The sequence below is a fragment of the Mesorhizobium sp. YM1C-6-2 genome, assembly GCF_003666685.1.
In the GTDB taxonomy this organism is placed as follows: Bacteria; Pseudomonadota; Alphaproteobacteria; order Rhizobiales; family Rhizobiaceae; genus Mesorhizobium_K.
The window spans coordinates 597,503-652,401 of sequence record NZ_RCIZ01000002.1; the positions used below are offsets into that span (position 1 = coordinate 597,503).

Annotated in this window: 59 protein-coding genes and 1 pseudogene (2 of these 60 running past the window's edge); 28 read left to right on the forward strand and 32 right to left on the reverse strand. The window is 66.2% G+C overall.

Translation table 11 applies throughout. The annotated features are described in order from the left end of the window. The 3 genes from D8676_RS07700 to D8676_RS07710 form a co-directional block, all read left to right on the forward strand. Positions 1-249: the 3' portion of a dihydroxyacetone kinase family protein gene (locus D8676_RS07700; protein WP_121580247.1), read on the forward strand. The gene continues 1,467 nt to the left of window position 1, outside the view; only the last 249 of its 1,716 coding nucleotides appear in the window; its start codon lies off the left edge, out of view; it ends in the stop codon at positions 247-249. Positions 250-315: 66 nt separating this feature from the next. Next, positions 316-1,122, forward strand: coding sequence for a triose-phosphate isomerase (locus D8676_RS07705; RefSeq protein ID WP_121580248.1), 807 nt, complete (start codon positions 316-318; stop codon positions 1,120-1,122). Further along, entirely contained in the window at positions 1,119-1,556 is a 438-nt protein-coding gene (locus D8676_RS07710) for an RpiB/LacA/LacB family sugar-phosphate isomerase (protein ID WP_121580249.1), read from the forward strand. The genes D8676_RS07705 and D8676_RS07710 overlap by 4 nt, the downstream gene beginning before the upstream one ends. 40 nt (positions 1,557-1,596) lie before the next feature. On the opposite strand, the gene D8676_RS27840 is transcribed toward D8676_RS07710, so the two are convergent. The 11 genes from D8676_RS27840 to D8676_RS07760 all read right to left on the reverse strand — a co-directional run bounded on the left by D8676_RS27840 (position 1,597) and on the right by D8676_RS07760 (position 9,626). Further along, a complete protein-coding gene (locus D8676_RS27840) occupies positions 1,597-1,728 on the reverse strand; it encodes a hypothetical protein (protein ID WP_281034278.1) in 132 nt (43 codons plus the stop codon). Next, complete coding sequence (ccoS, locus tag D8676_RS07715; protein WP_121580250.1) at positions 1,725-1,949, reverse strand: cbb3-type cytochrome oxidase assembly protein CcoS; 225 nt, start codon at positions 1,947-1,949, stop codon at positions 1,725-1,727. Before ccoS ends, D8676_RS27840 begins: the two co-directional genes overlap by 4 nt. Beyond that, positions 1,946-4,195, reverse strand: coding sequence for a heavy metal translocating P-type ATPase (locus D8676_RS07720; protein ID WP_121580251.1), 2,250 nt, complete (start codon positions 4,193-4,195; stop codon positions 1,946-1,948). The genes ccoS and D8676_RS07720 overlap by 4 nt, the downstream gene beginning before the upstream one ends. A gap of 4 nt (positions 4,196-4,199) precedes the next feature. Then, a complete protein-coding gene (locus D8676_RS07725) occupies positions 4,200-5,018 on the reverse strand; it encodes a DUF2189 domain-containing protein (RefSeq protein WP_121580252.1) in 819 nt (272 codons plus the stop codon). 12 nt (positions 5,019-5,030) lie between these two features. Then, complete coding sequence (locus D8676_RS07730) at positions 5,031-5,222, reverse strand: hypothetical protein (RefSeq protein WP_121580253.1); 192 nt, start codon at positions 5,220-5,222, stop codon at positions 5,031-5,033. Continuing rightward, positions 5,219-6,100 (reverse strand): cytochrome-c oxidase, cbb3-type subunit III, encoded by an 882-nt coding sequence (gene ccoP, locus D8676_RS07735; protein WP_121580254.1) that lies wholly within the window; start codon positions 6,098-6,100, stop codon positions 5,219-5,221. The genes D8676_RS07730 and ccoP overlap by 4 nt, the downstream gene beginning before the upstream one ends. Further along, complete coding sequence (locus tag D8676_RS07740; RefSeq protein WP_121580467.1) at positions 6,088-6,261, reverse strand: cbb3-type cytochrome c oxidase subunit 3; 174 nt, start codon at positions 6,259-6,261, stop codon at positions 6,088-6,090. The genes ccoP and D8676_RS07740 overlap by 13 nt, the downstream gene beginning before the upstream one ends. A gap of 10 nt (positions 6,262-6,271) precedes the next feature. Then, positions 6,272-7,024, reverse strand: coding sequence for a cytochrome-c oxidase, cbb3-type subunit II (ccoO, locus tag D8676_RS07745; protein WP_121580255.1), 753 nt, complete (start codon positions 7,022-7,024; stop codon positions 6,272-6,274). A 4-nt stretch (positions 7,025-7,028) separates the two neighbouring features. Beyond that, positions 7,029-8,666, reverse strand: coding sequence for a cytochrome-c oxidase, cbb3-type subunit I (gene ccoN, locus D8676_RS07750; protein ID WP_183097034.1), 1,638 nt, complete (start codon positions 8,664-8,666; stop codon positions 7,029-7,031). A gap of 25 nt (positions 8,667-8,691) precedes the next feature. Then, a complete protein-coding gene (locus D8676_RS07755; RefSeq protein ID WP_121580257.1) occupies positions 8,692-9,144 on the reverse strand; it encodes an Rrf2 family transcriptional regulator in 453 nt (150 codons plus the stop codon). A gap of 80 nt (positions 9,145-9,224) precedes the next feature. Next, positions 9,225-9,626 (reverse strand): group III truncated hemoglobin, encoded by a 402-nt coding sequence (locus D8676_RS07760; RefSeq protein ID WP_210210712.1) that lies wholly within the window; start codon positions 9,624-9,626, stop codon positions 9,225-9,227. 222 nt (positions 9,627-9,848) lie between these two features. Between D8676_RS07760 and D8676_RS07765 the strand changes: the two genes are divergently transcribed. Then, complete coding sequence (locus tag D8676_RS07765) at positions 9,849-10,112, forward strand: DUF1858 domain-containing protein (RefSeq protein WP_121580258.1); 264 nt, start codon at positions 9,849-9,851, stop codon at positions 10,110-10,112. A gap of 211 nt (positions 10,113-10,323) precedes the next feature. Here the strand turns inward: D8676_RS07765 and D8676_RS07770 are convergent, their stop codons facing one another. Then, positions 10,324-11,028: a Crp/Fnr family transcriptional regulator gene (locus tag D8676_RS07770; protein ID WP_121580259.1), complete on the reverse strand. Its 705-nt coding sequence runs from the start codon at positions 11,026-11,028 to the stop codon at positions 10,324-10,326. 138 nt (positions 11,029-11,166) lie between these two features. Here D8676_RS07770 and D8676_RS07775 point away from each other — a divergent pair, with 138 nt between their 5' ends. Next, positions 11,167-11,610, forward strand: a complete 444-nt coding sequence (locus D8676_RS07775; RefSeq protein ID WP_121580260.1) for a pseudoazurin — start codon at positions 11,167-11,169, stop codon at positions 11,608-11,610. A gap of 54 nt (positions 11,611-11,664) precedes the next feature. Further along, complete coding sequence (locus D8676_RS07780; protein ID WP_121580261.1) at positions 11,665-11,979, forward strand: hypothetical protein; 315 nt, start codon at positions 11,665-11,667, stop codon at positions 11,977-11,979. A gap of 28 nt (positions 11,980-12,007) precedes the next feature. Here the strand turns inward: D8676_RS07780 and D8676_RS07785 are convergent, their stop codons facing one another. The 12 genes and pseudogenes from D8676_RS07785 to D8676_RS07840 all read right to left on the reverse strand — a co-directional run bounded on the left by D8676_RS07785 (position 12,008) and on the right by D8676_RS07840 (position 24,138). Beyond that, entirely contained in the window at positions 12,008-12,703 is a 696-nt protein-coding gene (locus D8676_RS07785) for a cytochrome c3 family protein (protein ID WP_121580262.1), read from the reverse strand. After that, entirely contained in the window at positions 12,704-13,204 is a 501-nt protein-coding gene (locus D8676_RS07790; protein WP_121580263.1) for a nitrate reductase cytochrome c-type subunit, read from the reverse strand. It lies immediately after the preceding gene. Then, entirely contained in the window at positions 13,177-15,678 is a 2,502-nt protein-coding gene (gene napA, locus D8676_RS07795) for a periplasmic nitrate reductase subunit alpha (RefSeq protein WP_121580264.1), read from the reverse strand. Before napA ends, D8676_RS07790 begins: the two co-directional genes overlap by 28 nt. Beyond that, a complete protein-coding gene (locus tag D8676_RS07800; RefSeq protein ID WP_121580265.1) occupies positions 15,675-15,980 on the reverse strand; it encodes a chaperone NapD in 306 nt (101 codons plus the stop codon). The genes napA and D8676_RS07800 overlap by 4 nt, the downstream gene beginning before the upstream one ends. Positions 15,981-15,984: 4 nt before the next feature. Continuing rightward, positions 15,985-16,182, reverse strand: coding sequence for a periplasmic nitrate reductase, NapE protein (gene napE, locus D8676_RS07805; protein WP_121580266.1), 198 nt, complete (start codon positions 16,180-16,182; stop codon positions 15,985-15,987). Positions 16,183-16,376: 194 nt separating this feature from the next. After that, complete coding sequence (locus tag D8676_RS07810) at positions 16,377-17,624, reverse strand: NnrS family protein (RefSeq protein ID WP_121580267.1); 1,248 nt, start codon at positions 17,622-17,624, stop codon at positions 16,377-16,379. Beyond that, a complete protein-coding gene (locus D8676_RS07815; protein WP_147448165.1) occupies positions 17,624-18,010 on the reverse strand; it encodes a hypothetical protein in 387 nt (128 codons plus the stop codon). The genes D8676_RS07810 and D8676_RS07815 overlap by 1 nt, the downstream gene beginning before the upstream one ends. A gap of 14 nt (positions 18,011-18,024) precedes the next feature. Then, the gene (locus tag D8676_RS07820; protein WP_121580269.1) at positions 18,025-18,909 is read right to left on the reverse strand and encodes an SUMF1/EgtB/PvdO family nonheme iron enzyme; all 885 of its coding nucleotides are present in this window, start codon (positions 18,907-18,909) and stop codon (positions 18,025-18,027) included. A 59-nt stretch (positions 18,910-18,968) separates the two neighbouring features. Next, positions 18,969-20,072, reverse strand: coding sequence for a copper-containing nitrite reductase (nirK, locus tag D8676_RS07825; protein ID WP_121580270.1), 1,104 nt, complete (start codon positions 20,070-20,072; stop codon positions 18,969-18,971). Positions 20,073-20,335: 263 nt separating this feature from the next. Next, on the reverse strand, positions 20,336-21,406 hold the full coding sequence (locus tag D8676_RS07830; protein ID WP_121580271.1) for a hypothetical protein: 1,071 nt from the start codon (positions 21,404-21,406) through the stop codon (positions 20,336-20,338). A gap of 166 nt (positions 21,407-21,572) precedes the next feature. After that, positions 21,573-22,220 (reverse strand): annotated as a pseudogene (locus D8676_RS07835) (protein-L-isoaspartate(D-aspartate) O-methyltransferase); the annotation flags it as partial. 250 nt (positions 22,221-22,470) lie between these two features. Next, positions 22,471-24,138, reverse strand: coding sequence for a dihydroxyacetone kinase family protein (locus tag D8676_RS07840; RefSeq protein WP_121580273.1), 1,668 nt, complete (start codon positions 24,136-24,138; stop codon positions 22,471-22,473). A gap of 253 nt (positions 24,139-24,391) precedes the next feature. Between D8676_RS07840 and pcaF the strand changes: the two genes are divergently transcribed. The 6 genes from pcaF to D8676_RS07870 all read left to right on the forward strand — a co-directional run bounded on the left by pcaF (position 24,392) and on the right by D8676_RS07870 (position 30,404). Next, entirely contained in the window at positions 24,392-25,594 is a 1,203-nt protein-coding gene (gene pcaF / locus D8676_RS07845; protein WP_121580274.1) for a 3-oxoadipyl-CoA thiolase, read from the forward strand. Positions 25,595-25,837: 243 nt separating this feature from the next. Beyond that, the gene (locus tag D8676_RS07850; RefSeq protein WP_121580275.1) at positions 25,838-26,980 is read left to right on the forward strand and encodes an ABC transporter substrate-binding protein; all 1,143 of its coding nucleotides are present in this window, start codon (positions 25,838-25,840) and stop codon (positions 26,978-26,980) included. Positions 26,981-27,086: 106 nt separating this feature from the next. Next, entirely contained in the window at positions 27,087-28,007 is a 921-nt protein-coding gene (locus D8676_RS07855; protein WP_121580469.1) for a branched-chain amino acid ABC transporter permease, read from the forward strand. Positions 28,008-28,010: 3 nt separating this feature from the next. Continuing rightward, positions 28,011-28,979, forward strand: coding sequence for a branched-chain amino acid ABC transporter permease (locus D8676_RS07860; protein ID WP_121580276.1), 969 nt, complete (start codon positions 28,011-28,013; stop codon positions 28,977-28,979). After that, positions 28,972-29,721 (forward strand): ABC transporter ATP-binding protein, encoded by a 750-nt coding sequence (locus D8676_RS07865; RefSeq protein ID WP_121580277.1) that lies wholly within the window; start codon positions 28,972-28,974, stop codon positions 29,719-29,721. The genes D8676_RS07860 and D8676_RS07865 overlap by 8 nt, the downstream gene beginning before the upstream one ends. Next, entirely contained in the window at positions 29,718-30,404 is a 687-nt protein-coding gene (locus D8676_RS07870; RefSeq protein ID WP_121580278.1) for an ABC transporter ATP-binding protein, read from the forward strand. The genes D8676_RS07865 and D8676_RS07870 overlap by 4 nt, the downstream gene beginning before the upstream one ends. Positions 30,405-30,406: 2 nt before the next feature. Here the strand turns inward: D8676_RS07870 and D8676_RS07875 are convergent, their stop codons facing one another. Together D8676_RS07875 and D8676_RS07880 are read right to left on the reverse strand one after the other, a co-directional pair. Next, positions 30,407-31,576: a PLP-dependent aspartate aminotransferase family protein gene (locus tag D8676_RS07875; protein ID WP_121580279.1), complete on the reverse strand. Its 1,170-nt coding sequence runs from the start codon at positions 31,574-31,576 to the stop codon at positions 30,407-30,409. Then, positions 31,573-33,003, reverse strand: coding sequence for a pyridoxal-phosphate dependent enzyme (locus tag D8676_RS07880; RefSeq protein WP_121580280.1), 1,431 nt, complete (start codon positions 33,001-33,003; stop codon positions 31,573-31,575). The genes D8676_RS07875 and D8676_RS07880 overlap by 4 nt, the downstream gene beginning before the upstream one ends. A 253-nt stretch (positions 33,004-33,256) precedes the next feature. Here D8676_RS07880 and D8676_RS07885 point away from each other — a divergent pair, with 253 nt between their 5' ends. Further along, entirely contained in the window at positions 33,257-33,781 is a 525-nt protein-coding gene (locus D8676_RS07885) for a 2,4'-dihydroxyacetophenone dioxygenase family protein (RefSeq protein WP_121580281.1), read from the forward strand. Between the two features lie 5 nt (positions 33,782-33,786). Next, positions 33,787-34,515 (forward strand): SDR family oxidoreductase, encoded by a 729-nt coding sequence (locus D8676_RS07890; protein ID WP_121580282.1) that lies wholly within the window; start codon positions 33,787-33,789, stop codon positions 34,513-34,515. A 12-nt stretch (positions 34,516-34,527) separates the two neighbouring features. Here D8676_RS07890 and D8676_RS07895 read toward each other — a convergent pair whose 3' ends face one another. Further along, entirely contained in the window at positions 34,528-35,550 is a 1,023-nt protein-coding gene (locus D8676_RS07895) for a LacI family DNA-binding transcriptional regulator (RefSeq protein WP_121580283.1), read from the reverse strand. 343 nt (positions 35,551-35,893) lie between these two features. On the opposite strand from D8676_RS07895, the gene D8676_RS07900 reads away from it, so the two are divergent. From D8676_RS07900 to D8676_RS07965, 14 genes are all read left to right on the forward strand, one after another. After that, complete coding sequence (locus D8676_RS07900; RefSeq protein WP_183097024.1) at positions 35,894-36,892, forward strand: substrate-binding domain-containing protein; 999 nt, start codon at positions 35,894-35,896, stop codon at positions 36,890-36,892. A gap of 40 nt (positions 36,893-36,932) precedes the next feature. Next, complete coding sequence (locus D8676_RS07905) at positions 36,933-37,925, forward strand: ABC transporter permease (protein ID WP_121580285.1); 993 nt, start codon at positions 36,933-36,935, stop codon at positions 37,923-37,925. A 32-nt stretch (positions 37,926-37,957) separates the two neighbouring features. Then, positions 37,958-38,737 carry an ATP-binding cassette domain-containing protein gene (locus D8676_RS07910; RefSeq protein ID WP_245426663.1) on the forward strand — a complete coding sequence of 260 codons (780 nt, stop codon included), beginning with the start codon at positions 37,958-37,960 and terminating at the stop codon, positions 38,735-38,737. A 122-nt stretch (positions 38,738-38,859) separates the two neighbouring features. Beyond that, positions 38,860-39,915, forward strand: a complete 1,056-nt coding sequence (locus D8676_RS07915) for an NAD(P)-dependent oxidoreductase (RefSeq protein ID WP_121580287.1) — start codon at positions 38,860-38,862, stop codon at positions 39,913-39,915. A 23-nt stretch (positions 39,916-39,938) separates the two neighbouring features. Continuing rightward, the gene (locus tag D8676_RS07920; protein WP_121580288.1) at positions 39,939-41,015 is read left to right on the forward strand and encodes a fatty acid desaturase family protein; all 1,077 of its coding nucleotides are present in this window, start codon (positions 39,939-39,941) and stop codon (positions 41,013-41,015) included. Between the two features lie 51 nt (positions 41,016-41,066). Further along, complete coding sequence (locus D8676_RS07925; protein ID WP_183097035.1) at positions 41,067-41,384, forward strand: MocE family 2Fe-2S type ferredoxin; 318 nt, start codon at positions 41,067-41,069, stop codon at positions 41,382-41,384. A 52-nt stretch (positions 41,385-41,436) separates the two neighbouring features. Continuing rightward, positions 41,437-42,237, forward strand: a complete 801-nt coding sequence (locus D8676_RS07930; RefSeq protein WP_121580290.1) for a 3-methyl-2-oxobutanoate hydroxymethyltransferase — start codon at positions 41,437-41,439, stop codon at positions 42,235-42,237. Positions 42,238-42,332: 95 nt separating this feature from the next. Further along, on the forward strand, positions 42,333-43,409 hold the full coding sequence (locus D8676_RS07935) for a Gfo/Idh/MocA family oxidoreductase (RefSeq protein ID WP_121580291.1): 1,077 nt from the start codon (positions 42,333-42,335) through the stop codon (positions 43,407-43,409). Continuing rightward, positions 43,406-44,527, forward strand: coding sequence for a Gfo/Idh/MocA family oxidoreductase (locus D8676_RS07940; protein WP_121580292.1), 1,122 nt, complete (start codon positions 43,406-43,408; stop codon positions 44,525-44,527). Before D8676_RS07935 ends, D8676_RS07940 begins: the two co-directional genes overlap by 4 nt. Before the next feature lie 158 nt (positions 44,528-44,685). Further along, complete coding sequence (locus D8676_RS07945; RefSeq protein WP_121580293.1) at positions 44,686-45,873, forward strand: Gfo/Idh/MocA family oxidoreductase; 1,188 nt, start codon at positions 44,686-44,688, stop codon at positions 45,871-45,873. Positions 45,874-45,952: 79 nt separating this feature from the next. Then, complete coding sequence (locus tag D8676_RS07950) at positions 45,953-46,978, forward strand: ABC transporter substrate-binding protein (protein WP_121580294.1); 1,026 nt, start codon at positions 45,953-45,955, stop codon at positions 46,976-46,978. A gap of 77 nt (positions 46,979-47,055) precedes the next feature. Beyond that, positions 47,056-48,594 carry a sugar ABC transporter ATP-binding protein gene (locus tag D8676_RS07955; RefSeq protein ID WP_121580295.1) on the forward strand — a complete coding sequence of 513 codons (1,539 nt, stop codon included), beginning with the start codon at positions 47,056-47,058 and terminating at the stop codon, positions 48,592-48,594. Next, positions 48,591-49,565, forward strand: a complete 975-nt coding sequence (locus D8676_RS07960; protein ID WP_121580296.1) for an ABC transporter permease — start codon at positions 48,591-48,593, stop codon at positions 49,563-49,565. Before D8676_RS07955 ends, D8676_RS07960 begins: the two co-directional genes overlap by 4 nt. Further along, positions 49,562-50,548 carry an ABC transporter permease gene (locus D8676_RS07965; protein WP_121580297.1) on the forward strand — a complete coding sequence of 329 codons (987 nt, stop codon included), beginning with the start codon at positions 49,562-49,564 and terminating at the stop codon, positions 50,546-50,548. Before D8676_RS07960 ends, D8676_RS07965 begins: the two co-directional genes overlap by 4 nt. A gap of 20 nt (positions 50,549-50,568) precedes the next feature. Here D8676_RS07965 and D8676_RS27540 read toward each other — a convergent pair whose 3' ends face one another. The 5 genes in view from D8676_RS27540 to D8676_RS07990 are tightly spaced (at most 55 nt apart) and all read right to left on the reverse strand, a layout consistent with a single transcriptional unit that may run on beyond the window. Then, complete coding sequence (locus D8676_RS27540) at positions 50,569-50,913, reverse strand: hypothetical protein (protein ID WP_121580298.1); 345 nt, start codon at positions 50,911-50,913, stop codon at positions 50,569-50,571. Between the two features lie 48 nt (positions 50,914-50,961). After that, the gene (locus tag D8676_RS07975) at positions 50,962-51,843 is read right to left on the reverse strand and encodes a MurR/RpiR family transcriptional regulator (protein ID WP_121580299.1); all 882 of its coding nucleotides are present in this window, start codon (positions 51,841-51,843) and stop codon (positions 50,962-50,964) included. Between the two features lie 24 nt (positions 51,844-51,867). Further along, entirely contained in the window at positions 51,868-53,358 is a 1,491-nt protein-coding gene (locus D8676_RS07980; protein ID WP_121580300.1) for a mannitol dehydrogenase family protein, read from the reverse strand. Continuing rightward, complete coding sequence (locus D8676_RS07985; protein ID WP_121580301.1) at positions 53,355-54,140, reverse strand: SDR family oxidoreductase; 786 nt, start codon at positions 54,138-54,140, stop codon at positions 53,355-53,357. Before D8676_RS07985 ends, D8676_RS07980 begins: the two co-directional genes overlap by 4 nt. Before the next feature lie 55 nt (positions 54,141-54,195). Then, positions 54,196-54,899: the final stretch of a GAF domain-containing protein gene (locus D8676_RS07990; RefSeq protein WP_147448166.1), read on the reverse strand. Its footprint extends 6,124 nt past the window's final position; only the last 704 of its 6,828 coding nucleotides appear in the window; the start codon falls outside the window, past its right edge — the gene reads right to left on this strand; it ends in the stop codon at positions 54,196-54,198.

The following is a 54,899-nucleotide window of genomic DNA, read 5'->3' on the forward strand; positions in this document are numbered from 1 at the left end:
GATGCTTTCGTGCCCTTCGTCGAAACGCTGGAGAAGAGCAGCGCCGCTGGCAAGCCGCTCGCGGAGGCCTGGGGCGATGCCGCCCGGGCAGCGAAGTCCGCTGCCGAGGCCACTAGGGCGATGACGCCGAAAATCGGCCGCGCCAGGCCGCTTGCCGAGCGCAGCGTGGGACATCCGGATGCCGGCGCTGTGTCGCTCGCGCTGTCGGCGGAGACCGCCGTTTCGTTTCTCCGGAAGCCGCAGGGCTAGCCGCGGCGGGCGGATCGTCTCTTGCGGCATATGCGCGAAGAACCGGTGAGAGCCGAAGGACCAGGAATGCAGACCTGCTGGGTCGGAACGAGCTGGAAGATGCACAAGACCCTTGGCGAGAGCTTGGCTTTTGCCGAGGCGCTTGTGGCTTTCATGCCCGGCCTCGACAGGCGCATCCAGCCCTTCGTCTTGCCCTCGTTCACGGCGGTTCGCGAGGTGAAGCGCGCGCTTGCGCAGACCCGCGTGAAGGTCGGCGCGCAAAACATGCATTGGGCCGACGAGGGCGCGTGGACGGGCGAGGTTTCGCCGGTCATGCTCAGGGATTGCGGCCTGGACCTCGTCGAACTGGGCCACAGCGAGCGGCGTGCGCATTTCGGCGAGACGGACCGTACCGTCGGGCTGAAGACGGCCGCCGCCGTCCGCCATGGCTTGACGCCGCTTGTCTGCGTCGGCGAGACACAGGCCGAGCTGGACAGCGGCCGGGTAGAAGAGGTCCTGACGGACCAGGTCCTGGGCGCGCTCCAGTTTCTGGACGAAGACACAGCCGCCGACGTCCTCTTCGCCTACGAGCCGGTGTGGGCGATTGGCGAAGGCGGAACCCCGGCGAGTTCCAGCTATGCCGATGGACGGCAGGCGTTGATCAAGTCGGTCGCCGCGACCCGGCTGGGCAAGGCCGCGACCGTCCTCTACGGCGGCAGCGTTAACGCGCGGAACGCCGCCGATCTGATCCGGCAGCCGAACATCGACGGCTTGTTCATCGGCCGTGCCGCCTGGCGCGTCGAGCACCTGCAACAGATCCTGAACGTGGTCTCGGCGTCCCTCGACGAAAAGGTGGCGGGCACCTCAGCCAAGCAAATGGAGCGACAGCGATGAAGATAGTGATTGGCGCGGACAGCGCCGGCAAGCCGTTGCTGGACGTCATCGCGGCGCACCTTGCCACCAAGCCGGAGCACAGCGTCACCGATCTCAGCCAGGCCGGCTACTATGCCGATCTCGCCGCCAAGGTCGGTGGGGACATCCTCCAGGGCCAGTTCGATCGCGGCATTCTGTTCTGTGGCACGGGCATCGGCGTCTGCATTTCGGCCAACAAAGTGCCCGGCATCCGCGCGGCGCTGACCCACGACACCTATTCGGCGGAAAGGGCGGCCAAGTCGAACAACGCCCAGATCATCACCATGGGGGCCAGGGTCATCGGGCCTGAACTCGCCAAGTCGATCGTCGATTCCTGGCTGGCGTCGGAATTCGATCCCGAAGGTCCGTCGGCAGGTAATGTGAAGGCCATCGACAGGCTGGATGCCGGACGCTAGCGCTCGTTGGCGCTTCCGGCCTGTGGGTGGTCGGGCAGAGCTAGAGCAGCGCCATGGCGACCGCCAGCAGGGCCACGGCAAGCGCCGCCATGCTGGGTATGATGACCGCGGCTCCCAAGCCAAATGCCAGTCCCGCGATCCAGTCGAATGGCCTGTCGGCTGATCTCGTCACGATTTTTTCCCTTCCTTCTCATTTGCCGACCTAGTGTGATCGGCCGACGGGGCGTTCCTCGTCTCGTCACGAAGAGGCGCCTCGGCTTCGGCCAGCAGCACCCGCTCGGCGGCGCCGTCGAGGTCGTCATACTGGCCGCTGCGCATCGACCACAGGAACGCGGCCAGTCCGACGACGCCCATTCCCAAAGCGATCGGCACCAGCCAGACTAGGTAGCTCATACCGCCTCCGCGAGGCGAAGGCTGCCTCCGGTCGTGGCAGCCGTGGCATCGCTCTCCGCGTGGGGGAGGCGCATCGCATTGGCCACGACAAGGATCGACGACGCCGACATGGCGACGGCGGCCATCAACGGCGTCACGTAGCCGGCCATGGCGATCGGTACGACGAGAACGTTGTAGGCGACCGCGAGGGCGAGATTCTGCTTCACCAGGCGCGACGCCTGGCGTGCGACGGTCACCGCCTGCGGCACGGCCCCGAGGCTCGAACCCAGGAACACCAGGTCGGCCGCATTGCGCCCGACGTCGGCCGCCGAGGAGGGCGCCATGGAGACGTGCGCGGCTGCGAGCGCAGGCGCGTCGTTCAGTCCGTCGCCGACCATCAGCACGCGCCGGCCGGCCTTTTCCAGATCCGCGAGGTGCCTGACCTTGTCATCCGGCAGCGCGCCGTGGCGCGCCGCGCCGATGTCCAGCGTCCGGGCAACCCTGCCGACTTCCTCTTCGCGGTCGCCGGACAGCACTTCCGTTGCCAGTCCCAGGCCGCCGAGCTTCCTGACCGCATCCCTCGCGCCGGTGCGCAGATCGTCGGCGATCCTGAACCAGCCGGCGGGTTTGCCGTCCTTCGAAAACCAGACGGAGCCTTCGCCGCCCTCGTCGGTGAGCGTCCCGCAGGCCCATTCCTTCCTGCCGAGCCGATATTGGCTCCCGCCCACACGACCTTCGACGCCGCGTCCGGGAATCTCGTGGAAATCCTCGACCGACGCTTCCGATCTGCCCAGCGCGGCGACCGCGCGCGATGCTGGATGCCGGGAGAGTGCGGCGATTGCCGCTGCATTGGCGAGATCGCCCGGGCTCACATCATGCCGTTCGACACGCGCGCTGCCCGTGGTCAGCGTACCAGTCTTGTCGAAAACGACCGTATCGATCTCGGCCAGCCGCTCCAGCGCGCTGCCGTCCTTCAGCGTGATGCCCTTGTCGAACAGCCGCCGCGCGGCCATGACCTGCACCATGGGCACGGCAAGGCCGAGCGCGCAGGGGCAGGTGATGATCAGCACGGAAATCGCCACCGTGACCGCCTGGTGCCAGTCGCCAGTGAGCAGGAACCAGCCGGTGCCGGTGGCCAGCGCGAGCAGGTGGATGACCGGAGAATAGAGTGCCGCCGCGCGGTCGGCTATGCGGCGGTAGCGGGCGCGCCCGTTCTCGGCCGCTTCCATCAGCCTGACCATGTCGGCGAGGAACGAGTCCCGCGCCGGCCTGGTCGTGCGGATGGTCAGCGCGCCGTCGAGGTTCAGCGTGCCGGACAGCACTTCGGTACCCGCCGCCGAGGCCTGCGGCACGGATTCGCCGCTTACCACCGAAAAGTCGAGGCTGCCGGCGCCGTCCACCACGATGCCGTCCACTGGTATCCTGTCGCCCGGAGCGACGGCGATGGTGTCGCCTGGCTGGATGTCGCCGAGGCTGCGATACTCGCGAACCCCGCCGGCGCCGACGACCGTCGCGCCCCGCGGCATCATCCGGGCGAGGCCGGTGACGGCGTTGCGCGCCTTCCTGCGCATGGCGTGATCCAGCGTGCGCCCGGCCAGCAGGAAGAAGATCAGCGACGTCACAGCGTCGAAATAGGCATGGGCGCCGCCGGAAAACGTGTCGTAGAGGCTGAGCCCGAGCGCCAGCAGGATGCCTACGGAAATCGGCAGGTCCATGTTGGAGCTGCGCTTTCGCACTGCGCTCCATGCCGAGGCGAAGAACACGCGCCCCGAATAGGCGACCGCGGGGATCGCGAGCAGGGCCGAGATCAGGTGGAAGGCGTGGCGGGTCGCCGCGTCGGCGCCCGACCATACCGAGACCGACAGCAGCATGATGTTCATGGCGGCGAAGCCGGCAACCGCGGTTGCCCGCAGCAGCCGCGACATTTCGGGGTCGCGTCCGCCGTCATCCGACTCGGCCAGGAACGCGTCGTATCCTGCCGCCTGCAAGGCATCGATCATGGGCGGCACGTGATCCTTGCCGCGCCAGCGCACCGAGACCCGCCGGGAGGTGAGGTTCAGCCGGGCGGCGACGACGCCGTCGAGCCGCCGCAGGCTGTTCTCGATCGTCGTTATGCAGGCGCCGCAACGGGCCTGCGGCACCGACAGGTCAGTCTGGAAGATTCCGTCCCCGAGGTTGCGGCTGGCGAGGACGATCTCGTCCCCGTCGGCCGTGCGCCCCGGAATGAGCGCCAGCGCGGCTTCCGTTCCCGGCGCGCAGCAGCTCATCGTGTCATTCCTCCGGTAATGCCACGGCGCGGTAGGCGTGCCAGGTCGCGTGGCCGAGCAGCGGGAAGATGACGATCATGCCGATCAGGCCGGTCGCGACGCAGATGCCGAACAGCACCAGCACCATGGCGCCCCAGGCGATCATGGGCAGCGGGTTGTTCCAAACCAGCCTCATGCTCGTGCCCATCGCGGTCAGCGCGTCGATGCGACGGTCGAGAAGCATGGGGACCGCGAAGACGCTGATGGCGAAGGCGAAGGCCGCGAACAGGCCGCCGATCGCGGTCCCCACGATCACCATCGTCCATCCGTAGGCGGTGCCGAACAGGACGCCGACCACGTGGTCGAGGCCGGGGAAGGCGGTTACGCCGAAGAACAGCGCCCACAGCAGCACTGCCGCCCGCGCCCACAGGAGCATCAGCAGGCAGAGCAGCAGCCCGGTGAAGAAGATCTGCGCGCCGGCGCGCGGGCGAACCCTCAGCATCGCGCCGAGGCCGATATCCTTGCCTTCGCCGATCGCGCGGCTTTTCTCATAGAGCCCGATCGCCAGGAAGGGCGCCACGATCAGGAACCCCGCCAGGGCCGGAAACAGGATGTAGTCGCGGCCGAACTCGACGAGCGTCCAGACGAACGCCACCGACAGCAGGAAGACTCCGATGCCGTATGCGATGCTGGAGGCGGGGTGTGTCCAGAAATCACGCCAGCCGGCGGCCAGCCAGCGCAGGCCTTCCAGCATCGGCAGATGCCGCTGAAGCCGCGGGTCGCGGGTCTCGCCGATGCCGGACGTCTCGCTGAGCAGCCAGTAGGATTTTTCGCTTTCGCTCATGTCCTTGTTCCTTCAGCAGGCCGACTTGGCGGCGCGATAGCCTTCGCCATCGTCCGCGCTCTTCACATGCGCAACGCAGTCCGGCTGCGACTTGAAGGCCACGTAGACGAGATGCGCGTTAGCCCCGACGAAAAGCAGCAGCCCGGCCGGGACCAGGAGCCATGGCAGCCATCCGCCCGGCAGTGAACGCCCGCGCCCGGTCATGGCTGCTCCGTCCCGAGGTCGTGGACGTAAAGCGCCAGCGTCCTGATGTCGGCGTTGCTCAGCCGCTTCTCCCAGGTCGGCATATGGCCCTGCCGGCCCCCATGCACGGTCGCGATGATGGTGTCGAGATCGCCGCCATAGAGCCAGTGCCCGTCCGTCAGGTTGGGTGCGCCGACCTCGCGGTTGCCTGCACCGTCCTCGCCGTGGCAGGCGGCGCAAGTGGTCAGGAACACCTCCCGCCCGGCATCGATGCGGTCGATGTTGTCCGCCGTGGAATAGTCGGAATGGCTCAGCGAGTAGACATAGGCCGCGACGTTGCGCACCTGGTCGCGGTCCAGCATGTCGTCGCGCCCGAAGGCGGGCATCTGCCCGATCCTGCTCTCGGGATGGGCGGTGTTGATGCCGACGCGCATCGTCTGCTCGATCATTTCGGGACCGCCGCCCCAAAGCCAGTCGTCGTCGGTCAGATCCGGATAGTTCTTGCTGCCCTTGCCGTCGCGTCCGTGGCACGCGGCGCAGTTGTCGCCGAACAGTTGCCGCCCCGTGTCGCGGACCGTCCGCATCAGGGATTCGTCGGCCAGGATCTCATCATAGGGTTCGGTCTCGAGCTTGGTCGTCCAGGCGGAACGCTGCTGCTGGCCTTCGGCCACCTGCGCCTCGACTGTCGTCCTCTGGTCGACGCCGAGAAGACCTCTCGTGTAGGTCGTCCCCAGCGGCCAGGCGGGAACCAGGAACCACCAGGCGATCGCCCAGATATGCGTCACGATGAGGAACATCAGCACGCCGCGCGGAACCGGCGTGTCCAGTTCCTTGATGCCGTTCCATTCGTGGCCCGTCGTCTCGCGGTCGGTGACGGGATCGCGTTCTATTTCTGCCATGGCCTGTCGTCCCGATCGAGGATGCTGTGCTTGGCGCGGTCGAATCGTTTCCGGTTGGAAGGCCAGAGGGCGTAAACGACGACGCAGACGAAGAAGGCCATCAGGTAGAACAGGCCCCAGCTCTTGGAAAAGGCGACGAGCGTATCGTGACTGATATCCATCATGCCCTCCTCATTCTTGCGACGCCGGCGCTTCCTCGGCGGCGGCGGTTTCGCGATAGGCGGCGTCGGTAAGCCGTCCGAGCACCTGCAGGTAGGCGACCAGCGCGTCCATCTCGGTGACCTTCGTGGTCACGCCGTCGAATGCGCTGACCTGGGTCGCCTCGCCGTAGCGCTCGGTCACCCCGGCCGCGTAATCCGTGTCCGGCGTGGCCTGGCCGTAGGCGTCGCGAGCGGCGTTCTCGATCATCTCGTCGGTGTACGGAACGCCCAGCGCGCGCTGGGCCGCCAGATGGTCGGACAGGTCGTCCGTCTTGAGCGGCGTGCGGGCGAGCCATGCATAGGCGGGCATGTTCGATTCCGGCACAACGTCGCGCGGATTGTTGAGGTGCGCGACGTGCCAGAAGTCGGAATACTTGCCGCCGATGCGCGCCAGGTCCGGCCCGGTGCGCTTGGAACCCCACAGCATCGGTCGGTCGTACTGGGATTCCACCGCCAGCGAGAACGGACCGTAGCGCTCCACCTCGTCGCGCAGCGTGCGGATCATCTGGCTGTGGCAGGCGTAGCAGCCTTCGCGGACGTAGATGTTGCGTCCGGCGAGCTCCAGCGGCGTGTAGACACGCATGTCCGGAGCCTGCTCGACGGTTTCGTCGATGGTGAACAGCGGCGCGATCTCGACGATGCCGCCGACGCTCGCCGCCGCGATGATGGCGATGACGAAGCCAATCGCTGAACGTTCGAGCTTGCGGTGCACAGTATCGGACATCTCGTCATTCCCCCGGTACGGCGACCGTTGTGGCCGGTATGTCGGTGGCGCGCGGCGCTGCCGCCGGAACGGCCCGGACCGTCATCCAGATGTTGTAGCAGGCGACCACCGCGCCGATCAGGAAGAGCAGGCCTCCGAAGGCGCGGGCAATGTAGTAGGGGTACATCGCCACGAGTGAATCGACGAACGAATAGGCCAGTGCGCCTTCCTCGGTATAGGTCCGCCACATCAGTCCCTGGATGATGCCGGAATTCCACATCGCGAAGACGTAGATCAGCGTTCCGGCGATCGCGAGCCAGAAGTGGACCTCGATGAGAGCGGCTGAATACATCCGCTCGCGCTTCCACAGGACCGGGACGAGCGTATAGAGCGAGCCGAAGGTGATCAGCGCCACCCAGCCGAGCGCACCGGCATGGACATGGCCGACCGTCCAGTCAGTGTAGTGGCTGAGCGCGTTCACCGGCCGGATCGCCATGAAGGATCCCTCGAAGGTCGAGAGGCCGTAGAAGACCGCCGCCGCCATCATGAAGCGCAGCGTGGCGTCGTCGCGCACGCGGTGCCAGGCGCCGTTTAGCGTCAGCAGCGCGTTGCCGGCGGACGCCCAAGACGGGACGAGCAGCATGACCGAGAACGTCATGCCCAGCGTCTGCACCCAGTGGGGCAGCGCCGTGTAGTGCAGGTGGTGCGATCCCGCCCACATGTAGAAGAAGGTGATGCCCCAGAAGCTCAGGATCGACAGCCGATAGGAGAAGATCGGGCGCTGCGCCCGCACCGGCAGGTAGTAGTAGAGCATGCCGAGGAAGCCGGCGGTCAGGAAGAAGGCGACCGCATTGTGCCCGTACCACCACTGCACCATCGCGTCCTGCACGCCCGGCCAGATCGTGTAGCTCTTGGCATGGCCCCACGACACCGGCAGCGCCAGGTTGTTGACGATGTGCAGGATCGCCACGACCAGGATGAACGCCATGAAATACCAGTTGGCGACGTAGATATGCGGCTCTTTGCGGCGCGCGATCGTGGCGATGTAGAGGATGAAGTAGGTCACCCACACGATCACCAGCCAGAGGTCGGCGTACCACTCGGCCTCGGCATATTCCTTCGACTGCGTCACTCCCAGCAGGTAGCCGGACACGGCCAGCACGCAGAACAGGTTGAAGCCAAGCAACACGAACCAGGGGCTGACCTGACCCGCAAGCCGGGCGCGCGAGGTGCGCTGGACGACGTGGAAGGAGGTCGCGATCAGCGCGTTGCCGCCGAATCCGAAGATCACGCCGGTGGTGTGCGTGGGCCGCAGCCGGCCGAAGCTGGACCATGCGCCATCGAAGGCAAGGTCGGGCCAGGCGAGCTGCGCGGCCACCCATACGCCCATGAACATGCCGAACACCGCCCATACCATCGCCAGCACGATGCCGGCCTTGATGGGGTCGTCGTAATACGAGGCCTCGCGGTCCTCGGTCGGCTCCGGCTCGTAGAAGGACGCCATGATCAGATAGATCACGACACCGGCGAAAATCATGACGATCAGGCCGTGCACGCCGAGGACGTCGGAGCGTCCGAGGATAGCCATCGCCGCTCCCGCGAGCGCGACGATCACCGCCAGGACCAGGGCGTTCTGCCGTTCAGAGGACGTAAGCTTGGCGATCATTCATTTCCCTCCTGACAAGGCATCAGGCAACTTTCTCTGAAACCGGGGATATTTCAAGCAACTCGGCCAGTTCGGATCTGTTTTCTACAATATCGGCCAATGTAAAGCTGTCGAAAACTGCCAGGAACGCCTCCAGCGCGTTGCTGGCGATGTGTTTGAGCCTGCAGGCCGGGGAGATCGCGCACTGGCCGCCGTCCCGCATGCATTCAGTCAGCGCGAAGCCGTCTTCCATGCTTCTCACGACCTCGCCGAGGTTCACGTCCTCCGGCCGCCGGGCGAGGGCTATCCCTCCCGTGCGCCCGCGCAGCGTGGTCACGTAGCCCAGCCGGCCCAGCCGTAGCGCCACCTTCAACAGATGATTGTGCGATATCCCGTAGTCCAGGGCCACGTCGGTCACCCGGCACGGCCGATCCTGGCGAAGCGCCAGATACATCAGCATTCTCAGCGCATAGTCCGTTTGCAGGGTGAGGCGCATCGTCCGAATCCCGGTTCCGTCAGCCTAGACGATCATGCACTGTAGGCGCGACCGTGCTGCGACAGCGTAGCATGGTTCGGTCATCCTGCTGCTCCGCTTATTGGGCGGTCCAGCCGAAAGAACATTGCAAGCTTCAGGCTGCGCGCGATCCGCTCGGCGCGGTCGATGAAGACCGCCGCGACTTCAGGGGGGCAAAGCGCCTCGGCGGTGCGGCGGAAATGGCCGAGCCAGATGTCGAAATCCTCCTCGCGGACCTGCTTCAGCTTGAGATGGGCGGGTACCGGGCGGCCGCTATAGGCGCCGTTCTTCAGGATGACCGAACACCAGAAGTCGGTCATCTTCTCCAGGTGAGGTTCCCAGTCGCCGCGGATTTCCCCGGCGAAGATGGGCCCGAGCCGCGCGTCGGCGCGAACCCGGCCATAGAAGTCGCGGACCAGGACGCCGATGAAGGCGCGGTCCACCGAGGGGTGAACAAGCGGCATTTCCGCCGGCGGAGGGCTGCGATCGGGAAGGGTCGACATCATCATCACACGAAAAGTGGTATTTGAGATGCCATTTTTACGTTTCCACCTGTGACCGGGCAAGCGGACAGATGTCGCACCGCGAGCCCGCCGGTCGCCGGGGCGTTCTGCTCGCTGTTTGCGCCCGCGCAAAGTTTTGCGCGACGGAGATGGTTTAGATGCGCTTCTTTGGAGACGTGTTCCGTGACCAAACCTGAAACGATCGATCCCGACATGACGGTCGACGAGATCATGCGACGCTGGCCGGCCACCATCCGGGTGATGATCCGCAACAAGATGCTGTGCATCGGCTGTCCGATCGGCGTCTTCCACACGGTCCTCGATGCTTGCGAAGCCCATCGAGTCGACCTCGAATCCTTCTCGAAGGAGCTGCTCGAAGCGATGGGCAGCGATCCGATGGCGAATGCGCCGTCGGCATTCGGCGGCGAAAGAATCGCTGCGTGCTGAACCGGCTGTCCCGCTTCGGCAATGTGGCCGGGCCGCCCCGGGAACGGGGCCGGCCTATCCTCGGGTCCTGAGCGGGAAATGTGGAACATGCAGTCTCCAGCGAGTTGCCTGAAGACGCATACCGCCGGACTGGCACGATGCCTTGATCCAGATCAAAGCCCGGGATCAAAGCCTCGCGCGGGCACGCGGCAGCATGCCGCGGCTGCTGCGGCTAGACCGGCTTCTTCCGCCTGTTCTCGGCCACCAGCATCAGCGCATGCGGGTCGGTCACCGTCACCTTCTGGCGCCCGCCGCGGACGATGCCCTGGTCTTCCCATGCGCTGAGCAGCCGGCTGACGGTGTGCAGCGTCGTCCCGGTCATCTCCGCTATGTCCTGGCGGGTGATCGGGAAGTCGATCTCGATGCCCTCCGAGGTCTTGCGGCCCGACTGGCTGACGATGCGCAGCAGCGCGTGCGCGATGCGCTGCTCCACCTGCTGGGTCGACATCTCCATGACTTGCGTCTGGGTTTCCTGCAGGCGCGCGCCGATCGTCCTGTAGGCGTTCGCCCCGAATGCAGGGAAACGCGCCTGCAGGTCTGCCCAGGCGCTGTTGGGCCATGAGAGGACGACGCAGTCCACCGCGGCGAATGCGGTCGCCGGATAGGTCGTCTTGCCCATCGCCACGGCGATCCCGAACAACTCTCCCTCGTTGATATATCTGGCGACCACCTGATGCCCTTCGGCCGAGGTTCGCACGACCCGGATATGGCCGGAGAGCAGCAGGAAGAACGACTTGGCTTCCTCCTCCTGCGCGAAGATTTCCGAATCCTTCGCGAAGCGGGAGGATCGCGCCCGCGACAGGATCGCATCCATGTCTTCCCCGGCGAGACCGGAGAAGGCGGGCAGGGACGATATCAGTGACCTGTCTAGGGGCATCGCTGTCGGGTTCCGGTCTCCTGCATCGGGCGCGCCTGTTTCTAGCCGGTGTTTGCGCCAGCGCAAACACCCCTGGCGCATCGCGCTTTATCAGGAGGGCAACGGCGCTGGAGCCGCATACCAGGAAAGGATAACAAAATGGACAAGTTCATCGCAGCCTTGGCGCTCGGCGCCGCCGTCATCTTCGCCGGGGCAGCGGGCGCGGCCGAGGTCGAGATCAAGATGCTCAACAAGGGCGAGAAGGGCGCGATGGTTTTCGAGCCTGACTTCGTCAGCGTTGCGCCGGGCGACACGATCCGCTTCGTGCCGACCGACAAGGGCCACAATGCCGAGAGCATCAAGGGCATGATCCCGGAAGGCGCCGAGGCCTTCAAGAGCAAGTTCAACGAGGAACTCACCGTTACGCTCGACAAGGAAGGCGTCTACGGGGTCAAGTGCACGCCGCACTACGGGATGGGCATGGTGGCGCTGATCGAGGTCGGGCAACCCGTCAACCTCGAGGAAGCGAAGGCGGTCAAGCAGACCGGCAAGGCAAAGGCCGTGTTCGCCGAGCTGTTCGGCCAGGCCGTGGCGTCGAACTGAGGCCGCCAGCCGCAGGAAGCCCGGACGGCAAGCGTCCGGGCAGGGGAGGCGAAAGTGGATAAACCAGTCGCAAAGGCGGGCCGCGCAGGCGGCGATGTACCGGGGTTCGATCCTGCGGTCGTCGAGGAAACGGCGCTGCATTACGACCGCTGCCACCCCGGCGACACTTTCTCCGACCTCGTTCACCGGTCGTCGTTCTCGAAGGAGGACCGGCGGCTGTTGGAGGACTGGCTGGCGGCGACGCTTGAAGCCCGTCACCATCAGTCCCGCGACGGCGAGACGCGTCGGCGCTTCAGGGAAAAGCCGGATATCGGCGAAGTCGCACGCGTCTGGCGCGAAGCGATACAGCTGGCGGTGCGATGCCCGTGAAGGGTAGCCTCGCTACGCCGTCGTCCGGTCACTGATAGGATGGATGCAGCCCGACAAACCGCTCGAGCTGATCGAAAACCGACGCTGCCGGCAGCTTGTCGCCCTGCAATTCCGGCGGAACCTTCCAGCCTGGATCCACGCCCTCCATGTTCGGCAGCTCGTGCGCGATCCCCTTGTGGCAGTCGATGCAGGTCGCCTCGCCGGAAAGCAAATAGCGCGTGTGGATCGTCGCGGCGCGCTCGGTCTGCTTGGACAGATCCATCGCCACCGAGGAATGGCAGTTGCGGCATTCGAGGCTGTCGTTAGCCTTCAGCCGCGCCCATTCGTGCTGGGCCAGCTCCAGCCTGTGATCCAGGAATTTTCGACGCGTGTTGATGGTGCCGAAGATCTTGCCCCAGACCTCCTTCGAGGCCTGCATCTTCCTGGCGATCTTGTCGGTCCATTCATGCGGAACGTGGCAGTCGGGGCAGGAGGCGCGCACGCCCGAGCGGTTCGAGAAGTGGACCGTGCGGGTAAGCTCCTCGTAGACGTTCGTCTCCATCTCATGGCACGAGATGCAGAACTGCTCGGTGTTGGTCAGTTCCAGCGCCGTGTTGAAGGCGCCCCAGAAGATCACCCCGCCGAGGAAGCCGCCCAGCGTCAGGAAGCCGAGGCTGAGCGTCGCCGCCGGCGTCGACAGGATACCCCAGCCCCACAGTAGGATCGCCCGTATGCGCGCCCACATCTATTGGTCTCCCGCGTGGCCGACGCCAAGCTCGCTCATGTCGGTGAACGTGTTTTTGACCAGCGGAGCGGTGTTGGCCTGGGGCACGTGGCAGGCCGTGCAGAAATAGCGGCGCGGCGAGACGTCGGCCAGCATCTGTCCCTCGCGGGTGACATAATGGGTGACGCTGATCATCGGAGCGCCCGAGCCTTGCGTGAACTCTCGCTTGTGGCACGACAGGCAGCGGTTCGTGTTGACGGAAAGCTGGTATCCTTCGATCGAATGCGGGATGACCGGCGGCTGGTCGGGATAGGCGCGCATCTGGCGGATGTCGTCGACCGTCCATTTCGGCGTCGGGCTCGCCGGCAGCTCCTCCATGGGCGGCTGCGCGCCGGTGAGCGGCGGGATGATCTTTTCGGCCGACATCTGGGCCAGGGCGGCGGTGCCTGCCGCGAGAACCAGTCCGGCTGCGAGGAAGACGCGCGTGCGGCGCGTCAGACGGGAACGACCTTCACCGCGCATTTCTTGAAATCCGTCTGCTTGGAGATGGGATCGGTCGCGTCGAGCGTGACCTTGTTGATGAGCTTGCTGGCGTCGAACCATGGCACGAACACCACGCCGCGCGGCATGCGATTGCGCCCCCGGGTCTCGACACGGACCCTTATCTCGCCGCGCCGCGAGGCAACCCTCACTTCCGCACCCTGGTTGATGCCGCGCCGCCGCGCATCGTCGGCGTTCATGAAGCACACCGCGCCGGGAAACGCCCTGTAGAGCTCCGGCACGCGCATGGTCATGGAGCCGGAGTGCCAATGTTCGAGCACGCGCCCTGTGACCAGCCAGACGTCATACTCCTCATCAGGGGATTCGGCCGGCGGCTCGTAGGGCACGGCCAGGATCACCGCCTTGCCGTCCGGCCGCCCGTAGAACTTCACGCCTTCGCCCGGCTTCACATAGGGGTCGTAGCCTTCCCGGTAACGCCAGAGCGTCTCCTTGCCGTCGACGACGGGCCAGCGCAGTCCGCGCACCTCGTGATAGGTGTCGTAGGGCGCGAGGTCGTGGCCATGGCCGCGGCCGAACTCGGCATATTCCTCGAACAGGCCCTTCTGGAGATAGAAGCCGAATTGGCGCGATTCCCGGTTCTCGTATTCGGCATCGAGATCCGAGAGCGGGAAGCGGTCGACCTTGCCGTTCCGGTAAAGCACGTCGAACAGCGTCTTGCCCTTGTAGTTCGGATTGGCCGCCAGGATTTCGGCGGGCCACACCTCGTCAGTCGTGAAGCGCTTCGAGAATTCGACCAGTTGCCAGACGTCGGAGCGCGCATCGCCCGGCGCGTTCACCAGCTGCCGCCAGGCATGCGTGCGGCGCTCGGCATTGCCGTAGGCGCCCTCCTTCTCGACCCACATCGCCGCCGGCAGGATCACGTCGGCCGAAAGGGCCGTCACCGTCGGATAGGCGTCCGACACCACGACGAAGCTGTCCGGGTTCCTGTAGCCCGGATAGGTCTCGTTGCCGGTGTTGGGCGCGGCCTGGACGTTGTTGTTGACCTGCACCCAGTAGAAGTTGAGCTTGCCGTCCTTCAGCATGCGGTCCTGCTGCACCGCGTGGAAGCCGATCTTGTCCGGCAGCAGTCCCTGCGGCAGCCGCCAGATTTCCTCAGTGTGTTTCCGGTGCTCGGGGTTGGTCACCGTCATGTCGGCGGGAAGGCGATGGGCGAAGGTTCCCACTTCGCGGGCGGTGCCGCAAGCAGACGGCTGGCCGGTCAGCGAGAACGGGCTGTTGCCGGGCTCCGAAATCTTACCGGTCAGCAGATGGATGTTGTAGACCATCTGGTTGGCCCACACGCCGCGGACATGCTGGTTGAAGCCCATGGTCCAGAGCGACATCACCTTGACGTCGGGATTGGCGTAGAGTTCTGCGAGTTCCTCGAGGAACGAGGGCTCCACGCCGGACAGTTCCGAGACCATCTCGAGCGTGTAGTCCGAGACCATCGCCTTGAATGCTTCGAAGTCGATCGGTTCGGTCTTGCCGGGATCGGCCGCCCCCTTTGCTGCCGTCTCGACCGGATTGTCGGGCCGCAGCCCGTAGCCGATGTCGGTCTGCCCACGCATGAAGACCGTATGGTCGCGCACGAAGGCTTCGTTGACCCGGCCGGTCTGGATGATGTGGTTGGCGATGTAGTTCAGGATCGCGAGATCGGTTCCCGGCTTGAAGACGACCGGGATGTCGGCCAGATCCATCGAGCGGTGGGTGAAGGTCGACAGCACCGCGCAGCGGACATGCGGATGCCCCAGCCTGCGGTCGGCCACCCGAGTCCACAGGACCGGGTGCATCTCCGCCATGTTCGAGCCCCACAGCACGAATGCGTCCGCGTGCTCGAAATCGTCGTAGCAGCCCATCGGCTCGTCCATGCCGAAGGTGCGCATGAAGGCGTAGGCGGCTGACGCCATGCAATGGCGCGCATTGGGATCGAGATTGTTCGAGCGGAAGCCGCCGCGCATCAGCTTGGTCGCGGCGTAGCCCTCGAAGATCGTCCACTGGCCGGATCCGAACATGCCGACCGCCTCGGGTCCCTTCTCGCGAAGCACCGCCTTGCACTTCTCCGCCATCAGGTCGAAGGCTTCGTCCCACGACACCGGCTCGAATTCGCCGTCCTTGTCGTAGACGCCGGCGCGCTTGCGCATCAGCGGCGTGGTCAGGCGGTCCTCGCCGTACATGATCTTGGAGAGGAAATAGCCCTTCACGCAGTTCAGGCCGCGGTTGACCTCGGCCTGCATGTCGCCATGGGTGGCGACCACATGGCCGTCCTTGACGCCGACCATGACGCCGCAGCCGGTGCCGCAGAAGCGGCATGGCGCCTTCGACCACTTGATTTCGAGCGCCTCGACCCCGCCCGGGACCGGCTGCGCGGCTGCGGGAAGCGCGATTCCCGCCGACGCAGCGGCGAGCGAGGCCGCATGCGCCTTCAGCAGATCGCGACGGTTGATGGTTGCCGTCATGATCCTATCTCCTCGCCTTCGTCCATGTGCTCGAACACCATGTTGGCGGTGATTACGCCGTCCAGCGTCGAGATGGCGATCAGCGTCTCTCCCAGCATGCCGCTGGTCGGCCCCTCGATCGTGACGACGAGCCTGCTGCCTTCGCTGGCATGGACTTGCACGCCGGGCATGGCGGCTATGCGCCTGCCGATCTCCTCGCGCCGCGAGGGATGCGTGACGACCACCGCGCTCGAAATATGATGTCGTGAGGGGACATCGCCCTTGAAGAACGACCTGCGGCTTATCTTCGGGCTGTCCTGCATCGCCTCACCCTCCAGGCGGGCCGGGCGGCCCGAACACGATCTGATACATCCAGACGAGGAAGCCATAGCCGCCGACCACGCCGACGGCGACGATCGGCCAGATGCCGAAAGCGAGCACGAGAAAGGCCAGCAATTCCGTTCGTCTCGTCTTCGCGCGGGAAGGCCCAGGGTCCGAAATGGCTTGCTGACGATCCTGGGTCATGATCTTTCTCATGTGCCTTGGACTGGTCAGTCGCTCAGTGAGCGTGACTCTGGGTGAGAGGCTAGCGCCTTGGGCGACTTTTTCAATCCCCTCAATACGCTACTTGACGTTTGTTATGCCCGGAGCATAGTCCCGAGACTTGGAGCGGGGCGTTCCAATGCCCGCTTGGAACCCGGAGTGTATGTCTCCGCGCTTCATGCCACGGCTCTGCGGCCCCACAGGATCGGCGCGTATCTGATCGCGAACAGCAGGAAGGCGAGGCTCCACAAGGCGCCGCCGCAGGCGAGTACGTGCCCGTACCAGTCCTGCGCCAGCGGTGCGGCCACGCGCAGGACGGCTCCCGCCGTGACGGCGATGTAGGCCGCGACCACCACCCGGTCCGCGACGATCTGCCGGCCGGTGTGGCCGAGGCTGGCGCGGGTCATCACCGCGAGCGTCATCGTGCCGACCGCGCCCGCCGTCAGCGCATGCAATGCAGCGGTCTGGGGCAGCGCGTCGACTAGGGCGGAACTGCCGAGCAGGACCAGGGCGACGGCCAGCCATGCGTAGCCGACATGGAGGATCAGCAGGATGGGTTCGCTCAGGGTGCGGTGGCCCTGCCAGCGCGCCAGGCGCGCGGCGAGAAGAATGCCGGCCAAGGCGAGGACGACGCCGGCGACGGGCGATTCCGGCGCGGCAGCCCAGAGCGCCGCGCCGACTGCCGTGGCTGCGAGCGCTGCCTTGTCGATGTGTCCGAAGCTTGCCGGAAGCCGTGTCTCGCCGGTCTTGACCAGCCAGTTCCGGGTGAAGCTCGGGACGATGCGGCCTCCGATGAGCGCCAGCAGCATGGCGATCACGCCAAGCGCCAGCCGCGTGCCGAGGCCGTGCGGAAGCAGGTCAAGATTGGCCGCGTGGTCGAGCGCGTTGGCCGCTCCGAACAGCGTGATCATGACGGCCACCGGCGCGTTCTTCCAGTTGCGTCCCGCCACGACCTCGCGCCAGACCGACAGGGCGAGCACGGCCGGAAATGCGATGTCGAGCGCCAGCGCGACTGCCGGGTTGGCAACCGCGGCGCAGGCGATCCGGCCAGCCAGCCAGAGCAAAACCAATCCCGCGAGCGGCCATCCGCTGAGCGGCAGGCGCCCCGTCCAGTTCGGGATCGCCGTCAGGATGAAGCCGGCCAGGACGGCGCCCAAGTAGCCGAACAGCATCTCGTGGGAGTGCCAGTAAAGGCCGGGGAAGGGACCGGGCGGCGCGTAGCCCGAGAAATACATCCAGAGCCATGCCGGGATGGCGAGGCCGGCGTAGAGGGCGGCAAGGAAAAAGAAGGGCCTGAACCCGTATTGAAGGATCGGCGGCATCGACGAGATGCGTCCCCGGCCGTCGCGCGAGAAGTCGCCTGCCTTGCGCTGCGTGCGCACCACGGACCTGTCGGCTTGCGGGAGAACGGTTTCGGCGGACATCAGTTGTTTCCTTCCCCTGCGGCCTGCCTTGCGGCCTTCGCCCCAAGTGCCGCGAATTCTGTGACGTCCTCGAAGAGGTCGGCGATTTCGCCGAACACCGACAGATCCGGCTCGTCCGGCGTGAGTTCGTCCAGTTCGCCAAGCAGCGCCAGCACGACCACGATGGCGTCGCGCATCTTGCGGGCGTCTGCGAGACCGTCCGCGCGGCGCATCAGGTTTTCTTCGGCGCTCGCCCGGTCAAGCAGGTCGTCGGCCACGTCCCGGCATCCGCAGTCGAGAGGCGCCTCGGCCAGGCGTCGGCGTAGCCGCTCGACGACCGTCTCCCGCCCTGCGGGGAGGACGGGAGAAATCGGCGGTGGAACCATGGCGGATGTCTTCGTTCTCATGATGGCCTCCCAGGTCAGCTATACCGGAACATGTCGATCACGCTCCGGAGCCGCGCCTTCAGCGCGGCGATTGCGGGAAGGCCTCCGTCGTCACGGACCAGGCGGAAGCCGAGGTTTTCCGGCGGTGTCCCGACGGCGCATCCGCCGCTTTTTCCGTCGCGCACGAAATTGGACATGTACGCCCGGTGCCTCCCCTCGAGCACATGCACCCCGCAATTCTCGACAGCGCTCTCGACACCGCCTTCGGCGGTCAGTGTGACGCGGCTGTAGCAGGTTGAGGTCCACTCCCAGACATTGCCGCCGAAATCCTCGACGCCGAAGCTGTTGGGGCCATAGTGCCCGCGTGGCTTAGGCTCGGGGTCGGCCGGGCGCTTGGCGGCGGCTTCCTCGCGGTACCGCCTTATCCAGCGCACGGCCGGGTTGCCCGGATCGTCCGCGCCGGCGGCGAAGGATTCGCCGCCGAACCGCTCGCCGGCGGCCGCAGCCGCCTCAAGTGCGGTCGGAAGCCGCCACTTTCCGTCGGTGACCTCGGAATACCACCTTGCGTAGGCCTGCGCGTCCGTCCAGTTCACCCCGGTGACCGGGACATCGCCGTGCGTCGCCCGCGCGTCTGCTGCGGCGCATGCGCCCGCCGCCGCGCAGCGTTGATAGTCGGCGAGGCTGACCTGATGTTTGGTGATGCGAAAGGCCGCGACGTCCTCGCGGGTTGTGGGTGCGGCGGCTGGTCTGCCGTCGGCGAGGAATTCACCCGGCAGCGGGAAGTCGAGCACCTGTTCGGCGATCGTCACCGTTTCCGCTGCCGGAACCGGCGGTTCGCTCGGCGCCTGCAGCCCGAGGGCCAGCGCCGGCGCGACAAGGGCGGCGGACGTGAAAGAGGCTTCCAGCAGGGTGATCGCCATGGGAACGCTCCAGAGAAACGCGGCCCGGATCTCCCAAGGTCCGGGCCGCGACCTGATCGTCAGTTGGTCGGGATCGGGCCGGGCGCCTCGACCTGCTTCATCAGGTCGTCGCGCCACTCGCCCTCGACCACGAAGTGGGCCGTCGCTCCGAGCTCCACCGCTTCGATCAGGTTATGGTTGACGTAGGCGTAGACGCCCGGCTGGAGGAAGGTGTAGAGCGCCGCCCCGGCCGATCCGCCGCGGATGAACCAGGTCTCAAGGTCCTTGGCGGGCGGGTTGGCGAACTTGCCTTCTTCCCACACATAGTCGCCGTGACCGCCGATTATGTGTGGCCGGGTGTCCCGGTTGGCCTGCGAATGGACGATGAGCACCATCTCGCCGACTTTCGCCTTCATGGCGTTGTCGCCCGTCAGCGCGCCCTTCGCACCGTTGAAGACCACGTGGGTCGGCACCAGGCCCTTCATCACCTCGAGCGTGTCGGCATAGCTGTCGCCGTGGCTCTCGTAGGTCTTGAAGTTGCCGTCCTCGTCGCGCGGAATGTAGAACTCGTTCTCGCCGATGTAGAACACCTTGTCGTAGGTGAGCGGTTCGCCCTTCTCGTTCTTCAGTCCGTCGCGCGGCAGGACCATGATGGTGCCGGCCATGCCCGAGACGACGTGCCAGGGGATCATCGGGCCTTCGGGCGCGCAGTGATAGACGAAGGTTCCGCTGCGGGTCGCCTTGAAGCGCAGCTTCACCTGCTCGCCGGGGTTGACGAGCGTCAGCGCGCCGCCGCCCAACGCGCCGGTGGCGGCGTGGAAGTCGATGTTGTGGGGCATCGAGTTGCTGCCCGGGTTGACCAGCGTCAGCTCGACATAGTCGCCTTCATGGACCACCATCATCGGGCCGGGTATCGAGCCGTTGAAGGTCATGCCCTGCAGGACGGTGCCGTCGTCGTCGATGACGACGGGCTTCTCCTCGATCGCCATGGTGAACTCGATGACCTTGGGTCCGCCCTTCGCCACCTGATCGTGCGCATGCACGAAGGGCGGGGCGACAAGCTTGACCCGCTCGCGCGGCAGCGCGGCGATCTGGTCCTCGGTTGCGAAAGCGGCCATCGGGGGCATCGCGGCCAGCATAGCGGTGGCCGCCGCTCCGATCATTGCCTGGCGACGCGTGAACATCTTGGTTCTCCTTGTGATCCAATCCGTTGTCGATGGGGAGAACCATATCCATCGTGCGGACAGCCTCTTTGTGCTGCGACAAACACCAGACACGAGGCGGGATTTTTGGAAGTTGCGGCGGTCCGGAACACTTGGGAACGGGGAACTCCGGTCCGCGTGAGTACCTCGGCGTCCCGGTACGAAACCGGGCCTTGAACGGGATCAGCTTGACGCTGCGGCCGTGCTACCCGCCTGCGCCACCGCCGGACGGCAGGATGCCGGCGTTAAAGGCCGAGGAATGCGGGGTCGCAGGGGATGGTTACGGCCCGGCCCGACGTCGGCGTGACATCGATGCCGTGACCGGCCTGCGCCAGCGATGCGATCTTTCCGGCCTCGTCCCAGGGCACGCAGCCGATGATGTGGCGCACCTCGGTCGTGCCGCCGGGGTCGAGCGTCAGACCGGTCGGCACGCCTGCCGCTGACGGCGGCAGCTCGTTGAGTTCCCGCAACCCCTCCTCGACGCCGAGGCAGTTGACGTGCCTGCCGTTCCAGGGCGCGTAGTCGCGCCCGCCGTTCGAGAACCAGAGCATCGTGACCGGAAGCCGGGCCGGGTTGCGCAGGCTGATGAAAAGGTCGCCTTCCTTTTCGCGCGCCACCGTCGACCAGCCGAGCCTGCTCCCCTCCGCTTCGACGCCGACCGCGAAATCCTCATGCCGGGAAGCGAAGGGGTAGCGGGTGATGTCAGCCTCGCCGCCGGCGGCGAGCGGGAACTGCGCGGGATCGGCGACCTTGGCGGGGCAGGCGAGCAGCGAGCGTCCGCGCGCCGGATCGGATTCCAGAGGCGCGGCCGGCGTCTCCCACCAGCGTTTTTGCGAAAAACTCAACTGGCCGCCATTGGGCAGCGAGACCATGGCATGGTTGGCGACCGACATGTTCTCGGCCCGCCCTCCGGTGAAGATGTGGCGCTGGTAGAGGAAGGGGTGGCCGTCGACCAGCCGCAGCTCCTTGACCAGGTCCGCGCCCATCGCCTTGCGGTCGAGCCGAAAGCGGGCGACCGTCTCTCCCCCTGAGCGCTCTGTCCCGACATGCGTCCAGCTCGTGTTCGCCGGCCAGCCATGGCCCGGCGCGCCGTCGGCCGACGCGTCGCCGAACGGGGCGCAGAAGAAATCGCCCGCAAGTCCGCCGAGATGGGGGCCCGCGCCGTCGGGGAGGGCGATATCCTGCCCGACCCATGGCGCCTTGTGCAGCATGGAGATTTCGCGTCCGCCGCGCTCGACGACGAGTTCGGAGATCATTCCGAAAAGAAGCTCAACGCGCGCCCTGATGCCGTCTGCTTCGATCTCGACATGTGCCATCGGCGAGCCTTCTCCGGTTGCGATTCACTCTGGGAAGTTGCCGATGCTTAGAGGATCGGACCGAAAATGCGAAGCGTTTCGGATGATCCGGCGCAATCACAGGCCGGCTGCCCGACAAGCGCCGACCGCAGCCGCTGCGCCGGGTGTGCGCCCCAACTCAGGGATTGTCCTGCCATCCATGCTCGCCGATCAGCGGCACGAACATGACGCCGCCAAAATCCTCTTCCTCGAATTTGTTCGCTGCCGTCCGGGTGATACGGATGAGCCGCTGCGAGCCGCGTTCGCGGCCGACCGGCATCACCAGCCGTCCGCCGATCTCCAGTTGCTCCTGGAGGACCCGCGGCGCCGAGGGACCGCCGGCCGCCACGAGAATGGCGTCGAACGGCGCTTTCTCCGGCCAGCCCTTGGAGCCGTCGCCGACCTTGACGTCGACGTTTGCATAACCGGCAGCGCCAAGGCGTTGTTGGGCCTTCTCGGCAAGCGGCAGGTGCCGTTCGATAGTAACCACCTCCGCGGCGAGTTCGGCCAGTACCGCCGCCGCATAGCCCGAGCCCGTGCCAACCTCCAGGACGCGGTCGGTCGCCGCTATCGCAGCGGCTTCCGCCATCATGGCAACCACGAGAGGCTGGGAAATCGTTTGTCCGCAGCCGATAGGCAACGGGCTGTCTTCATAGGCGAACTCCTCGAATCCCTCGTCGACGAAGGCTTCGCGGGGTACCTTGCGCAACGCTGCCAGCACGCGCTCGTCATGCACCCCGCGCCGCGCGATCTGCACCTCAACCATCCGATGCCTGGCATGCTCGAAATCAAGCATGGCACTTCGAGCCTCTTCCCTGGAGACGTTGCTAACGACCGTCGCGCCGGTTGTGATGCTCACCCTCCAGCTTCTCGCCACGGATCATCTGCCTGTCGGCTGCATCCGTAAACTGCACACCTGGTCTTCGCTGATCCATCAAACAGCCGCCGGAACCGATGGGTTCCGGCCCACGGTGATAGAACCGCCGGGCCCGTACAGGGCCCAGCCGTCGTTTCGATCCATGCAGCACCGCGCCGCCGGTGCAGGCTTACCCAGGAATGTTGGCGCCGATGGCTCCGAGCCAGATCGCCACCGCCGTGGCGCCGCCGTCCGGATGGCCGAGGGCGCGCTTGCCGAGATAGCTGGCGCGTCCGAGCGCCGGCAGCATGTCGCTGGTCGCCTTGGCGCCCGCGTCGGCCGCCTTTGCCGCATCGGCGAAGCTGCCGGACTTCTTCCACGCATCCGCGGCCGGCGCCAGAGCGTCGACCATGGTGCGGTCGCCTGGCTTGGCGCCGCCGAGTTCCATGATCGCGGCGGTGCCGGCCTCGAACGCCGCCTGCCAGTCCTGCTGGGTCGGCTCGGCTTTCTCCGCGAGGACGGCGGCGGCGCGCAGAAGGGCCGTCGCGTAGAACGGGCCCGAACTGCCGGCGATCGCGCGGCGCAGCGCGTTGCCGAGATCGGAAAGCAGGCGTGCCGGCGAGGAGAAGCTGTCGTCGCCGAGCGCGCGGATCGCATTCGCGCCGCGCACCATGCTGGCGCCGAGGTCGCCGTCGCCCGACTTGGCGTCGAGATCGCCGAGCATCTGTTCGGATGCCTCAAGGGCTTCGGCGACGGCCAGCGCGACCTGCTTCAGCCTGGGCGACAGCGGTCCGGGCGATGCCTTCGCAGGAACGGGCTGCGGCGGAACCTTCACCAGCTTGCGCTCCGCGATCCGGCCGTCGCCAGGCCACACCGGAACGTCTGTCGCATCGTCGAAGAGCCCGTTGCGCTGTTCGTCGAGCGGCAGCACGGTGAGCGAAACGCCGGGCATCTCGATCGCCGTCATGAAATTGCCCGTCCATGCGCGCTCGACGGCAATGCCGCGCCCGCGCAGGTTCGCCAGCGCCGCCCGCGAGACGACGGCGAGTTCCATCGGCGGCGTGCTGCCCAGCCCGTTCACCATCAGCGCAACCTTCGCGCCGGGTTTCAGCTCGAGATCCGCGACGATTGAGTCGAGCAGCGACGCCACGATCTCGTCGGCGCCGAGCATGGTGCTGCGCTCGACGCCCTTTTCGCCATGGATGCCGAGGCCGAATTCGATCTCGTTCTCGCCGAGTTCGAAGCCCGGCTTGCCGACCGACGGCACCGTGCAGGCGCCCAGCGCCACGCCCATCGAGCCGAGCGCCGCCGCTGCGCTGCGCGCGATCCCGGCGACGTCGGCGAGCGGCAGGCCGCGCTCGGCCGCCGCTCCGGCAAGCTTGTGCACGAGCACCGTGCCGGCGATGCCGCGCCGGCGGTCGCGCGCCACCAGGTCGCGCAGCGCCACGTCGTCCGCCACGACCACCACCTCCACCGGGATGCCCTGCTGGCGGGCAAGCTCGGCGGCGAGGCCGAAGTTCAGCCGGTCGCCGGTGTAGTTCTTGACGACCAGCACTGCGCCGGCCGGCCCGCTGACGGCGAGGATCGCGGCAAGCACCGCATCGGTACTGGGTGAGGTGAAGACGTCGCCGGCGACGGCCGCCGTCAGCATGCCGCGCCCGACATAGCCGGCATGCGCCGGCTCGTGGCCGCTGCCGCCGCCCGAGATGATCGCGACCTTGCGTTCTGCCGGAGCCGGAAGCTCGGCGCGGATCACCACATCCTCGCCGTCGAGCAAGGCGAGGCGAGGGGAGAGGTCGACGGTTCCCTCCAGAAGTTCCCGAACGAGGCGCCGCGGGTCGTTGATGAGCTTCTTCATGGAGGTCCCCTCAGGATGGAAAGCTGGCAGGTCAAGAACGAGCGAAAACGGGCATGTGTTTTCGGGACGGCCATTTGCCCGAATCCATGGCGGGATCGCAACCCTGTTCGTCGCACGTGACCTGCGCCGGATAGCCGACGGCCCTGAAACAGGCAGCATGGATATTTTTGGGAAACACCGCTAAGCCACACGCCGAAGCGACAGGCGCGGTTCGCGGCTGCGCATCCGTGGCGCCAGGTATTTGGAGAATCGCATGCCCGAGGCTTTCATCTGCGATTACGTCCGCACGCCGATCGGGCGGTTCGGCGGATCGCTGTCTTCCGTGCGGACGGACGATCTCGGCGCCGTCCCGCTGAAGGCGCTTCTGGAACGCAACGCAGGTGTCGACTGGGCTGCGGTCGACGACCTTGTCTATGGCTGCGCCAACCAGGCCGGCGAGGACAACCGCAACGTCGCGCGTATGGTGCTCCTGCTCGCAGGCCTGCCGAAGGAGGTGCCGGGCTCGACGGTCAACCGGCTGTGCGGCTCCGGCATGGATGCCGTCACCATCGCCGCCCGCGCCATCAAGGCCGGCGAGGCCGAACTGATGATCGCCGGCGGCGTCGAATCGATGAGCCGCGCGCCCTTCGTTCTGCCCAAGGCCGAGAGCGCCTTCTCGCGCAACGCCGAGATCCACGACACCACCATCGGCTGGCGCTTCGTCAATCCGCTGATGAAGAAGCAGTACGGTATCGATTCCATGCCGGAGACCGGCGAGAACGTCGCCGAGGATTTTTCCGTCTCCCGCGCCGACCAGGACGCCTTCGCCGTGCGCAGCCAGGCGAAGGCCGCCGCCGCGCAGGAGAATGGCAGGCTGGCGAAGGAGATCGTTCCGGTGACGATCCCGCAGCGAAAGGGCGATCCGGTCGTGGTCGGCAAGGACGAGCACCCCCGTGTCACCAGCATCGAGGCGCTGGCAAAGCTGCCGACGCCGTTCCGGCAGGGCGGCACGGTGACGGCCGGCAACGCGTCGGGCGTCAACGACGGCGCGGCGGCGTTGATCGTCGCCTCGGAAGCGGCGGCGAAGAAGCATGGCCTGACCCCGATCGCGCGCATCCTCGGCGGCGCTTCGGCCGGTGTGGAACCCCGCATCATGGGCATCGGCCCGGTGCCGGCGACGCAGAAGCTCTGCGCCCGGCTCGGCCTGAAGCCGGCCGATTTCGACGTCGTCGAGCTCAATGAGGCCTTCGCCTCGCAGGGCATCGCCGTGTTGCGCCAGCTCGGCATCGCCGAGGACGCCGCGCATGTGAACCCCAATGGCGGCGCCATCGCGCTCGGCCATCCGCTCGGCATGTCCGGCGCCCGCATCACCGGCACGGCCGCGCTCGAACTGCGTGAACGCAATGCCAGGTTGGCGCTCGCCACCATGTGCATCGGCGTCGGCCAGGGCATCGCCATCGCGATGGAGCGGGTCTAGCCTTTCGTTCTGCGTTGTGTCGCCTGACTGCCGCGAGCCGGCGATTGGGGCCATGACTGGCATGCGTAGGCGCCGGTTGAGCTTGGGTCCCGCTCAGCGAGCAGCGCCGAGGCCGGTACCCGACAAATCCCGCCGGCCATGGCCCTCCCAGACGAAAGGACTATTCTCAAAACGGGGTTTTCAACGCGATATGTTTTCGGCACTTTGGCGTTTCGGCCGACAAAAACGAATGGGAGATCGGAAATGAGGACTATTCTTGCAGCAGGTGCGCTGGCGCTGGCGCTGGGCGCCTCGGGCATCGCTTTCGCCGAGCCGGTGAAGGTCGGCATGATCACCACGCTCTCCGGCGGCGGCGCCGGCCTGGGCGTCGATGCCCGCGACGGCTTCATGCTGGCGATCAAGCTCTCCGGCTCCAAGGATATCGAGGTCGTCACCGAGGATGACGCCATGAAGCCGGAGCTGGCGGTCCAGATCGCCGACAAGATGATCCAGAGCGACAAGGTCGACGTGCTCACCGGCATCATCTGGTCGAACCTCGCCATGGCCGTGGTGCCGAATGCTGTCGCGCAGGGCAAGTTCTACCTGTCGGTCAATGCCGGCCCGTCGCCGCTGGCCGGCGCGAAATGCGACAAGAACTATTTCAACGTCGCCTACCAGAACGACAATTTCCACGAGGCGGCGGGCAACTATGCGCAGACGGAAGGCATCAAGAAGATGTTCATCCTGGCGCCGAACTACCCAGCCGGCACCGATTCCCTGAATGGCTTCAAGCGCTACTACAAGGGCGAACTCGTCGGCGAGGTCTACACCAAGCTCGGCCAGACCGACTACGCCGCCGAGATCGCGCAGATCCGCGCCTCGGGCGCCGATTCCGTGTTCTTCTTCCTGCCCGGCGGAATGGGCATCGCCTTCATGAAGCAATATGCCCAGTCGGGCGTCGGCATCCCCGTGATGGGACCGGGCTTCTCCTTCAGCCAGGACGTTCTGGCCGCGATCGGCGACGCTGCGCTCGGCGCCAAGAACACCGCATCCTGGTCGCCGGACCTCGACAATCCGAAGAACAAGGAATTCGTCGAGGCGTTCAAGACCGAGTACAACCGGCTGCCTTCGATCTACGCCGCGCAGGCCTTCGACACCGGCACGCTGCTCGCTGCGGCGGCGGCCAAGGCCGACGTCAAGGACGCCGACGCCTTCCGGGCGGCGCTTGCGGCAGCCGAGTTCGATTCCGTGCGCGGCAAGTTCAAGTTCAACACCAACCACCATCCGATCCAGGATTTCTACGTCCGCGAGGTGGTCAAGAACGACGAAGGCGTCCTGACCAACAAGATCGTGGCGACCAGCTTCACCGACCACACCGACGCCTACGCGGCCGAGTGCAAGCTTTAAAATTGACCCCGTATCAGCCGTTGGCGCGTCGGGGGGCGGCATCGCCGCCTCCCTCGCGATGCGCCGAGGTCCCGATCTTCCCGCTGTCCGGTGGTAGGTGCGGATCGTGCAGACAGCCCTGATCGTCGAACAGCTTCTGAACGGACTCCAGTTCGGGGTCATGCTCTTCCTCATGGCCGCCGGGCTGACCCTCATCTTCGGCGTCATGGGGCTGATCAACCTCGCGCACGGTTCCTTCTACATGGTCGGGGCCTTCGCCTGCGCGGCGGTGGCCGCGGCGACCGGCTCGTTCTGGCTCGGTCTCGCCGCCAGCCTGGTCGCCGCCGCGGCGGCCGGCGCCCTGATCGAGGTCACAGTGATCCGCCGGCTCTATGGTCGCGACCATCTCGACCAGGTGCTAGCGACCTTCGCGCTGATCCTCATCCTGTCCGAATCCGTGCGCTGGCTGTTCGGCGACTTTCCGCTCTACCTCAACATCCCGCCGCAGCTCGGCGGCGCCGTCGCCTTGCCGGGCGGCGTGCAGTACCCGGTCTACCGGCTTGCCATCATCGCGGCGGGCCTGCTCGTCGGCGTCGCGCTCTATGCGCTGATCGCCAGGACGCGTCTCGGCATGCGCATTCGCGCCGGCGAATCCGACCGCGAGATGATCGGGGCGCTCGGCGTCGACATAAGCACGCTCTACACAATCGTCTTCGCGCTGGGCGCCGCACTCGCCGGCCTTGCCGGCGCGATGGTCGGCGCCCTGCAGTCGGTGCAGGTCGGCATGGGCGAGCCGGTGCTCATCCTCGCCTTCGTCGTCATCGTCATCGGAGGCATCGGCTCCATCAAGGGCGCCTTCGTCGGCGCGCTGCTCGTCGGCGTCACCGATACGCTCGGCCGCATCCTGCTACCGCAACTGCTCGCCGCCGCGATCGGCCCCGCCCAGGCGGCCGGTATCGGCGCGGCGCTCGCCTCGATGTCGATCTACATCGTCATGGCGCTGATCCTCGCTTTCCGGCCCAAGGGCCTCTACTCGGCGCAGGGCTGACCGATGCGGCGGGAAGGATTGCTCAACCTCGTGCTTGCGCTGCTGCTGCTGGCGCTGCCCTTTGCCGCCCAGATGCTCGGCGAGCCGTTCTATGTGACGCTGGCGACGCGCATGGCGATCCTCGCGCTGGCGGCTGTCGGACTCAACCTGGCGCTCGGCTTCGGCGGGCTCGTCTCGTTCGGCCACGCCGCCTTCTTCGGCATCGGTGGTTATGCCGCCGGCATCCTTGCCAGCCACGCCTTCAACGCCGAGCCGCTGCTCGGCCTGCCGGGAACGGACCAGATGCCGGTCATCTGGCTTGTCGCCGCGCTCGTCTGCGCGCTGGTCGCGCTGCCCATCGGCGCGATCAGCCTGAGGACCAGCGGCGTCTATTTCATCATGATCACTCTGGCCTTCGCGCAGATGGTCTATTATTTCGCCGTCTCCTGGCCGGCCTATGGCGGTGAGGACGGCCTGTCGATCACGGTACGCAATGGCTTTCCCGGCCTGAACACCGCCAATCCGCTGAGCTTCTTTCTCGTCTGCTATGCTGTGCTGATGGCGGCGCTCGTGCTCATGTGGCGCATCCGGGATTCCCGCTTCGGCGCTGCCCTACAGGCCGCCAGGCAGAACGACACGCGCGTCGCGGCGATAGGTATCCGGCCGTACCACATCCGGCTTGCGGCCTTCGTCATCTCCGCCGTCGTCACCGGCATTGCCGGCGCGCTCTTCGCCGATCTCAACCGCTTCGTCAGCCCGTCGATGATGTCCTGGCAGATGTCCGGCGAACTGATCGTGCTGATCATCCTCGGCGGCACCGGCAGGCTGTTCGGCCCGGTCGCAGGCGCCATCCTCTACGTGCTGCTCGAATTCGCGCTCGGCGGGCTGACCGAGCGTTGGCAGTTCTTCCTCGGCTTCATCCTGCTCGGCGTCGTGCTCTTCGCGCGCGGCGGCATCATCGGCGTCCTTGCCGGGAAGGCGCGCCATGGCTGACCCGATCCTCGACATCCGCGACCTGTCCAAGAGTTTTGGCGGGCTGAAGGCGACCGACGGCGTCAGCCTCGACCTCAGGGCAGGGGAGATTCACGCGTTGATCGGCCCCAACGGCGCCGGCAAGACGACCCTGATCCACCAGATCTCGGGCGGCCTCAGGCCGGACGCCGGCTCCATCCGCTTCCTCGGCCAGGACGTGCTTGGCCTCGGTGTGGCCGCGCGCGCCCGCCTCGGGCTTGGCCGCACCTTCCAGATTTCGTCGCTGGCGCTGGAATTCTCCGCGCTGCGCAACGTGATGCTCGCCGTGCAGGGCCGGCAGGGGTCGAGCTTCCGCTTCTTCGCCAACGTCATGGCCGATACAAGTCTCACCGAGCCGGCGATGGCCGCGCTCGACCGTGTCGGCCTTGCCGGACGCGCCGCCGTTCCCGCCGCCGAACTGTCGCATGGCGAACGCCGCCAGCTCGAGATCGCCATCGCGCTGGCGCTCGGCTCCAGGGCGCTGCTGCTCGACGAGCCGATGGCGGGCATGGGGCAGGAGGGTTCTCGCGCGCTGACGCGGCTGCTCGACGCGCTCCGCGCCGAGGCGCCAATCCTTCTCGTCGAGCACGACATGGACGCCGTCTTCGCGCTCGCCGACCGTATTTCCGTGCTGGTCTACGGCCGCATCGTCGCCAGCGGCGCCGTCGAGGACATCCGCAACAATCCCGACGTGCGCCAGGCCTATCTCGGAGCATCGGCATGACGCTGCTTCAGGCCTCTGCCGTCGAGACGTTCTACGGCCCGAGCCAGGCGCTGTTCGGCGTCGATCTCGATGTCGGCGAGGGCGAGGTCGTCACACTGATGGGTCGCAACGGCATGGGCAAGACGACCACCATCCGCTCCATATGCGGCATGACGCCGGCGCGCGCCGGGCGCATCGTCTTCGCCGGCGCGGAGCTTGCCGGACTGCCGCCGCACCGCATCGCACGGCTGGGCATCGGCCTCGTGCCGGAGGGGCGTCGCTGCTTCCCCAACCTGACGGTGCAGGAAAATCTCGTCGCCTCCGCGCGGCCGGGCAAATGGACGCTCGACGCGGTCACGTCGCTGTTCCTGCGGCTTGGCGAGCGGCTGCGCCAATATGCGAGCACGCTTTCGGGCGGCGAGCAGCAGATGTTGGCCATCGGCCGCGCGCTGATGACCAATCCGCGCCTGCTCATCCTCGACGAGGCGACCGAGGGCCTGGCGCCTATCATCCGGCAGGACATCTGGGCCGCGATCCGCAAGCTCAAGGCGGACGGCCAGGCCATCCTCGTGGTCGACAAGACAATGGACGAGGTGCTCGGCGTCGCCGACCGCTGCGTCGTGCTGGAAAAGGGCCGTACCGTCTGGAGCGGCGGCCCCGCCGAACTCACGCCCGAATTGCAGGATCGGTATCTGGGCGTCTGACCCTACGCCGCCAGCGCCCGCTCGAGATCGGCGATCAGGTCGTCGCCGTCCTCGATGCCGCAGGACAGCCTGACCAGCGAATCGGAGATGCCGATCGCCGCGCGCTGCTCGGGCGGTATCGAGCCGTGCGTCATCAGCGCCGGATGCTCGATCAGGCTCTCGACCCCGCCGAGGCTCTCGGCCAGCGTGAAGAGCTGCGTGCGCTCCAGGAAACGTTTGGTGCCGGCGAGGTCGCGGTCGAGCTCTACCGAGATCATGCCGCCGAAGGCCGACATCTGCCGCTTGGCGACGGCATGCTGCGGATGGCTTGGCAGGCCGGGATAGATGACGCGGCGCACATCCTTGCGGCTCTCCAGCCATTTGGCGATCTTCAGCCCGTTCTCGGAGTGCCTCTCCATCCTCAGCGCCAGCGTCTTGATGCCGCGCAAGGCGAGAAAACTGTCGAACGGCCCGGAAATGGCGCCGACCGCGTTCTGCAGGAATTTGAGCTGGTCGAGGATTTCGCCTTCCTCGCGCACCACGGCGACGCCGCCGACCATGTCTGAATGGCCGTTGAGGTATTTCGTCGTCGAATGCACGACGATGTCGACGCCGAGTTCCAGCGGCCGCTGCAGGTAGGGACTGCAGAAGGTGTTGTCGGCGACTGTGATCAATCCCCTGCGCTTCGCCAGCGCCGCGATGCCTTCGAGGTCGACCACCTTGAGCAGCGGGTTGGTCGGCGTCTCGATCCACAGCATCCGCGTTTCCGGCCTGATCGCGGCCTCCACCGCGGCGAGGTCGGTGAAGTCGGCGAGGCTGACCTGCAGCCCGGCCGAGCGCTTGCGCACCCGGTGCATCAGCCGGTAGCTGCCGCCATAGATGTCGTCGGTCGCCACCACATGGGCGCCGGCGTCGAGCAGTTCGAGGATGTTGGCGATCGCCGCCAGTCCCGAGCCGAAGGCGAAGGCGGCGGCGCCGCTTTCGAGGTCGGCCACCGCGCGCTCGAAGGCGAAGCGCGTCGGGTTCTGGCTGCGGGCGTATTCGAATCCCTTGTGGACCGCCGGGCTCTCCTGCGCATAGGTCGAGGTGGCGTAGATCGGCACCATCACCGCGCCGGTGGTCGGGTCGTGGCTCTGTCCGCCGTGGATCGTGCGGGTGGCGAAGGCCAGGCGGTTCTTACCGGATGCAGTCATGTCTTGGATCGCCTCAGATGGTTGATCAGGTCGATGCGGGTGATCAGGCCGAAGAACTCGTCGCCGTCATAGATGATCGCCACCTCGTTGCGGTCGAACACCGGCAGCAGCGCGTCGAGCGTCTGGTCGGCCTGCAGCGTGTGGAGCTCGGCGGTCATCGCGGTTTTCACCGGCGCATCGAAGCGCGCCCAGCGGCCGTCATAGGAGCCCTCGACGCGCTGCAGGATGTCGCTCTCGTCGATGATGCCGATCAGCTTGCCCTGGTCGATGACGGGAAGCTGCGAGACGTCGGCGCGGCGCATGCGCCCATAGGCGTTGATCAGCGTGTCCTCCGGCCCGACGGTGATGGTGCCGCCCTCGCGGTGCGAGCGCGCCACGAGATCGCGCAGATCGCCGTGCTGCACGCGCTCCGACAGGCCCTGCTCGGCCAGCCAGTAATCGTCGAACACCTTGGAGAGGTATTTGTTGCCGGAATCGCAGACGAAGGTGACGACGCGCTTCGGCATCTTCTGCTCGCGGCAATATTTGAGCGCCGCCGCCAGCAATGTCCCCGACGACGAGCCGGCGAGGATGCCCTCCTTCGACAGCAGGTCGCGCGCGGTGGCCATGCTCAGCCGGTCGGCGATCGAATATGCCTTCTTCACGAGGGAAAGGTCGGCGTTCGGCGGCACGAAATCCTCGCCGATGCCCTCGACCGTCCAGCTTCCAGCCTCGATCATCTCGCCGGTCTTGACCAGCGGCGCCAGCACCGAGCCGATCGGGTCGGCAAGCACCATCTCGGTCTTCGGCGAAACCTTCGCGAAGAAGCGTCCAAGCCCCGAGAGCGTGCCGCCCGAGCCGACGCCGACCACGACCGCGTCTATGTCGCCGCCAAGCTGTTCCCACAGCTCCGGCCCGGTCGTCGTCTCATGCGCCAGCGGGTTGGCCGGATTGGCGAACTGGTTGACGTAGAAGGAGCCGGGCGTCTCCGCCGCGATGCTCTCGGCCATGTCCTGGTAATATTCCGGGTGCCCCTTGCCGACGTCCGAGCGCGTCAGCCTGACCTCGGCGCCCAGCGCCCGCAGATGCTGCACCTTCTCGCGCGACATCTTGTCGGGCACTACCAGCACGATGCGGTAGCCCTTCGGTATGCCGACCTGCGCAAGCCCCAGCCCGGTATTGCCGGCGGTCGCCTCGATGATCGTCCCGCCCTTCTTCAGCTTGCCGCTCTTCTCGGCCTCGGCGATCATCGACAGCGCGATGCGGTCCTTGATCGAGCCGCCCGGGTTCTGGCTTTCGAGCTTCACGAACAGCCGGCATTGGCCCGTATCGAACTTGGTCAGCTCCACGACGGGCGTCTGCCCGATGAGGTCGAGCACCGACGCATAGGGCGGCTGCAGCCGTGCCCGGATTGCGGTGGTCTTGGTCTGGTTCTTCGTCTCGCTCATGTCTGGCTCCAACAGACTGCGCTTGCCTCGCGCGGTGGGAGATATGGCAAATATGGCCGGGGTCCACGAGAAAATCCAATCCGCGAAAGCTCAGGTGCGTAGTTGAAAAATCCGGTAGGGCTGCGTGCGGAGACTTTCATTCCGTCGGGCCGGCCGCGTTGGGGCTCCCGGATGCGCGCCCACGTCATTTGACTGTTCGGGTCATCTGCGCAATCTGGTCGCTCCGACGACCCGCCGAACAGGACGAGACGAAATGCCCGCCGAGAAAGACGAACACGCCCGCATGCCCTACCAGTTCCCGATGCCGGTGGACGCATTGCCGGAGATCGTCGTCCCGGACGCCGTCCCCACGGACGACCGGCTCTGGGTGCCGCAGGCCGAGAATGTCTGGTTCAGGCCGCTCTGCCTGAACCGCTCGCAGGGCTACTGGACGAACCTGCTCAAGGTGCGCAAGGCGGGCGTGCTGTCGCGCCACCGCCATCCGCAATCCGTGCACGGCTTCGTGCTCAAGGGGCGCTGGCGCTATCTCGAGCACGACTGGGTCGCTACCGAAGGATCCTATGTCTTCGAGCCCCCGGGCGAGACGCACACGCTCGTCGTGCCTGACGATGTCGAGGAGATGATCACCTTTTTCCAGGTCAACGGCGTCATGTATTACGTCGACCCCTGGGGCAAGAATCTCGGCTACGAGGACGTCTTCACCAAGATCGACATGTGCCGCGCGCATTTCGAGCGGGTCGGGCTCGGCGCCGACTACGTGAACGCCTTCATCCGGTGACGGCGATGGGCTTCTGGCCGAACGGCTGCTTCGCGGACCGGCATGTCCTGATCAGCGGCGGGACCTCCGGCATCGGCGCCGCGGTCGCCAAGGCATTCCTCGCGGAGAACGCCCGCGTCACCGTGACCGGCGTCGGCGACCTGTCGGCGGCCGAACGCGAGCTGGAAGGTGCAACCGTCCGGCAGCTCGATGTCCGCGACGAAAGGGCCATCGCCGCGCTGGTCGCCGGCTTCGACAGGCTCGACCATCTCGTCAACTGCGCCGGCGTCATCCGCCGCGGCGACGAGCTCCAGCCTGAAGTTTTCGCCGATGTCGTCGACATCAACCTGACCGGCACGATGCGCCTCTCGTCTGCCGCACGGCCGCTGCTTGCCCGGCAGGGCGGCACCATCGTCAACACGGCATCCATGCTGAGCTTCTTCGGCGGCGGGCTGGTCCCCGGCTATTCCGCGTCGAAGGGCGGCATCGCCCAGTTGACCAAGTCGCTGGCGATCGCCTGGGCGGGCGATGGCATCCGCGTCAACGCCATCGCGCCGGGCTGGATCGAAACCGCGCTGACGCAGGCCGTTCGCGAGGACGAGGCGCGCAACCGCGCCATCGCCGAGCGGACCGCGCTGAAGCGCTGGGGCAAGCCCGACGAACTGGCCGGCGCGGTTCTCTTCCTCTGCTCGCCGCTCGCCTCCTACGTCACCGGCACGATCCTGCCGGTCGACGGCGGCTATCTCGCCGTCTGAGAGGCATCGGTCTCAATGTGCCGGGATGTTCTCCCGGAAGATCAGCCTGGGCTCGATGTAGCGGTTGGCGATCACCTGCGCCGACGAGGCGATCGAGCCGAGCAGCTGGATCACCGACTGCACGGCGGTCAGGCGGGCATTCTGGTCGATCACCACGTCGGCAAGGTCGTCGATCAGGTAGGTGCGGGTGAGCGGCGTCAGGTCGTGGCAGATGAAGACCGGCCTTTGCGCCAGCTTGGTCTCGCGCAGCGCGCGCGCCACGCCGAAACGGCCGGCGCCGACGCAGTAGATCCCGCGCAGCTCAGGCTGGTCGCGCAGCAGCTTCACGGTCTCCGCATAGCTCGCCTCGCCGTCCTCGTTGGTGTCGACTGATATGCTCACCGTGAGTTTTGGGAAATCCTCGGCGAGCACGGCGCGGAAACCCATCTCGCGCTCCTCATGGCCGCGATAGGAACGTGAGCCGGTGACGATCGCGATGTCGCCGGAAAGGGCGCGCAGCAGCCTGCCCATCAGGAACGCCGCCGTCCGCCCGGCAACGCGGTTGTCCAGCCCGACATAGGCCGAGCGCGGCGCCGCCGGCACGTCCGAGGCGATGGTGACGAGCTTGACGCCCGCATCCGCAAGCCGCTGCAGTACGCCGCGCGTGCGTGGGTGGTCGACGGCGATCACACCGACCCCCTTGGTCTCCAGCGAGAGCTTGTCCATCGCCGCCTGCAGGGTGGCCGGCGAGATGTCTGCAAGGTCGTGGATTTTGCAGGAGGCGACCAGCGGCATGCGGCTGGCCTGGTCGCGGATGTGGTCGGCCAGCTCGCTCATGAACACGTTCTGCCGGATCGGCAGGAAGAATTCGAGCGCCGCAGGCCGCGAGGGAAGGGTGACGGAGCCGGCCGTCGGCAGATAGCCGAGCCGCTGCGCCGCCTCCATCACGCGCTGGCGGTTCGCCGCGCTGATACCCGGCCTGTTGTTCAGCGCCCGGTCGACCGTCGCGGTGGAGAGGCCGCAGCTTTGCGCTATCGCTGAAACCGTAACTTTCATGAAGAATCCCTTTGTAACGAGCGACGATTAAGCATCTCACCGCGCATGCTGCCAATATGTCGATCGAAACTGAGCGTTTCCCTGATTGCCCCCTCATTTACTGGAACGGGCCTCAATACCAAGAAAAGCATGGGGTTAGAGATCGGGCTCTTCTGGTTTTTGGCCGATTTCCATCGGCCTGAGCTCGCCTGTCGATCAAATATCGTGATGTGATCTGATGGAGAGTTTGATTGTGAGCGCCCTTTCGGCGTCTATGCTCGATCTTGGAGGAGATGCGTTGTGATGCCTTGGCTCTGGCATGGGCAGCACCACGCGCAGGTTAAAAAAAGGGGAGGAAGTAAACGTGAAAACTGCATCGATACTTTTGGCTGGAACTGTACTGGCGGCCCTGGTGGCCGTTCCAAGTGTCGCCCAGGATTTGCCGGGCAAGGATCTGAAGATCGCCGTGGTCCTGAAAACGCTGGCCAATCCCTACTGGGCCGCCACGCAGCAGGGCATAGAGGCAAAGGCCAAGGAGATCGGGGCGGTCGTGACCGTTCAGGCGGGCACCGATGAGTCCTCGATCGACGAACAGACCAACATCGTCCAGGCCATGGTCGGACAGGACTACAACTGCTTCATCGTTGCGCCGATCAGCAACAGCAATCTGATCCAGCCGCTGGTGACGGCAGCGCAGAAGAACATTCCGATCGTAGCAGGCGACGCCTTCGACGAAGCGGCTCTCCAGGCCGCCGGCGTCAAGCTGACGACATATGTGACCGTGCGCCATACCGACGCCGGTAAGGCTGTGGCCGAGGACATGGTCAAGCGTTTCGACGGCTCCGGCAAGGTCGCGCTGATCGGCGGCTTGGCGGCTCACCCGGCCAGCATCCAGCGCCTCGAAGGATTCCGCAGCGGCGCCGGTGGCCTGGAGATCGTCCAGGAGCAGGCGGCCGACTGGGACCGCGAGAAGGCGCTCAATGCCGCCGACGCCATCCTGCGCGCGCATCCTGATCTCAAGGGCTTCTACGCGGCCAATGACGGCATGGCGCTCGGTGTCCAGCAGGCCGTGAACAATGCCGGCCTCACCGGCAAGGTGCTGGTGTTCGGCACCGACGCCATCGACGACGCGCTGAACTCGATCGAGGCCGGTCAACTCACCGGAACGGCCGCACAGTTTCCGTTCCTGATGGGCGGACTCGAGGTCGAGGCATGCCTCGCCGCCTCGCAGGGGGCGACGGTCGATCCGCTGACCGCGGCTCCACAGGCGCTGATCACCTCGGAGAACGTCGCAGCCGCCAAAGCTTCTGCGCCACAGCCGTTCTTCGAATACGAAAGCCCGATTGCGAAGCTGATCAAGTAGCGCGTTCAAAGCAAGCAGATCCGCTAACCGGGCAACGTATATGACGCAGCCGAATGTGCGCAGCGGGACCAGTGTGGTGGCCCCGCTTGTTCCTGGGCAACTGGCACGGTTCGTCCAGTCGAGCAAACTGCTCGACTGGGCGATCGTGCTGGCTTTGCTCGCGGTGATGGCGGTAGGCGGGATCGCCTCACCGCATTTCCTGACGGTCGCCAACATCACTTCGATCCTGGTGGCGAGTTCGATCCTCGTGGTGGTGGCGATCGGCCAGACCTTCGTCATCATCACCGCCGGCATCGACTTGTCGGTGGGGTCGCTGGTGCAGGTCTCCAGCGTGATGATCGGCGTGGCCGTCACCTATAAGCTCGGGGTTCCCGCGGGAATGCTGATGGCCGTGCTGGTCGGCGCGCTCTTCGGCATGATCAACGGCCTCATCGTCTCCAAGGGAAAGATCAGCGATTTCATCGCTACGCTCGGCATGCTGAGCATTGCGTCGGGCACCGCGCTGGTGCTCTCCAACGGACGGCCGGTCAGCGTGATATCACCGCTGCTGACCTCGCTGGCGAGCGGCAGTATCGGGCCGATCCCCAACATCACGCTCCTTGCGGGCATCGTCGCAGTCCTCGGCCATCTGGTACTCTTCCACACCCAGTTCGGCACGCATCTCTTCGCCATTGGCGGCAACCACGAAGGCAGCCGCAACCTCGGGCTCAAGGTCGGGCGCATAAAGGTCGCAGCCTTTATGATCAGCGGCCTCCTAGCCGGTATTGCCGGCATCATGCTGACGGCGCGCATAGGCTCAGCCGAACCTGCGACTGGAAGCTCCTATCTGCTCAATTCGATCGCGGCGTCCGTACTCGGCGGCACCAGCCTGTTCGGAGGCCGCGGTACGATCGTCGGGCCGGTCATCGGCGCGCTCGTGCTGATGGCGCTGCTCAACCTGATGACGTTGCTTGGGATCGGCGTCTTCTACCAGCCGATCGTCACCGGTCTGGTCGTGATCATCTTCGCTATCGCCTACAGGTTCCAGAAATGACGCCGGCCGCCTCTACAGCTTACGATGCTGCGGTGTCCGCAGCCGGGCCGCGCAAGATGCTGGATGTCCGCAACGTCAGGAAGCATTTCGGCCCGGTTGTCGCGCTCGACGGGGTGAGCATATCGGTCGAGGCCGGCAAGGTCGCGGCAATCGTCGGCGACAATGGCGCCGGCAAGTCGACGCTGGTCAAGATACTGACCGGCGTGCACCAGCCGACCTCCGGCGAGATCGCCTTCGACGGACAGCCGGTGGTGATGCACGACCCGGACGAAGCGAGGAGGGTCGGCGTAGAGACGCTGTTTCAGGATCTTGCGCTCGTCGACGACCTGACGATTTGGCAGAATCTCTTCCTTGGGCGTGAGCTGACTTGGGGCGGCCCGCTCAGGCTGACGCGCAAGCGCGCCATGGCCGAGCGGGCCAGAGAGATGCTGAGCGGCCTGCAGATAAACATACCCTCGATCGAGGCGCGGGTGCGGCGGTTGTCGGGCGGCCAGCGTCAGGCCGTGGCGATCAGCCGGGCGGTTGGCTGGAACGCCAAGCTCACCATCATGGACGAGCCGACGGCTGCCCTCGGCGTGAAGGAACGGACGGAGGTCGAGAACCTCATCGAGCGGCTGCGCGACCAGGGACGTACATTCCTGCTGATCAGCCACAATTTCGATCAGGTGATGCGGCTTTCCAACGAGATCTGGATCATGCGCAATGGCCGCGTCGTCGGCCACCGGCGTACCGCCGAGACCTCCGGCGACGAGCTTGTCGCGCTGATCACCGGCGCGAAACCCGCCGAAATCGGCAGAAAACCAAGCGATTGAAAGCGGCTACCCAACGAATTGATTGATTCTGATTGGGTGTTTGATTGCATCACATCAGAGACATCAGCTAGCGTGAATCAAACAGCCGGCATGCCGGCCGATAATCTTTGGGGAGGATGAGAATGACCAAGCCGATCGCGGTGCTCGACTCGCAGTGGCGCAGGCACGACGAACTGTTCACATCAGAGGATTTCGCCAGGCTTGGCGAGATGTGCGAGCTGGTGTGGGCCAAAAGCGATCCTATTCCGGCCTCGGTGCTGGCTGAGAACCTTGGCAAGATGCGCTTCTACCTCTCGGCTCTGCCGACGCTCGACGCGAACCAGATTGCGGCGGCTAAAAACCTGCAGGCGGTGATAGAACTCTATGGGGCCTTCCCGGACACGGTGGACTACGCGGCCTGCTTCGAGCACAAGATCGAGGTGCTGGCGACCGGTCCCGGCATGCGCGGCTCGGTCGCCGAAATGGCTGTGGCGATGGCGCTTTCCGCTGGCCGCGGCCTTGTCGAGGAACATGAGCTGTTCCGCACCGGCGGCGAGCATTGGCTGAACGACAACCCGAAGACGGACTTCACCATGTTCGGGCAGTCGATCGGCTTTGTCGGCTTCGGCCAGATCGCGCGCGAAATCAGCAGGCTGCTGGCGCCGTTTTCGCCTAAGATCGCTGCCTACGATCCGTGGCTCGATCCGGCGGAGGCCGCCAAGCTCGGCGTCAAGCTCGCCTCGCTGGAGGAGGTCGCCAAAACCAGTCGCGTGTTCTTCGTGACCGCCGCCCCGACCAAGACCAACAAGGGCCTGGTCGATGCGGCGACCATCGCCAAGCTGCAGCCCGGGGCGCTTGTCGTGCTGGTCAGCCGCGCGCATCTGATCGATTTCGACGCGCTGGTCGCGGCGGCCGAAGCAAAGCGCATCAAGGCCGCGATCGACGTCTTCCCGGTCGAGCCGCTGGCGGAGAACCATATTCTGCGCAAGCTGCCGAACGTGATCCTGTCGCCGCATCGGGCAGCAGCGGTGACCGGTGGGCGGCAACTGATGGGGAAGCTCATCGTCGCGGACATCAAGCGCATGCTGGACGGCCAGCCGCCGGCAAATCTTCAGCGTGCGCGCCCCGAGCATGTGCTCGATCTTGCTGGCGTTCAGCACTCCAAGAAGCTTGAAAGCATGGCCGAGGAGCGCGAGTAGAAGGAAATGGAGCCGATTTCACGATGACGAAGCGTGATTATGACCTGATGGGCGAAAGCGGCCGTCGCGCCGTCGAGACCGGTCTTGCCGCCGCCGAGTGGTATCACACCGACATCCCGCGTAAGCAGATGAAGGAGCTGATGCAGCGTACCGACGGGCCGGCACTGCGCGACACCGCCATCTGGCTCGGCGTCCTCGCCCTGTCGGCCGCCGGCGGCATCTGGTTCTGGGGCACCTGGTGGTGCGTGCCCTTCTTCTTCGTCTACGGCACGCTTTACGGCTCGTCGGGCGACTCGCGCTGGCATGAGGCCGGCCATGGCACCGCCTTCCGGACGCGCTGGATGAACGACGTCGTCTACCAGATCGGCAGCTTCATGATCATGCGCAATCCGGTGACCTGGCGCTGGAGCCATGCGCGCCACCACACCGATACCGTCATCGTCGGCCGCGATCCCGAGATCGCCGTCATGCGGCCGCCGGACCTGCTGCGTGTCGTGCTCAACTTCGTCGGCATACTCGACGTCTGGCACTACATGATCGACCTCTCGCGCAATTCGGCCGGCATCCTCAGCGACGCCGAGAAGAGCTTCATCCCCGAGCAGGAGCGCTACAAGGTCGTGCGCGTTGCGCGCATCCATCTCGCCATCTACGCCGCGACCGTCGCACTGGCGCTGTGGATGGGGTCGTGGCTGCCGCTGATGATCATCGGCCTGCCGCGCATGTACGGCGCCTGGCACGGCATCCTCACCGGCCTCTTGCAGCATGGCGGGCTCGCCGACAACGTCACCGACCACCGGCTCAACTCGCGCACGGTGCTGATGAACCCGATCAGCCGCTTTATCTACTGGAACATGAACTATCATGTGGAGCATCACATGTTCCCGATGGTGCCCTACCATGCGCTGCCCAGGCTGCACGCGCTGATCAAGCACGACCTGCCGGCGCCGAACCCCTCCATGTGGCACGGCTACCGCGAGATGGTCCCGGCCTTCCTGCGCCAGTTGCGCAACGAGGACTATTTCCTCAAGCGCGAGCTGCCGCCGACGGCAAAGCCCTATCGCGACGAGTTCCACGATCTCACCATCCAGGCGGCCGAGTAGGGCCGCCCGGAAGACCCCACCCGAAGAACAAGAAGAACAGGCAGGCGAGACATCATGGCGGAATGGATCGAGGCGTGCGGCGCCGACGAGATCGACGAGGAAGACGTGGTGCGCTTCGACCACGAGGGGCGCACCTTCGCGATCTACCGGTCGCCCGACGACGAATATTTCGCGACCGACGGTCTCTGCACGCATGAGCAGGTGCATCTCGCCGACGGGCTCGTCATGGACGAGATCATCGAGTGCCCGAAACACAACGGCCGCTTCAACTACAAGACCGGCGAGGCCAAGGGCGCGCCGGTCTGCGTCAACCTGAAGACCTATCCGACCCGCGTCGAGGCGGGCAGGGTCCTGATCCAGATCGGCTGACGCTGTTCCACTTCCCGAGCGGAAGCCATCACTATTTCAAGAGGGGGAAACCATGCGCTCGAACCGACCGACGGTCGCCGACCTTCGCGCCATGAAGGGCAAGCGGCAGCTTTCCAAGATACGCGTCTTCACCATGGAAGAGGTGGAAGCCGCCGCCCGCGCCGGCGTCGAGATCCTTTCGGTGACTCCGGAGCTCATCCTCAACCCCGAGTTCCGGGACGCCGCGCCCGACGTCTTCGCCATTCCGGGCAGCGTGAATTCCTTCTTCGCGCTGAAGGACGACGTCATGCGCGACGCCTTCCGCTTCATCCGCACCGGCGCCGACGCCGTCTATTGTGCGGCGAGCCTCGACACGATCCGCGCGCTCGCCGACGAGCACGTGCCCGTCTGCGGCCATTCCGGCCTTATCCCGCATCACTCGACCTGGACCGGCGGCTTCCGCGCCGTCGGCAAGACGGCCGACACGGCGATGTTCGTCTGGAAGCAGGTCAAGGCGCTGGAAGAGGCCGGCGCCTTCGCCGCCGAGATCGAGGTGGTGCCGGTCGAGGTGGCAAGCGCGATCTCGGCGCGCACCTCGGTCTTCCTGATCTCCATGGGCGCCGGCGGCGGCTGCGACGCGCAATATCTCTTCTCGGAAGACATACTCGGCTACAACCGCGGCCACTATCCGCGCCACTCCAAGGTCTACCGCAACTTCGCCGCCGAATATGACCGGCTGCAGCAGGAGCGCATCGCCGCCTTCAGCGAATATGTCGCCGACGTGCGTTCGGGCGCCTATCCGGAGCCGAAGCATGTGGTAGGCATCGAGCCGGGCGAGCTGAAGCAGTTTATGGACGAGCTGCAGCAGGCCTGATTCTCGCGACAATTTCATCGCGCGCGCCATTGCCGTAAGGGCTTGGCTGCGGTTCAAAGACATCTGATTGCGAATTGCCAGGGAGGAATGCCGGAATGGCGAAATGGAAGGTGGCGGGCATCAATTTCGATCACTTCCACATGGGCGACCTGCTCAGGGAAGCGTTCAACCATCCGGATGCCGAGATCGTCGGCATCTGCGACGCCGACCCGAAGCGGATGCAGGGTGCGATCGATAATTTCGGTATTCCTGCCGACCGCGTCTACACCGATCCGGAAAGATGCCTCGCGGAGACGAAGCCCGATCTCGTCATCCTCTGCCCGGCGACCGCCGAGCATGCCGTGTGGGTCGAGCGCGTCGCACCGGCAGGCGTCAACATCCTGATGGAAAAGCCGTTCGCCGCCTCGATCGCCGACGCCGACCGCATGATCGCGGCCGTGCAGAAGACCGGCAAGCTGCTCGCCATCAACTGGCCGCTCGCCTGGTATCGCTCGCACAACACCACCAAGCGCCTGATCGACGAGGGCGTCATCGGTGACGTCATCGAGGTGCATTTCTACGACGGCAACCGCGGCCCGCTCTACCATCTGGCCGACAAGGTCGAGGTCAGCGACGAGGAGGTGCAGGCCGGCAAGCCGAACTCCTGGTTCTACAAGAAGTCCGCCGGCGGCGGCAGCCTGCTCGACTATGTCGGATACGGCGTCACCCTCGGCTCCTGGTTCATGAACGGCGAGAAGCCCATCGAGGTCACCTGCATCATGGACGAGCCGCAGGGGCTGGAGGTCGACGAGCATTCCGTCACCGTCTGCCGCTACAGCAAAGGCCTCTCCAAATTCGAGACCCGCTGGGGCACCTTCACCGATCCGTGGACGACGCAGCCGCAGCCGAAATGCGGCTTCGTCATCGTCGGCACCCACGGCACCATCGCCAGCTACGACTATGACGACCACGTCACCGTGCAGACGCGGGCGAAACGCGAGCAGCATGTCGTGCCCTGTGACACGCTTGCCGCGCCGCGCCGCGCGCCGGTCGAATACATGCTGCATCTGATCGCCACCGGCGAGCAGATCTCCGGCCCGCTGGACCCCAGGCTTTCTCGTATCGGCCAGCAGATCACCGACAGCGCCGTGCTTTCGGCGCGTGAGAAGCGCACCGTGGAGCTGCTGCCATGAGCAAGGACGATCTTCCCTCCGAAAGCGACTACGCACTGGTCGGCAAGACGCTGCCGGAAATCGCCGCACCGGAGCTGCCCTACAAGCCGCCGATGCCCAAGAGCTTTCGACCGAAGATCGCGCTGATCGGGGCAGGGGGCATATCTTTCGCCCATCTCGACGCCTACCGGCGGGCAGGGCTCGACGTCGCTGCGGTGATGTCGCGCACGCTGGCGCGCGCCACCACGCGCCGCGACGAATTCTATCCCGACGCGATTGCCACCGACGATTTCGAGAGCCTGCTCAGGCGCGACGACATCGAGGTGTTCGATATCACGCCGCATCCTCTGGAGCGGGTGCCGCTGGTCGAGGCCGCGCTCAAGGCCGGCAAGCACGTGCTGTCGCAAAAGCCCTTCGTCACCGACCTCGATACCGGCGAGCGGCTGGTCGAGCTTGCCGACCGCAACAATGTCAGGCTCGCGGTCAACCAGAACGGCCGCTGGGCGCCGCATTTCGCCTATATCCGCGAGGCGGTGCGGGCCGGGGTGATCGGCGACGTCATCTCCTCGCACACGGCCGTCCACTGGGACCATAGCTGGATCGTCGGCACGCCCTTCGAGAAGATCGACGACCTGATCTTCTTCGACTTCGCCGTGCACTGGTTCGACTTCCTGTCGAGCTTGATCGGCGCCAGGGGGACGAGCGTCTACGCCACCCGCAACCGCGCCGCCGGCCAGCAGGCGAAGCCGCCGCTGCTGGCGCAGGCGTTGGTCGCCTTCGACGGCGGACAGGCCTCGCTGGTGTTCGACGCGGCGATCAAGCACGGGCCGCTCGACACGACCTTCGTCGGCGGCACTCTCGGCAGCCTCGCCAGCACCGGGCCCAACCTCGGCGAGCAGTCGGTGACGCTGACGACGGAGGCGGGCATCGCGCGGCCGAAGCTCGAAGGCGCCTGGTTCAACGACGGCTTTGCCGGCACGATGGGCGAGCTTCTGGTCGCGGTCGAGCAGAAGCGCGAGCCGCTCAACGGCGCGCGCGGCAATCTCGACAGCCTGGCGCTCGTCTTCGCCGCCATCCAGTCGGCGCACACCGGCCAGGCGGTGAAACCCGGCACGGTGCGCAAGGTGCCTGGCATCTGAGGGTCCCGCGGCGCGGCTTCCATAGATATTTGGAACGAAATTTTCATTTCTTGACTATTGGAAATCTGGTGCGATAGTCGGGAACGGTGGAGGTTTGGGAGGTTTTCGGGCGGCGCGGCTTCAGCCGGGCAGTCCCACCCCTGAAATGAAGGACTGAGATGGTTTACGCTACCGGCGACAAGATCGGTCCCAGCCGCCTGCGCATCGGCATGGTGGGTGGTGGCCGCAACGCCTTCATCGGCGCCGTGCACCGCATGGCGCTGCGCCTCGACGACCGCGCCGAGCTGGTCGCCGGTGCGCTCTCCTCCGATCCCGAAAACGCAAGGCTGTCCGGCGTCGATATCGGCATTGCCGAGGATCGCGCCTATTCCGACTATCGCAAGATGGCCGAGGAAGAGGGCAAGCGCGCCGACGGCATCGAGGCCGTCGTCATCGTGACGCCCAACCATCTGCATGCGCCGGTCGCCCGCGCCTTCCTCGAGGCCGGCATCGACGGCATCTGCGACAAGCCGCTTTCCGCCACCCTCCAGGAAGCCGAGGAACTGGCGGCGATCGCGAAAAAGTCCGGCCTCGTCTTCGCGGTCACGCTGAACAACACGGGCTACGCCATGGTGCGCCACGCGCGCGAGCTCGTCGCGTCGGGCGCGCTCGGCAAGGTCCGCATCGTGCGCGCCGAATATATACAGGACTGGCTGACGCTACCGATCGACGCCGACGGCCAGAAGCAGGCCGAATGGCGCACTGACCCTACCCGGGCAGGGCGCTCCGCCTGCCTCGCCGACATCGGCGTGCATGCCTTCAGCCTGGCGCATTTCGTGTCCGGCATCGCGCCAGACGAAGTGGCTGCCGACCTCACCACCTTCGTTCCCGGCCGCCGGCTCGACGACAACGCGCATGTCATGATGCGCTATGCTTCCGGCGCGCGCGGCGTGCTGGTCGCCAGCCAGGTCTCGCCCGGCAACTACAACCGCCTCTCGGTCAAGGTCTACGGCGACAAGGCGGGGCTTGAGTGGCACGGCCACGAGCCGGAATATCTGCGCTTCTGCGAATTCGGCAAACCTCACGTCATTTTGACCCGCGGCGGCGCCGAGGTCGGCGGCGAGGCGGCGCGGGTGTCGCGCATGCCGGCCGAGCATCCCGAGGGTTACGTCGAGGGTTTCGGCAACCTCTATCGCGACGCCATCGCCTTGATTTCGGCGCGTCGGCGCGGAGAGCCGGTGGATTCGGCGCTTGCCGCGCTCGTGCCCTCGATCGAGGACGGGCTGCTTGGCATGCGCTTCATCGACGCTTCCGTCGACAGCCATGAAGCAGGGGGTGTCTGGACACCGATCGCGGCGCAACGGTAGAAGAGTTTCACAACCGGGGGTGCGCCTGACGGCTCGTATTGAGGACCAGGCGCGAAGGCATCGTTACAGGGAGAAGATCATGAAGGTTTTGAAGACGATCGGGCTGGCGGCGCTCGGCGCCACCATGCTCGCCGGCGCGGCAGCCGCGCAGGAATACACGATCGGCGTGTCCAACACCGTGCAGGGCAACGGCTGGCGTGAAGAGATGATCTGCGCGATCAAGGCGCAGGCGCTTGCTTCCGGCAAGGTCAAGGCGCTCAACATCGCCCACCGCAACACCGACGCTGCCGGCCAGCTCGAGGACCTGCGCAATCTGATCAGCGCCAAGGTCGACGCCATCGTCGTCAACCCGGCCGACCCGGCCGGCATCCAGGCGGCGCTCGCCGAAGCCACCGCCGCCGGCATCACCGTCGTCGCGGTCGACCAGGCCGTCACCGAGCCGTCCGCCTACATCATCTCCAACAACCAGGAAGAGTACGGCTATCTCGGCGCCAAGTGGCTGTTCGAGACGATCGGCGGCAAGGGTAACATCGTCTACATGCGCGGCGCGGCCGGCGCCTCCGCCGACAGCGACCGCGACAAAGGCTTCAAGCGCGCTCTCGCCGAGTTCCCCGACGTGAAGGTGGCGCAGGAAGTGTTCACCGGCTGGCAGCAGGATCAGGGCAAGCAGCAGATCCTCGACTACATCGCCACCGGCGTGCCGTTCGACGGCATCTGGACTAGCGGCATCGACAACGTGATCGTCGACGCTCTGGTCGAGAGCCAGGCCACGCTGGTGCCGGTCGTCGGCGCCGATAATGCCGGCTTCGTCGGTCAGCTCAACTCGGTCGAGGGCCTGAAGGGCGCGGCCGTCACCAACCCCGGCTCGATCGGCGGCGCTGGCGTCACGCTGGCGGTGCAGATCCTCGACGGCAAGAAGCCGGCCGAGCAGACGGTCCTCGTGCAGCCGGAAATCTGGGAGAACGTGACGGATGCCGGCAAGGAGAAGCTGAAAGGCGCTGCCGACCCGTCGCTGTCGCCGGAGTGGCCGGTGTCGATCTCGATCCCGGATTGGACGACCTACACCAAGGACCAGATCGTCGCCTGCAAAGGCCCCGGCGAATAATCGCCTGACCTGAACTGAAGCGGGGACGACGGCTCGCAGCCGTCGTCCCCGCCGCTCTAACCGAGATTTTAATCGATTTGGCGACAGAACCGCTCCTCGACGCCACCGGCGTGGCCAAGCGCTACGGTGCCGTGGCCGCCCTGAAGAACGCGTCGCTCACCCTGCGGCCGGGCGAAGTGCATGCGCTGATGGGCGCCAACGGTGCCGGCAAGTCGACGCTGGTCAAGATCCTCACCGGCGCCATTCCGGCCAATGCGGGACGCATCCTTGTGCGCGGCCAGGAGCGCGACATCCGCTCGCCCGCGAAGGCGCGGCAGGCAGGCCTCGTGCCGGTCTATCAGGAGCCGTCGCTGATCCCCGATCTCGACGTCCTTTCCAATCTTCGTCTCACCCAGACGCCCGTCGAGCCGTTCCGCCACTGGATCAAGGAACTCGGCGTTCCCGATCTCGACCTGCGCGATCTGGCGCGGGACGTTCCTCTCGCCATCCAGCGCGTGCTCGACCTTGCCCGCGCGCTCGCCGTCGAGCCCGACGTGATGCTGCTCGACGAGATGACGGCGGCACTGCCGGCGAACCTCGCCGAACGCGTGCTCGACGTGGTCAAGCGCCAGAGCCAGACCGGTCGTTCCGTCATCTTCATCTCCCACCGCTTCGTCGAGATCGCGGCGCTTTGCGACCGCGCCACCGTGCTGCGCGACGGCGCCACCGTCGGCGTGGTCGACATCGAGCCGGGCATCGAGGAAAAGATCGTCGAGCTGATGCTCGGCGCCAAGGTCGAGAAGCAGCGCGTCGCGCAGAAGAAGGCCACGGAAGGCGCCGCGCCGGTGGACGGCAGCACGCGCATCGCCGTACGCAATCTCAAGGTCGGCACCAAGCTGCAGGACGTCTCCTTCGACCTCAAGGACGGCGAGGTCGCCGGCGTCGTCGCGCTCGAAGGCCAGGGGCAGGACGAACTGTTCGCCGCGCTCGCCGGCTCGATCCGGCCGGATGGCGGCACGATCGAGGTCGACGGCAAGGCCGTACGCTTCACGCACCCGGTGGATGCTATCGAGAAGGGCATCGCCTATGTTCCTGGCGACCGCTCCGAGGCGCTCGCCATGCAGCAGTCGGTGCGCGAGAACATCGCGCTGCCGTTCTCCGCCGCCTTCCGCAACTGGGGCCCGATCGCCAAGCGGCGGGAGGACGCCACGGTGCAGAGCGCCATCGAGCGCCTGCAGATCGATACGCGGGCGCAGCGCGAGGTGCAGCGCCTGTCGGGCGGCAACCAGCAGAAGGTGACGATTGCCCGCTGGATCGCGGCGGACGCGCGCACGCTGCTCTGCTTCGACCCGACGCGCGGCATCGACGTCGGCACCAAGCAGGAAATCTACAAGCTGCTCAGGCAGCTCGCGGGGCAGGGGAAATCCGTCTTGTTCTACACCTCCGAGCTCGAGGAAGTGCAGCTCGTCTGCGACCGGGCGATCGTCATCTTCGGCGGCAAGGTCGTCGACGTGCTGCCGGTCGAGATCGCCGACGAGCCGGCCCTGACGCGCGCCGCCTACGGGCTGCCGCGCGACGCCAAGGCCGACGTCGGCATCTTGGCCGAACCCCATGCGGCGCCGGAGGCGCAGCCATGATGCGCATTCTGCGCCAGCAGGGATGGATTGCGGGGCTGTTGGTCCTGTTCGTCCTGCTCTTCATCGCCGCCAGGGTGATCCAGCCGAGCTACGGCGCCGGCGACTTCGGTTCGCTGGTCAGCGCCGTGCTGCCCTTCGCCTTCGCGGTCGCCGCGCAGACGGTGGTGGTCATCGCAGGCGGCATCGATCTGTCGGTCGCCGCCATGATGGCGGTGACCAGCGTGACGGCTGCCGCGCTGATGGCCGGCGCCAGCGAGGAATTCGCGCTGCTCGTGGTGCCCTTCGTGCTCTTGATGGGCTTCGCGCTCGGCGCGCTGAACGGCATCCTGATCGTGGTCACGCGCGTGCCCGACATCGTGGTGACGCTCGCCACGCTGTTCATGCTGCAGGGTGCGGCGCTGCTGATCCTGCCGGCTCCGGGCGGCGGCTCGGCGGACTGGCTGCGCAGCCTGATCTTCGGCACGGTGCCACTGCCGGTGCTGCCCGCCGCCGTCACCGCCTGGTTCCCGAAGGCGCTGCTGCTGCTCGTCGTGCTGCTCTGCATCGTCTGGATCCCGCTGAAGCGGTCGCGCCTCGGCCTGTCGATCTACGCCATCGGCTCCAACGAGCTGGCTGCCTTCCGCTCCGGCGTGCCGGTGGCGCGCACCAAGATCCTTGCCTATGCGATCGGCGGCCTGTTCGGCGCCATGGGCGGCCTGTCGCTCACAATGAGCACCGGCATCGGCGCGCCGATCCCCGGTCCCTATCTCATGGCCAGCGTCGCGGCGGTGGTGCTGGGCGGCGTCGTTCTGGGCGGCGGCAAGGGCGGCCTGCTCGGCCCGATCATCGCCGTCTTCGTGCTTCGTCTCGCGCGCACGGTGCTGACGCTACTCGCCATCGACCCCAACGTCACGGCGATCGTCGAAGGCACCATCCTCGTCGCGGTCGTCATGTTCGGCGCCTTCATCGCAATGCGGAGCCGCCAGTCATGAGCATCAGCGCAACCACACCGGAACAGGCGCCGCTCGGCCGTCGCATCAAGCGCTTCATGAGCGACTATCCGCTCGTGCCGCTCATCATCCTTCTGGTCCTGCTGGTGCTGGTGCTCAACATCATCCAGCCCGGCATCCTCAACCAGCGCTGGGTCGGCAACACGATCAAGTTCGCCATTCCGCTGGCCTTGATGGCGGGCTGCCAGACGATGACCATGCTGACCGGCGGCATCGACCTGTCCGTCGGCACCGCCGCGACGATGGCGGCCTTCATCGTCGCCACGCAGGGCGCGATCCACGACCCTGCCACCGCGATGCTGATGGCGCTGGTGCCCGCGCTCTGCATCGGCTTCGTCAACGGCATCGGCGTCGGCGTCTTCCGCGTGCATCCGCTCATCATGACACTCGGCACCAGCCTGATCGGCGTCGGCTGCCTGCAGGTCTACCAGCGCACGGTGATCGCTTCCGGCGCCAAGGTGCCGGATTTTCTCATATGGCTCGGCACCGGCGTGACGTGGGGCTTCCCCAACGCGCTGCTGCTGTTCATACCGGTCGCCGCGCTGCTGATCTTCATCCAGAAGCGCACCGGCTTCGGCCGGCTGCTCTACGCGATCGGCGACAACGAGCGCGCGACGCGGCTCGCCGGCGTGAAGTACTGGCAGGTGATCTTGGCGCTCTACATGTTTTCCAGCCTGCTCGCCGGCGTCATGGGCCTGCTCTACATGGGTCTGATCCGGGCGCCGTCGCTGTCGCTCGCCGAGCCGCTGGTGCTGACCTCGGTGGCGGCCGCCGTCATCGGCGGCACCTCGATCTTCGGCGGCCGCGGCAGCTACACCGGCACCATCGTCGGCGCGCTCATCCTGCAGGTGATGATCACGCTGCTCACCGTCCTGCAGATGCCGGAAGGCGCGCGCCGCATGCTGTTCGGCGCGATCATCCTGGCGGTGACGGCAGCCTATCTCAGGATCATCGACGACAAGTAGGTGTTTCTGGAAGAGGTGGGCTAGCCCGTTTGGTCTGACCCTTCCCGAAATCTTACCGGCCATTCTGGCTCAGGCCATTCCTCGCCGTAGCTGTAGCCCTCGATGGCGTTCAATAGTCCGTCCTTGAAGAAAAGAACGAATCCAATCTCGGTTCCGACCGCCAAGCTTATCGCATCGGGAATTTGCTCATAGGCTCGCCGGCTGTAGCTTAGTGGCTTCACGCAAGATATTTCGGTCATAAATCCGACGGGGTTACGATCACGGAACGTGACAGCAAACTCATGCGGGTTCGGAACGTCTAAGCCCTGCTGTCCGCAGAACTTTGATACGACTGCGTACTCGAGAGAAGTCAGACGCTCGGTCATATCTGGAACGCAGCTCCGATACGGGAAATTCCTAGGTTGCCAAGTTTGCTAGCGCCGCCTTGTCGGCTCTCTAGCCGCCACCTCCGGCGTCCGATACCCCAGGCTCATCACCAGCGTCTGGCAGAGCACCATGGCCGGCACCTGGCTGCGGAAATGCCCGAGCCGGCCTTCCTTCACATAAAGCACATGGCTGGCGAGCGGCGCGACCGGACTCAGCTCGTTGTCGGTGATGGCGAGCACGGTGCGTCCCGCCTCGGCGGCCTTGCGGGCAAGTTCGACCGTCTCGGGCGTGTAGTCGTCGAAGGTGATGACCAGCAGCGCGTCGTCGGCATCCATGGCGGCGAGCTGCTCGGCGCGCATGGCGCCCAGATTGTCGAGCAGGAAGGCGCGCTTTCCGATCCGCGACAGGCCGTAATAGGTGTAGCTGCCGACGCCGAAGGCGCCGCGCGCCGCCGCGATGTGCACGGCTCTCGCCTTCTGCAGCGCATCGACGAAGGGCGTCAGCGCGGCCCCTGCCACATCCTCGCGCAGCCTCAGCAATGCGTCGAACGCCGCCTGGATGAAGGTTTCAGCGACCTCGTGCGGATCTCTGGGATCGCCGGGCTCACGCGACCCGGCGGCAACCTCGCGGTTCACCGCCTGCAGCCGGTCGGCATAGGACATGCGCGGCCCGAGCAGCCTTTGCTTGAACAGTGCCTGCAGTCCGGCAAAGCCGTCGAAGCCGAGTTCCTTGGCGAAACGCGTGATCGCCGACGGCGGCACGCCGGCGCGGCGCGCGATCTCGACGATGCTGAAGATCGCCGCATCCTCGGGATTGTTGAGCAGATATTGTGCGACCTGCTGCAGCCGCCGGCTGAGCGAAGGCTTTCGTTCGAGAAGCGTGGCGACGAATTCGCCATAGTCGTGCGTGCTGCCGGTTTCCTCGCTCAAGCAGTCCTCCCTGCTGGCGCCGTCCTACACAGGCGGCGCCTCGGCCATCGTTCCGGCAAGCGTCCTAGCCACGCCGTCCTCGAGCAGCGCCCGCGCGGCCGTGGTCGTGCGGGCGATGAAGCCCGCATCCTGCGCCAGTCCGTCGCCGAAGATTGCACGGTTTTCGATGAAGAGCCTTGTGAACGCTCCGACGTTGCCTGACGATTTCTTGGCAATGTCGGCCACGAACGGCATGATCTGGTCGCTCGCGGTCCAGGTCGCGCCGAAGGCCGGCTGCGATTTCGCCAGATAGGCGACCCAGCCACCCACCGCGACCTCCAGCAGGGGCGAGGAAAGCCCCCTTGCCATGCGGTCGCGCAACGGCTGCAGGATGCGCTGGTTGATCTTCTGCGAGCCGTCCGTGGCTATCTGGTGGTTCGAGTGGCGGATCGCCGGGTTGCCGAGCCGCGACAGCGTGAGGTCGAGATAAGGCCCCACCTGCATGCTCGGCACATCAGGCAGCACCGCCGCGGACTCCGCAAGGATCATGCGCCGCGCGAAACTTTTCAGGAGCGGGTCGTTGACGTCGTCGCAGGTGGTGCCGAGACCCGACAGCGCGCCGAGATAGCAGAGCGCCGTCTGGCAGGCGTTGAGTACGCGCATCTTGATGAATTCGTATGGCTCGACATCGCCGACGAATTCCGCGCCGGCGACGTCCCAGCGCGGGCGAGGGCGGTTGAAGTCGTCCTCGATCACCCATTGTCGGAACGGCTCGCCCACCACCACGCCTTGGTCATGCAGGCCGGTGATCTCCTCGGCCCGCTTCAGGTCCTCCGACCGCGTCGCCGGCACGATGCGGTCGACCATGGTCGAGGGAAAGCGAACATTGTCCATGATCCACGCGGCGAGCGTCTTGTCGGCGGCTTCCGCGAAGCTTGACACCACGTTTCTCAATATGTGCCCGTTGCCGGGAATGTTGTCGCAGGAGATCAGCGTCACCGGCGCGTTGGCGGCCATGCGCTTGGCGAGCACGTCCGCGAGGAAGCCCGGCAGCGACTGGCGTCCCGCCGTCCGCTTCAGGTCCTCTGATATCTCCGGCCGCTCCCAGTCGAGCGCGCCGCTCGCCGGCACGTGGCAGTAGCCCTTCTCCGTCACCGTCATGGTGACGACGTCGATGCCGGTGTCGGCCAGCGCCACCACCGCCTTCGCCGGCTCGCGTTCCGCGTCGAGGACGCGCCTGATCGAGCCGATGACGCGCGCTTCCGCCTTCTCGCCGTCGACCAGCAAGCGCGTATAGAGCCCGTCCTGCGGGGCAAGCTGATCCTCGATCGACGGCGGCCTCAGATTGACGCCGATCTCGGCGCGGTCGTCCGCTCCGGCTTCCAGCGCGTCCTCGGTGTATTCGGCCTGGTGGCAGCGGTGAAATGCGCCGACGCCGACATGCGCGAAGCCTATGCGCGTCCTGGCGCGGTCATAGCCCGGCCTTCGCACGCCCGCCGCGGCAAGCGGTAGGGTCTCTTCGTTCAGCCGCTTCATGCGTCTCTCGGTCCGACGGCCCACTGCTCCTGGTCGATCACCGCGCCGGTCATCGGCTCCGATGCAGGCGACAGCAGGAAGTGCGTCAGCCTGGCGACGTCCTCCGGCGACAGCAGCCGGCCGAAGGGTTGCCGCGCCGCCTGCTCGGCCAGCCACTCCGGTCCCTTGCCCAGCGTGTCGGCATGCATCACCCGTTCGGCCGGCGTATCGGCCCAGCCCATGTTGATGCCGTTGATGCGGATGCGGTCGAAGCGGTGCGCATGCGCGGCGTTCTTGGTGACCAGCGCAAGCGCCGCCTTGCTGGCGGAATAGACCGTCAGGTCGGTGGCGCCGCCATGCACGTTGATCGACAATATGTTGACGATGGCGCCCGGCTTCCCGCGTGCGCGCATGTCGGCGATCGCCCGCTGCATCAGGAAGAAGGGCGTCTTCGCGTTGACCGCGTGGATCCAGTCCCAGAGTTCCGGCGTGGCCGACATCATCGAGCCGCGGTCGGTGGCGCCGGCGGCGTTCACCAGCGCGTCGATGCGGCCGAATGTCTTCAGCGCCGCATCCGCGATGATGTCGCTTGCCTTGGGGTCGGCAAGGTCAGCCGCCGCGAAATGCGCCTTGGCGCCCAGCGCCTCGACTTCCGCCGCGACGGCTGCGCCGCGCGCCTTGTCACGGCCGGTGATGACGATCGCTTCGGCGCCGTTCTTCGCGGCCTCCAGCGCGACCGCGCGGCCGACGCCCTGCGTCGACCCCGTCACGACCAACACGATGTCGGCGAGGGAAAGGTTCATCGTTCACGCAACTCGATTTCTATTTATTGAAAAATAGAAAACTCATTCCATTCGGTCAAGCGGCGGAATCCTCTTCCGTCATCATGGCTGGCTCGCGCTTTGCCGTCGCGCCGCCGCGTGGCAGCACGATGCGGAATTCGGTGAATGCGCCGGGCTGGGTCTCGCAGTCGATCGTGCCCGAATGCTGCTCGACGATGATGTCGCGGCTGAGCGACAGGCCGAGGCCGGTGCCTTCGCCCGATGGCTTGGTGGTGAAGAACGGGTTGAACATCTTCGCCTTCACCTCAGGCGGAATTCCCGTCCCGTTGTCGCGGATCCTGATCTCGACCGCGTCGCCGAGGTTCTTCGTCGATGCCGCCAGCACCGGCTGGTAGGCGATGCCGTTCCCTTCGGCGCTGCGCCGGGCCGTCGCATGAAGGCCGTTGCTCATCACGTTGAGCAGCGCGCGCATGATCTCCTTCGGGTTGAGATCGACCGTGCCTGCCGCCGGGTCGTACGCCTTCTCCAGCCTGACCTCGAAGCCCGCCCGCTCGGCGCGCGCGTCGTGATAGGCGATGCCGAGGCTCTCGTCGACCACGGCGTTGATGTCGACCGGACGGCGGCCGCCCTGGTCCTCCCCGTCGTCTTGGCGCAGCATGGTCACGACGATCGAATCCGCACGTCTGCCGAACTCCACCACCTTGTCGAGGTGGTCCTTCAGCGTATCGCCGAGGTCCTCGACCTCGGCCCTGGTGCCGCCGTCGATCACCGCGCCTTCCA

Excerpts from the sequence above, each read along its gene's own strand:
- D8676_RS07705 (WP_121580248.1), top strand. The coding sequence starts at position 316 with ATGCAGACCTGCTGGGTCGGAACGAGCTGGAAGATGCACAAGACCCTT.
- D8676_RS07710 (WP_121580249.1), top strand. The coding sequence starts at position 1,119 with ATGAAGATAGTGATTGGCGCGGACAGCGCCGGCAAGCCGTTGCTGGAC.
- ccoS (WP_121580250.1), bottom strand. The coding sequence starts at position 1,949 with ATGAGCTACCTAGTCTGGCTGGTGCCGATCGCTTTGGGAATGGGCGTC.
- D8676_RS07720 (WP_121580251.1), bottom strand. The coding sequence starts at position 4,195 with ATGAGCTGCTGCGCGCCGGGAACGGAAGCCGCGCTGGCGCTCATTCCG.
- D8676_RS07725 (WP_121580252.1), bottom strand. The coding sequence starts at position 5,018 with ATGAGCGAAAGCGAAAAATCCTACTGGCTGCTCAGCGAGACGTCCGGC.
- D8676_RS07730 (WP_121580253.1), bottom strand. The coding sequence starts at position 5,222 with ATGACCGGGCGCGGGCGTTCACTGCCGGGCGGATGGCTGCCATGGCTC.
- ccoP (WP_121580254.1), bottom strand. The coding sequence starts at position 6,100 with ATGGCAGAAATAGAACGCGATCCCGTCACCGACCGCGAGACGACGGGC.
- D8676_RS07740 (WP_121580467.1), bottom strand. The coding sequence starts at position 6,261 with ATGGATATCAGTCACGATACGCTCGTCGCCTTTTCCAAGAGCTGGGGC.
- ccoO (WP_121580255.1), bottom strand. The coding sequence starts at position 7,024 with ATGTCCGATACTGTGCACCGCAAGCTCGAACGTTCAGCGATTGGCTTC.
- D8676_RS07755 (WP_121580257.1), bottom strand. The coding sequence starts at position 9,144 with ATGCGCCTCACCCTGCAAACGGACTATGCGCTGAGAATGCTGATGTAT.
- D8676_RS07760 (WP_210210712.1), bottom strand. The coding sequence starts at position 9,626 with ATGCCGCTTGTTCACCCCTCGGTGGACCGCGCCTTCATCGGCGTCCTG.
- D8676_RS07770 (WP_121580259.1), bottom strand. The coding sequence starts at position 11,028 with ATGCCCCTAGACAGGTCACTGATATCGTCCCTGCCCGCCTTCTCCGGT.
- D8676_RS07775 (WP_121580260.1), top strand. The coding sequence starts at position 11,167 with ATGGACAAGTTCATCGCAGCCTTGGCGCTCGGCGCCGCCGTCATCTTC.
- D8676_RS07785 (WP_121580262.1), bottom strand. The coding sequence starts at position 12,703 with ATGTGGGCGCGCATACGGGCGATCCTACTGTGGGGCTGGGGTATCCTG.
- D8676_RS07790 (WP_121580263.1), bottom strand. The coding sequence starts at position 13,204 with ATGCGCGGTGAAGGTCGTTCCCGTCTGACGCGCCGCACGCGCGTCTTC.
- napA (WP_121580264.1), bottom strand. The coding sequence starts at position 15,678 with ATGACGGCAACCATCAACCGTCGCGATCTGCTGAAGGCGCATGCGGCC.
- D8676_RS07800 (WP_121580265.1), bottom strand. The coding sequence starts at position 15,980 with ATGCAGGACAGCCCGAAGATAAGCCGCAGGTCGTTCTTCAAGGGCGAT.
- napE (WP_121580266.1), bottom strand. The coding sequence starts at position 16,182 with ATGACCCAGGATCGTCAGCAAGCCATTTCGGACCCTGGGCCTTCCCGC.
- D8676_RS07810 (WP_121580267.1), bottom strand. The coding sequence starts at position 17,624 with ATGTCCGCCGAAACCGTTCTCCCGCAAGCCGACAGGTCCGTGGTGCGC.
- D8676_RS07815 (WP_147448165.1), bottom strand. The coding sequence starts at position 18,010 with ATGAGAACGAAGACATCCGCCATGGTTCCACCGCCGATTTCTCCCGTC.
- D8676_RS07820 (WP_121580269.1), bottom strand. The coding sequence starts at position 18,909 with ATGGCGATCACCCTGCTGGAAGCCTCTTTCACGTCCGCCGCCCTTGTC.
- nirK (WP_121580270.1), bottom strand. The coding sequence starts at position 20,072 with ATGTTCACGCGTCGCCAGGCAATGATCGGAGCGGCGGCCACCGCTATG.
- D8676_RS07830 (WP_121580271.1), bottom strand. The coding sequence starts at position 21,406 with ATGGCACATGTCGAGATCGAAGCAGACGGCATCAGGGCGCGCGTTGAG.
- D8676_RS07840 (WP_121580273.1), bottom strand. The coding sequence starts at position 24,138 with ATGAAGAAGCTCATCAACGACCCGCGGCGCCTCGTTCGGGAACTTCTG.
- pcaF (WP_121580274.1), top strand. The coding sequence starts at position 24,392 with ATGCCCGAGGCTTTCATCTGCGATTACGTCCGCACGCCGATCGGGCGG.
- D8676_RS07850 (WP_121580275.1), top strand. The coding sequence starts at position 25,838 with ATGAGGACTATTCTTGCAGCAGGTGCGCTGGCGCTGGCGCTGGGCGCC.
- D8676_RS07860 (WP_121580276.1), top strand. The coding sequence starts at position 28,011 with ATGCGGCGGGAAGGATTGCTCAACCTCGTGCTTGCGCTGCTGCTGCTG.
- D8676_RS07865 (WP_121580277.1), top strand. The coding sequence starts at position 28,972 with ATGGCTGACCCGATCCTCGACATCCGCGACCTGTCCAAGAGTTTTGGC.
- D8676_RS07870 (WP_121580278.1), top strand. The coding sequence starts at position 29,718 with ATGACGCTGCTTCAGGCCTCTGCCGTCGAGACGTTCTACGGCCCGAGC.
- D8676_RS07875 (WP_121580279.1), bottom strand. The coding sequence starts at position 31,576 with ATGACTGCATCCGGTAAGAACCGCCTGGCCTTCGCCACCCGCACGATC.
- D8676_RS07880 (WP_121580280.1), bottom strand. The coding sequence starts at position 33,003 with ATGAGCGAGACGAAGAACCAGACCAAGACCACCGCAATCCGGGCACGG.
- D8676_RS07885 (WP_121580281.1), top strand. The coding sequence starts at position 33,257 with ATGCCCGCCGAGAAAGACGAACACGCCCGCATGCCCTACCAGTTCCCG.
- D8676_RS07890 (WP_121580282.1), top strand. The coding sequence starts at position 33,787 with ATGGGCTTCTGGCCGAACGGCTGCTTCGCGGACCGGCATGTCCTGATC.
- D8676_RS07895 (WP_121580283.1), bottom strand. The coding sequence starts at position 35,550 with ATGAAAGTTACGGTTTCAGCGATAGCGCAAAGCTGCGGCCTCTCCACC.
- D8676_RS07905 (WP_121580285.1), top strand. The coding sequence starts at position 36,933 with ATGACGCAGCCGAATGTGCGCAGCGGGACCAGTGTGGTGGCCCCGCTT.
- D8676_RS07915 (WP_121580287.1), top strand. The coding sequence starts at position 38,860 with ATGACCAAGCCGATCGCGGTGCTCGACTCGCAGTGGCGCAGGCACGAC.
- D8676_RS07920 (WP_121580288.1), top strand. The coding sequence starts at position 39,939 with ATGACGAAGCGTGATTATGACCTGATGGGCGAAAGCGGCCGTCGCGCC.
- D8676_RS07930 (WP_121580290.1), top strand. The coding sequence starts at position 41,437 with ATGCGCTCGAACCGACCGACGGTCGCCGACCTTCGCGCCATGAAGGGC.
- D8676_RS07935 (WP_121580291.1), top strand. The coding sequence starts at position 42,333 with ATGGCGAAATGGAAGGTGGCGGGCATCAATTTCGATCACTTCCACATG.
- D8676_RS07940 (WP_121580292.1), top strand. The coding sequence starts at position 43,406 with ATGAGCAAGGACGATCTTCCCTCCGAAAGCGACTACGCACTGGTCGGC.
- D8676_RS07945 (WP_121580293.1), top strand. The coding sequence starts at position 44,686 with ATGGTTTACGCTACCGGCGACAAGATCGGTCCCAGCCGCCTGCGCATC.
- D8676_RS07950 (WP_121580294.1), top strand. The coding sequence starts at position 45,953 with ATGAAGGTTTTGAAGACGATCGGGCTGGCGGCGCTCGGCGCCACCATG.
- D8676_RS07960 (WP_121580296.1), top strand. The coding sequence starts at position 48,591 with ATGATGCGCATTCTGCGCCAGCAGGGATGGATTGCGGGGCTGTTGGTC.
- D8676_RS07965 (WP_121580297.1), top strand. The coding sequence starts at position 49,562 with ATGAGCATCAGCGCAACCACACCGGAACAGGCGCCGCTCGGCCGTCGC.
- D8676_RS27540 (WP_121580298.1), bottom strand. The coding sequence starts at position 50,913 with ATGACCGAGCGTCTGACTTCTCTCGAGTACGCAGTCGTATCAAAGTTC.
- D8676_RS07980 (WP_121580300.1), bottom strand. The coding sequence starts at position 53,358 with ATGAAGCGGCTGAACGAAGAGACCCTACCGCTTGCCGCGGCGGGCGTG.
- D8676_RS07985 (WP_121580301.1), bottom strand. The coding sequence starts at position 54,140 with ATGAACCTTTCCCTCGCCGACATCGTGTTGGTCGTGACGGGGTCGACG.